The organism is Flavobacterium soli DSM 19725, assembly GCF_000422705.1.
Classification (GTDB): domain Bacteria; phylum Bacteroidota; class Bacteroidia; order Flavobacteriales; family Flavobacteriaceae; genus Flavobacterium; species Flavobacterium soli.
The window spans coordinates 288,358-346,028 of the sequence record NZ_AUGO01000001.1; the positions used below are offsets into that span (position 1 = coordinate 288,358).

The 57,671-nt window shown below is 37.0% G+C and carries 53 protein-coding genes and 1 pseudogene (1 of these 54 running past the window's edge); 34 read left to right on the top strand and 20 right to left on the bottom strand.

All coding sequences use genetic code 11. From position 1 onward, the window contains the following. Positions 1-751: 751 nt before the first annotated feature. The 5 genes from G508_RS0101280 (at position 752) to G508_RS0101300 (ending at position 8,183) form a co-directional block, all read left to right on the top strand. Positions 752-1,573 (top strand): HipA family kinase, encoded by an 822-nt coding sequence (locus G508_RS0101280; protein WP_157485850.1) that lies wholly within the window; start codon positions 752-754, stop codon positions 1,571-1,573. 2 nt (positions 1,574-1,575) lie between these two features. Beyond that, positions 1,576-2,433, top strand: a complete 858-nt coding sequence (locus tag G508_RS0101285) for a hypothetical protein (RefSeq protein ID WP_026703626.1) — start codon at positions 1,576-1,578, stop codon at positions 2,431-2,433. Positions 2,434-3,006: 573 nt separating this feature from the next. Further along, the gene (locus G508_RS0101290; protein ID WP_026703627.1) at positions 3,007-6,522 is read left to right on the top strand and encodes a hypothetical protein; all 3,516 of its coding nucleotides are present in this window, start codon (positions 3,007-3,009) and stop codon (positions 6,520-6,522) included. After that, entirely contained in the window at positions 6,519-6,959 is a 441-nt protein-coding gene (locus G508_RS0101295) for a response regulator (protein ID WP_026703628.1), read from the top strand. Before G508_RS0101290 ends, G508_RS0101295 begins: the two co-directional genes overlap by 4 nt. 9 nt (positions 6,960-6,968) lie before the next feature. Continuing rightward, positions 6,969-8,183: a phosphorylase family protein gene (locus G508_RS0101300; protein ID WP_169628005.1), complete on the top strand. Its 1,215-nt coding sequence runs from the start codon at positions 6,969-6,971 to the stop codon at positions 8,181-8,183. A 401-nt stretch (positions 8,184-8,584) separates the two neighbouring features. Here the strand turns inward: G508_RS0101300 and G508_RS0101310 are convergent, their stop codons facing one another. Continuing rightward, complete coding sequence (locus G508_RS0101310; RefSeq protein ID WP_026703631.1) at positions 8,585-8,989, bottom strand: helix-turn-helix domain-containing protein; 405 nt, start codon at positions 8,987-8,989, stop codon at positions 8,585-8,587. Positions 8,990-9,166: 177 nt separating this feature from the next. Between G508_RS0101310 and G508_RS19930 the strand changes: the two genes are divergently transcribed. The 8 genes from G508_RS19930 (at position 9,167) to G508_RS19370 (ending at position 21,465) form a co-directional block, all read left to right on the top strand. Further along, positions 9,167-9,715 carry a hypothetical protein gene (locus tag G508_RS19930; RefSeq protein ID WP_157485851.1) on the top strand — a complete coding sequence of 183 codons (549 nt, stop codon included), beginning with the start codon at positions 9,167-9,169 and terminating at the stop codon, positions 9,713-9,715. A gap of 70 nt (positions 9,716-9,785) precedes the next feature. Then, positions 9,786-10,421, top strand: a complete 636-nt coding sequence (locus G508_RS0101320) for a hypothetical protein (RefSeq protein ID WP_026703633.1) — start codon at positions 9,786-9,788, stop codon at positions 10,419-10,421. Between the two features lie 75 nt (positions 10,422-10,496). Continuing rightward, complete coding sequence (locus G508_RS0101325) at positions 10,497-12,077, top strand: hypothetical protein (protein ID WP_026703634.1); 1,581 nt, start codon at positions 10,497-10,499, stop codon at positions 12,075-12,077. Positions 12,078-12,290: 213 nt separating this feature from the next. Further along, positions 12,291-12,443, top strand: a complete 153-nt coding sequence (locus G508_RS19935; RefSeq protein ID WP_157485852.1) for a hypothetical protein — start codon at positions 12,291-12,293, stop codon at positions 12,441-12,443. Positions 12,444-12,579: 136 nt separating this feature from the next. Further along, positions 12,580-14,067, top strand: a complete 1,488-nt coding sequence (locus G508_RS0101335) for a tetratricopeptide repeat protein (protein WP_026703636.1) — start codon at positions 12,580-12,582, stop codon at positions 14,065-14,067. Between the two features lie 426 nt (positions 14,068-14,493). Beyond that, positions 14,494-18,210, top strand: a complete 3,717-nt coding sequence (locus G508_RS0101340) for a T9SS-dependent choice-of-anchor J family protein (RefSeq protein WP_026703637.1) — start codon at positions 14,494-14,496, stop codon at positions 18,208-18,210. Positions 18,211-18,494: 284 nt separating this feature from the next. After that, positions 18,495-18,632 carry a hypothetical protein gene (locus G508_RS19940; RefSeq protein ID WP_157485853.1) on the top strand — a complete coding sequence of 46 codons (138 nt, stop codon included), beginning with the start codon at positions 18,495-18,497 and terminating at the stop codon, positions 18,630-18,632. Between the two features lie 226 nt (positions 18,633-18,858). Continuing rightward, positions 18,859-21,465 (top strand): T9SS-dependent choice-of-anchor J family protein, encoded by a 2,607-nt coding sequence (locus tag G508_RS19370; RefSeq protein ID WP_026703638.1) that lies wholly within the window; start codon positions 18,859-18,861, stop codon positions 21,463-21,465. 71 nt (positions 21,466-21,536) lie between these two features. Here the strand turns inward: G508_RS19370 and G508_RS0101365 are convergent, their stop codons facing one another. The 4 genes from G508_RS0101365 to G508_RS0101380 form a co-directional block, all read right to left on the bottom strand. After that, complete coding sequence (locus G508_RS0101365) at positions 21,537-21,917, bottom strand: group III truncated hemoglobin (protein ID WP_026703639.1); 381 nt, start codon at positions 21,915-21,917, stop codon at positions 21,537-21,539. Further along, positions 21,918-22,199 carry a hypothetical protein gene (locus tag G508_RS0101370; protein WP_026703640.1) on the bottom strand — a complete coding sequence of 94 codons (282 nt, stop codon included), beginning with the start codon at positions 22,197-22,199 and terminating at the stop codon, positions 21,918-21,920. Between the two features lie 77 nt (positions 22,200-22,276). Next, the gene (locus G508_RS0101375; RefSeq protein WP_342662939.1) at positions 22,277-22,894 is read right to left on the bottom strand and encodes a Crp/Fnr family transcriptional regulator; all 618 of its coding nucleotides are present in this window, start codon (positions 22,892-22,894) and stop codon (positions 22,277-22,279) included. 47 nt (positions 22,895-22,941) lie between these two features. Continuing rightward, entirely contained in the window at positions 22,942-24,561 is a 1,620-nt protein-coding gene (locus G508_RS0101380) for a PAS domain-containing sensor histidine kinase (protein ID WP_245569828.1), read from the bottom strand. Positions 24,562-24,941: 380 nt separating this feature from the next. Between G508_RS0101380 and G508_RS0101385 the strand changes: the two genes are divergently transcribed. Continuing rightward, positions 24,942-25,241, top strand: a complete 300-nt coding sequence (locus G508_RS0101385) for a hypothetical protein (RefSeq protein WP_026703643.1) — start codon at positions 24,942-24,944, stop codon at positions 25,239-25,241. 91 nt (positions 25,242-25,332) lie between these two features. Here G508_RS0101385 and G508_RS0101390 read toward each other — a convergent pair whose 3' ends face one another. From G508_RS0101390 to G508_RS0101405, 3 genes are all read right to left on the bottom strand, one after another. Further along, positions 25,333-26,355 carry a hypothetical protein gene (locus G508_RS0101390; protein ID WP_026703644.1) on the bottom strand — a complete coding sequence of 341 codons (1,023 nt, stop codon included), beginning with the start codon at positions 26,353-26,355 and terminating at the stop codon, positions 25,333-25,335. 418 nt (positions 26,356-26,773) lie between these two features. Next, entirely contained in the window at positions 26,774-28,384 is a 1,611-nt protein-coding gene (locus G508_RS0101395) for a hypothetical protein (RefSeq protein ID WP_157485854.1), read from the bottom strand. A gap of 101 nt (positions 28,385-28,485) precedes the next feature. Next, complete coding sequence (locus G508_RS0101405; protein WP_026703647.1) at positions 28,486-29,031, bottom strand: hypothetical protein; 546 nt, start codon at positions 29,029-29,031, stop codon at positions 28,486-28,488. A gap of 180 nt (positions 29,032-29,211) precedes the next feature. Between G508_RS0101405 and G508_RS0101410 the strand changes: the two genes are divergently transcribed. The 8 genes from G508_RS0101410 to G508_RS19730 all read left to right on the top strand — a co-directional run bounded on the left by G508_RS0101410 (position 29,212) and on the right by G508_RS19730 (position 40,001). Further along, on the top strand, positions 29,212-29,631 hold the full coding sequence (locus G508_RS0101410) for a helix-turn-helix domain-containing protein (protein WP_026703648.1): 420 nt from the start codon (positions 29,212-29,214) through the stop codon (positions 29,629-29,631). 301 nt (positions 29,632-29,932) lie between these two features. Further along, on the top strand, positions 29,933-30,199 hold the full coding sequence (locus G508_RS0101415) for a helix-turn-helix domain-containing protein (RefSeq protein WP_245569837.1): 267 nt from the start codon (positions 29,933-29,935) through the stop codon (positions 30,197-30,199). Further along, complete coding sequence (locus tag G508_RS0101420; RefSeq protein WP_035693819.1) at positions 30,186-31,439, top strand: DNA cytosine methyltransferase; 1,254 nt, start codon at positions 30,186-30,188, stop codon at positions 31,437-31,439. Before G508_RS0101415 ends, G508_RS0101420 begins: the two co-directional genes overlap by 14 nt. After that, positions 31,440-32,963 (top strand): ATP-binding protein, encoded by a 1,524-nt coding sequence (locus tag G508_RS0101425; RefSeq protein WP_026703651.1) that lies wholly within the window; start codon positions 31,440-31,442, stop codon positions 32,961-32,963. It begins immediately after the preceding gene. Between the two features lie 4 nt (positions 32,964-32,967). Next, on the top strand, positions 32,968-36,111 hold the full coding sequence (locus G508_RS0101430; RefSeq protein WP_026703652.1) for a Z1 domain-containing protein: 3,144 nt from the start codon (positions 32,968-32,970) through the stop codon (positions 36,109-36,111). 3 nt (positions 36,112-36,114) lie between these two features. Next, the gene (locus tag G508_RS0101435; RefSeq protein ID WP_026703653.1) at positions 36,115-37,074 is read left to right on the top strand and encodes a PD-(D/E)XK motif protein; all 960 of its coding nucleotides are present in this window, start codon (positions 36,115-36,117) and stop codon (positions 37,072-37,074) included. Between the two features lies 1 nt (position 37,075). Beyond that, positions 37,076-39,478 (top strand): AIPR family protein, encoded by a 2,403-nt coding sequence (locus tag G508_RS18380; protein ID WP_084625895.1) that lies wholly within the window; start codon positions 37,076-37,078, stop codon positions 39,476-39,478. A gap of 127 nt (positions 39,479-39,605) precedes the next feature. Further along, complete coding sequence (locus G508_RS19730; protein ID WP_245569838.1) at positions 39,606-40,001, top strand: very short patch repair endonuclease; 396 nt, start codon at positions 39,606-39,608, stop codon at positions 39,999-40,001. Between the two features lie 109 nt (positions 40,002-40,110). Here the strand turns inward: G508_RS19730 and G508_RS0101455 are convergent, their stop codons facing one another. Next, positions 40,111-40,449 carry a TM2 domain-containing protein gene (locus G508_RS0101455; protein ID WP_026703656.1) on the bottom strand — a complete coding sequence of 113 codons (339 nt, stop codon included), beginning with the start codon at positions 40,447-40,449 and terminating at the stop codon, positions 40,111-40,113. Between the two features lie 217 nt (positions 40,450-40,666). Here G508_RS0101455 and G508_RS0101460 point away from each other — a divergent pair, with 217 nt between their 5' ends. Beyond that, positions 40,667-41,395: a hypothetical protein gene (locus tag G508_RS0101460; RefSeq protein ID WP_026703657.1), complete on the top strand. Its 729-nt coding sequence runs from the start codon at positions 40,667-40,669 to the stop codon at positions 41,393-41,395. Positions 41,396-41,929: 534 nt separating this feature from the next. Here the strand turns inward: G508_RS0101460 and G508_RS0101470 are convergent. Beyond that, complete coding sequence (locus tag G508_RS0101470) at positions 41,930-42,877, bottom strand: 2-hydroxyacid dehydrogenase (RefSeq protein ID WP_035693885.1); 948 nt, start codon at positions 42,875-42,877, stop codon at positions 41,930-41,932. 160 nt (positions 42,878-43,037) lie between these two features. On the opposite strand from G508_RS0101470, the gene G508_RS0101475 reads away from it, so the two are divergent. Further along, positions 43,038-43,505: a gliding motility lipoprotein GldH family protein gene (locus tag G508_RS0101475; protein ID WP_026703660.1), complete on the top strand. Its 468-nt coding sequence runs from the start codon at positions 43,038-43,040 to the stop codon at positions 43,503-43,505. 93 nt (positions 43,506-43,598) lie between these two features. Here the strand turns inward: G508_RS0101475 and G508_RS0101480 are convergent, their stop codons facing one another. Next, entirely contained in the window at positions 43,599-44,798 is a 1,200-nt protein-coding gene (locus tag G508_RS0101480; RefSeq protein WP_084625897.1) for a cystathionine gamma-synthase, read from the bottom strand. A 119-nt stretch (positions 44,799-44,917) separates the two neighbouring features. On the opposite strand from G508_RS0101480, the gene G508_RS0101485 reads away from it, so the two are divergent. Further along, positions 44,918-45,661 (top strand): DUF3298 and DUF4163 domain-containing protein, encoded by a 744-nt coding sequence (locus G508_RS0101485; RefSeq protein ID WP_026703662.1) that lies wholly within the window; start codon positions 44,918-44,920, stop codon positions 45,659-45,661. Here the strand turns inward: G508_RS0101485 and G508_RS0101490 are convergent. Then, positions 45,654-46,109, bottom strand: coding sequence for a DinB family protein (locus tag G508_RS0101490; protein WP_026703663.1), 456 nt, complete (start codon positions 46,107-46,109; stop codon positions 45,654-45,656). The genes G508_RS0101485 and G508_RS0101490 overlap by 8 nt on opposite strands. 77 nt (positions 46,110-46,186) lie before the next feature. On the opposite strand from G508_RS0101490, the gene G508_RS0101495 reads away from it, so the two are divergent. The 9 genes from G508_RS0101495 (at position 46,187) to G508_RS0101535 (ending at position 52,112) form a co-directional block, all read left to right on the top strand. Then, positions 46,187-46,537 carry an arsenate reductase family protein gene (locus G508_RS0101495; RefSeq protein ID WP_026703664.1) on the top strand — a complete coding sequence of 117 codons (351 nt, stop codon included), beginning with the start codon at positions 46,187-46,189 and terminating at the stop codon, positions 46,535-46,537. After that, positions 46,537-47,418: a DMT family transporter gene (locus G508_RS0101500; RefSeq protein ID WP_026703665.1), complete on the top strand. Its 882-nt coding sequence runs from the start codon at positions 46,537-46,539 to the stop codon at positions 47,416-47,418. Before G508_RS0101495 ends, G508_RS0101500 begins: the two co-directional genes overlap by 1 nt. Positions 47,419-47,522: 104 nt before the next feature. Then, entirely contained in the window at positions 47,523-47,939 is a 417-nt protein-coding gene (locus G508_RS0101505; protein ID WP_026703666.1) for a hypothetical protein, read from the top strand. Further along, the gene (locus G508_RS0101510; protein WP_026703667.1) at positions 47,940-48,146 is read left to right on the top strand and encodes a helix-turn-helix transcriptional regulator; all 207 of its coding nucleotides are present in this window, start codon (positions 47,940-47,942) and stop codon (positions 48,144-48,146) included. A 239-nt stretch (positions 48,147-48,385) separates the two neighbouring features. Beyond that, on the top strand, positions 48,386-49,246 hold the full coding sequence (locus G508_RS0101515; RefSeq protein WP_035693822.1) for a YicC/YloC family endoribonuclease: 861 nt from the start codon (positions 48,386-48,388) through the stop codon (positions 49,244-49,246). A gap of 136 nt (positions 49,247-49,382) precedes the next feature. Beyond that, the gene (gmk, locus tag G508_RS0101520) at positions 49,383-49,958 is read left to right on the top strand and encodes a guanylate kinase (protein ID WP_026703669.1); all 576 of its coding nucleotides are present in this window, start codon (positions 49,383-49,385) and stop codon (positions 49,956-49,958) included. Positions 49,959-50,033: 75 nt separating this feature from the next. Next, complete coding sequence (gene nadD / locus G508_RS0101525; protein ID WP_026703670.1) at positions 50,034-50,615, top strand: nicotinate (nicotinamide) nucleotide adenylyltransferase; 582 nt, start codon at positions 50,034-50,036, stop codon at positions 50,613-50,615. 52 nt (positions 50,616-50,667) lie between these two features. Further along, the gene (locus G508_RS0101530) at positions 50,668-51,231 is read left to right on the top strand and encodes a Crp/Fnr family transcriptional regulator (protein WP_026703671.1); all 564 of its coding nucleotides are present in this window, start codon (positions 50,668-50,670) and stop codon (positions 51,229-51,231) included. Positions 51,232-51,332: 101 nt separating this feature from the next. After that, complete coding sequence (locus G508_RS0101535) at positions 51,333-52,112, top strand: type 1 glutamine amidotransferase domain-containing protein (protein ID WP_084625898.1); 780 nt, start codon at positions 51,333-51,335, stop codon at positions 52,110-52,112. A 57-nt stretch (positions 52,113-52,169) separates the two neighbouring features. Here G508_RS0101535 and G508_RS0101540 read toward each other — a convergent pair whose 3' ends face one another. From G508_RS0101540 to prs, 8 genes and pseudogenes are all read right to left on the bottom strand, one after another. Continuing rightward, entirely contained in the window at positions 52,170-53,621 is a 1,452-nt protein-coding gene (locus G508_RS0101540; protein ID WP_026703673.1) for a nicotinate phosphoribosyltransferase, read from the bottom strand. Between the two features lie 2 nt (positions 53,622-53,623). Next, entirely contained in the window at positions 53,624-53,860 is a 237-nt protein-coding gene (locus G508_RS0101545) for a RyR domain-containing protein (RefSeq protein ID WP_026703674.1), read from the bottom strand. Between the two features lie 10 nt (positions 53,861-53,870). Continuing rightward, positions 53,871-54,473 (bottom strand): macro domain-containing protein, encoded by a 603-nt coding sequence (locus G508_RS0101550; RefSeq protein WP_026703675.1) that lies wholly within the window; start codon positions 54,471-54,473, stop codon positions 53,871-53,873. 11 nt (positions 54,474-54,484) lie between these two features. After that, positions 54,485-55,027, bottom strand: coding sequence for an RNA 2'-phosphotransferase (locus G508_RS0101555; RefSeq protein WP_026703676.1), 543 nt, complete (start codon positions 55,025-55,027; stop codon positions 54,485-54,487). A 3-nt stretch (positions 55,028-55,030) separates the two neighbouring features. Then, positions 55,031-55,501 (bottom strand): macro domain-containing protein, encoded by a 471-nt coding sequence (locus tag G508_RS0101560; protein WP_026703677.1) that lies wholly within the window; start codon positions 55,499-55,501, stop codon positions 55,031-55,033. Between the two features lie 21 nt (positions 55,502-55,522). Further along, positions 55,523-56,052, bottom strand: a pseudogene (locus G508_RS20565) (NADAR family protein). Then, positions 56,049-57,002 carry an ADP-ribosylglycohydrolase family protein gene (locus G508_RS0101570; RefSeq protein ID WP_342662942.1) on the bottom strand — a complete coding sequence of 318 codons (954 nt, stop codon included), beginning with the start codon at positions 57,000-57,002 and terminating at the stop codon, positions 56,049-56,051. The pseudogene G508_RS20565 and the gene G508_RS0101570 overlap by 4 nt, the downstream one beginning before the upstream one ends. Continuing rightward, positions 56,999-57,671 carry the 3' portion of a ribose-phosphate diphosphokinase gene (gene prs / locus G508_RS0101575; protein ID WP_026703679.1) on the bottom strand. 155 nt of this gene lie beyond the right edge of the window, so the window shows 673 of its 828 coding nt (coding positions 156-828); its start codon lies off the right edge, out of view; its stop codon occupies positions 56,999-57,001. Before prs ends, G508_RS0101570 begins: the two co-directional genes overlap by 4 nt.

The window sequence follows — 57,671 nt, forward strand, 5'->3', positions numbered from 1 at the left end:
CAACCATATTAGAAATTGACAAGACCAGACACCCCATTCGAAACTGCGAACACCCTAGAAAGGAGGGGAATTTAAGCAGCTGGTGGCTAAATTTCTCACTTTGCTTTACGGAAAAACCGTACTTTTTAATGTGGCAAAAGGTCTAGGTTTGAAAAGCATTATTGAAAATATAACGTTTTATGCCAGTTGCGGAGGTTTTGGATTTTGTATATCTGGAAGTATAATAAACCGAAGTCCGCACGAAGGGATTCGTGCGGCAACCGGGGTGCGTTCTTTTAGCAGACGGCCTGGGTATCACTAAAAAATAGCCACCTATCTCTTATCGCCTGCAATCTAATCCTTTTGCTTCATTGCCACCCCACCCTTCGGGCACCCCTCCAAAGGAGGGGAATCTTAGCAGCCACGTGCTGAATCTTCTACTTTTTTTTTGCTTTACGGAAAACCGTACTTTTTAATGCGGTAAAAGCTTTAGATTTGGAAAGCATAATTGAAAATATAGGGTTTTACCCTATTTGAGGAGGTTTTGGATTTGATATATTTGGAGCGTCCTTCGGAAGTACAGACTTTGCAAGCAGCTAGATTGCATTCAATTGGAGCGTATTTTACCAATCTTTACTGACACAGATTGCAAATCCTCCATGCAAAGTGTGGTGGATAATCATCGGAAAATTACTGAGAGTAAGCAATATTATTCTTAAAAATAGTAATGTAAAACATTTTTGCATACATTTGAATTTACTGTAAAATGCAAATGCTCAAACTTTTAAAAACTTTACATGCACCCGATAAAGTTTATATGACTGGCGGAACCCCCCTCCTAGTCACCTGTGAAGATATGCAGACATGGATATGCAAGCACGGAAGATTGTCCAATTCCCACCTTTTTAATGAACTGGTAGGATCCGAGTTTGCAAACCTTTGGGGTCTAAGAACTCCTGAAATCTGCCTAATTGACGTTTTGGAAGAGCATCTGCCCATTGAACATGCAGACCTGTTGCAACCTGCATTCTTTAAAAAACCCTGCTTTGGTTCCCTATATCTCGAATCGAGCAAGGAAATCGACTCCACCTATATTCCCACTTTTCAAGACAAAAATTTTAGAAAAAAAATAAAAAACCGGGAAGACTTTCTAAAAATAGCCTTACTTGATATCTGGTTGAGCAATGAAGACAGGAATCATAATAACAGCAACCTGCTTTTAGAATTCTCAGACAATGCTGCATATTATTTTTATGCGTTTGACCATGACTCTATTTTCAATTCAAACACCCTGAATCGAGGTCTTTACCAAATTACTGAAAATGAATCCATTATTAACACCGATTTGGCTAACATACTGTTTAAATCTGGACGCAATTTAACAGCAATTGTTGAAAGACTGATTGAAAATTTTTACCTTTGCATAAAGGAATGCAAAATAAATTTAAAAAATATACTTGCACTTGTACCTGCTGAATGGAATTTGGATATCCAACAATTAGAAGTACATTTACACAATAACCTGTTTTCCAAGGAGTGGCTCAAAGCCTGTGAAACAAATTTTAGGACATTGGTTCAAAAACATATCAAATAGTCATGAAGACGTTTTTTAGCATACTATATTTAACACTTAACGCTAACTTAAATGAAAAAGTCAGTGTAGGATTGCTTATGTCTAATGGTGAAGATACCCTGTTTAAAGTTTCCAATCCAAAGTTGAATATCCTAAAGGGACTTGTGCCAATTTCTAAATTTAATATGTTGAAAAGTTACTTTAAGAACCTGTCCTCCAATATTGTCCCGACTGCAAATGATCAGGAGTTAGGAATCAAGGAAAATAGTTCTAAGGATTGGATACAAGCCTCTTATTTTTCCTATCTGAGCAGATATTCAAACAATCTGGTCAGTTTTTCGGAACCCAAAACAATAGCGCTGCCCTTAAACGACGAATCCTTTAAAAAACTGTTCAACAGCTATATCTTTACGTTTGAAGACGAATTCATCTTTCAGAAACAGGAGGACATCCTATCAAAAGTAAAAACAAGGCTCTACACCAAAATTGAAGATCGTGTCAACCTCAATGTTTCCGTAAGTCCCAGTGACTTCAAAGAATTGGTCACACCAGTAGACATAAATTTCATTGGCAAGAATGGTGTCATCGTAGCTGGACAAACCATTGACTTTGACAAACGTCAGTATTATTTAGAAAATGATTTGACCCGGTTCATATCCTTCACCAAGGCAGTCGATTATACGAGCGACGATAAGGGCAAATACTTCCTTGTGGGCCAAGAACCCAATAAAAAAGAGTTCCCACAGAATCATAAAACATGGAAGCATGTAAAAGAGAGCCATTTGGTTGAATATGTAGACCTGAGTGAAATTGAAAAGATACAACGCTACATCATCGATAAAAACGTAACTCCCTATTTTGAAAAGGAAACCTCTGAATAAGAGGTTTTTTATTTATATTGAAGCGTTATTGTTCCAAAATCCAACCCTAATACTACTCTTTGGTCCATACCCTAATTTTCCTGACAACAAACCAAGGGTTACTGTACAAAAACAATCTTTGTTATTTTACATTTTTGCAATAAACTACTATATTTGAATGTACCCCACTCCATATAGCTTGTACAACGCACTTATTTTTTACAATTATTTAGTATTTTACGTAAAACCGTAATTTTTAATGCTATAAAAAGGTTTAGCTTTGGAAAAAATATTTGAAAAAATAGGGTTTTCCCGAAGTGGAGAAAGATTTTAGATTTGGTATATTTGAAACTACGTTAAATATTTTATGAGATAGATTGGGAAGGAACTAGAATGAAATTAAATAAGAGATTATTTACAGGTCTTTGTGTACACGGATTGCAAATCCGCACAAACTGTTGTTTTAAAGATTAAATAATTTGTGTACTTATTGTTACTATCATCAATGCAAATTGCCCTTTTAAGTATACGATCTTAAATATATAACACTACTAAATAAAAAGCAAATATTGTATTTTGGCACAAATATAAAATATGAGTAAGAGAACTGATCATAGAAGAGAAAAAGTTATTCAAATTAAGAAAGGTAAAGTTTCAGGCGGACTTTTAAAAAGTTTGATGAAATATGATACAACTATGCCCGATAGAGAATATATTTTATCAAAACTATCCGCTTCTTACACAGATTTGGTGTATAATAATCCGTTACCAAATGAAGATTTGAAAATTTGCCAAGAAAGAGCAATAATTAATACTGACTCAAATATTATACAAGAACTTAATTGGATTTTTGATACTTTGATAAAATTCTCTATTCATATAAATCAATTCTTAATTTTAGAGAAACAAATTGAAATTTTTTTTCTATTAAGTAAAAATGCACAATGTTTCGATATTCTAAACTTATTAGATGACAAAGTATGTCATTCAGTTTTCGCAATCAATATAGAGTTTTTACTAAATGAAATTGATGATAATTCACTAGAAAACATCGAGATATTGAAAGAAATTTCAGAGGAAGAAATTGAAGCTAAATTATTCATCACATTGCAATTAGACAAACTCAGAATTGAGAAAAAATTCACTTCTTGGCAGTATGATGCTATAGTAACCCAAGAAAAGCTAAATTATTCGAAGGATCTTGAATTTGTTGATTATATTAATTTTAAATATGATCCTATATTCCAGAATACCGATGAAAGACTAGATAATATTCACTTTATATTAGGATTTGAGTCTGATTTTTCTGTAATAGATAGGTATAAGTCATTAAAGAAAGTTATACCGTTTATAATTAGTCAAAATGAATTGGATGAGCAAGCTGAAAAATTATTCTTTGAAAGAGTTTCTGTTATTGCTGATATTATTGAGGATCCATATTGGAAAAAATTAAGTTTACTTGGAAATAACTCTCATTTGTATAAGATACCAAGTGATAACGAATCATTTTACATTATTCAAGACTATTACTTTGTAGATGATTATGATAAAGTTAAAACATTAGCTAAAGAAATTTTAGCATCAGACCCTAATAGTTCAGAAATATATTTGTTTTTTGTTAAAGCATTAATTATGACAAATGCTCGACTAGGCGATTATATTTCAGAAAACACTCAATTGTATATATTGTTAGATTTGATTAAATCAATCTTAGAGAAAGGAAAAAACTATCTTTTCGATAGACAGAGACTTTTAGATTATTATTACACCATCGCACATTTCAAGTTTTCACAGCCAATTTTGGAATTCTTAGTATATGAATATAATTTCAGCACCACTAATCATATTGTAAACTCATCAATTTTAAATATTAATCCTATCAGGTATAACTTTTTTAATGCTTATAATACTGAAAGAATTGTACAAAATGTAAAACCCCAGCTATTAAAATATCAAACATATAATTTTTTATTTAGCGACGAAAAATATGAGTTAAAAGGTGTGACTTTTTTTTCGAAGAAAATGCTTATTTCGAAAGAAATTGTAAAAGGTCAATATTGTGAAGCTTTGAAATTATTACAAGATTTTAGCATTCTTGAAAAACAAAAAATAGAAGATTTTGAGTTTATTCGTACTTGGACCAATAGAAGATTTTTAAAATGTTATATAGAATTACAGCAATTTTCTGAATTCGCTGATTTAATTGTCGATAATTATTTTAAAAAAGATTTTGCTTATGATCATTATTTTAATGAGGATATATCCGAAGTTATTTTAGAATGTGAAAATGAAGAAATAAATAAAAATATTAGTATTCCTATCTTATTCCAAATATACAATCAACAGCAGACAACATTATATGACAGTATAGCAAATTTTTTAATTGCTAATTCTTTGTTTTTACCTTCTGAATTATTTGATATTAGATTAAACTTCAATAATGAAAAATTAATTCATTTTTTTGAAAAAGTTTGTACAAAGGAAAATATTGAAGATTCTCCTTATATTAATACAATTGAAGAAGTTGAAAATGAAAGAATTTTGATACTAAATTATTTAAAAATACTCAATCCTATTAAGACAGACTACTACAATGAAGAAATATTAAAAATAACTACCGAATCGAGTATTAGAATTGGGTTGCTACAAATCCATGAAAGTCGAATTTATGTGGACACTCTCAATATCTTTAAAATTGTAGAGAATAATGCATTAGAAGTTTTCGATCGATATCTTAGCTTGACTGATACAAATCTGATTGATATCACTTCTATCAAATTGAATGAAAATTATTCTAAGGGAAAAGTTAATCTGCCCTATTATTTTCAGCAACTAATTGACGAACAATTACTTCCGTTTTACGAACTAGCAAACAATCCTCAATTAGATGATAATGTAGTTTTTGTACCCCAAATGCGTTATGTCTATTTTACAACAATTTTCAATACTATTAAGCAGTTGTTTATATTTGATGAAAGCTATGGCTTTAAAGGGTTTTTAAGTATGAGAATTAGACATGGAACATTTTCCAATGTTCTAAGAAGTGTTTTCGATAATCATAAACTAGTTAGTTCTCTTGAAGCTAATTCATTTGAATATAAAAATGTTAGATATTGGGAAGAAAAATTTAGTGATGTAAGTAATTCTCATCTTATCCAAATTCAGGAGTTACTGAAAAATTTTTCACGAGAGGTTGACAGAATAATTGAAGAAGGCTTGTTGTGGATAAATGTGCAGTCAAAAGAAAATCCTTCAATTAGTGCTATCTTCGATTTTGAGTTTAGTACCAATGATATAAAATTTATTTTTATCAATAGAATGGGGAGAATAAAGGATTTTAATGAATTTGTAAATGTAGCTTTTGATATTTTGTACGAGAAACTTGAAAGTAACTTAGTTATCTTACGAGGCAAAATTTCAGATGAATTAACTCCACAACTTGTTAGTACTCTTGAATTATTAAATCAAAGTATACAAAACATTACTGGGTTACCACAAAACAAAAAGAACCTTATAGGTAGTAATATTTTAAGTTGTAAGACGGATATTCAAATCATTACTACAGAAATAAATAACTGGTTTAAAATATCATATAATAAATCCATTGAAGAGTTTCCTTTGGAAATGATACTAAAGTCAAGTTTAAAATACATAGATATTATAAATAAAAATGCATTTACAAAGGGAACTGTAAAGATTGAAGATAATTCTATATCAAGATTTAACGGAAAATATTTCGAATCATTTGGAGATATTTTTATAAACTTATTTGACAATATTATAAGTAAGAATCGGGATTTAGGTGAAGATCTGCTAGTGGAAATCGACATAAGAGAGGATCAAGATATTTTGACCATACTTGTCAAGAATAATCTTTCACATAATTTAGAATTGACAGAGCTTTCAAAATCAGTTCAAGATATTATTAATAAGATTAATGAATATGAAGGTGATTCACCAGTCGCTTTTGAAAAAGGCTCAGGTTACTTAAAGATTTGTAAATCTATTTATGTAGGTTTAAATCAAAAAGACTACACAATAATACCTACATTTGACAAAGACTCATTCGAAGTTACAATAAAATTTAACATCAAAGATTTGACGGTATGATTGGACTATTAATTGAAGATGATCCAGAAAAAGCGAAAGAAATTTTGGGTTATATTAAAGAAAAATTCCCTCACTGTGAGATGACATATAAACTCTCATATCAAAGTGGTTTGAAGGAAATATTTAGTGAAAAATTCGATTTTATATTATTAGATATGAGTTTGCCATCATATGATCAAGGAAATGGAAATTTTTCTGGGAAGCCTCGTAATTTTGGGGGTAGAGATATTCTTAAAGAAATGAAACGATATAAGAAGTCATCAGTTGTTAAAATAATTACACAGTATAATGAATTTGATGATGGTCTACTGTCACTAAAAAACTTAGATACACAACTCAAATCCAAATATAATGAACTCTATTATGGTTATATCTATTATAAATCTAATCAGACAGAATGGGAAAAAGAATTATTTAATTTCATTAGTAGTTTATAGATGGTTGTTTTGATTGTAGATGATGAAGCATCAAAAGTAGAAAAAATAGAAGGCGTTATTGAAGAAACACTTTTAGATACAAGAATAATTAAATGTTCAAATTCTGTAAATGCTATTAGTGTTCTTTTAGCAGAAAAACACATAGATCTTTTAATTCTTGATATCAATTTACCTGTTCGAGAAAATGAATACCCAAAGGCAAATGGAGGTATTTCACTATTAACTCAAATAATTAGGAGGAGTGAATTATGTAGTCCAGATTCTATAATTGGATTGACGGCTCATGAAAATCTTAAAGAAATAAGTGATAAACATTTTAACAAGGAAGGTTGGCTAGTAGCATCTTACAATCCAAAAATTAGTGACTGGGAAGAAATTATTAAAAACAAATTATCATACATATCAAATAAGGATAAAATGAATTCAATTAGCATCAACGAAATTAAAACAATAGTGATTTTAACTGCAATAAAGCCAGAGTATCTAGCTGTGAGAGCTCATTTGTCAGATATTAAGGATAATGATATAAATGACACATCTTACGAATCTGGTATATTTGAGCATCTTGGTGAAAAAATTGCTAAGATTATTATAAGGGAATGTGGTGCAAGAAATTCAAATGCTGCGCAAGAAACAGAGAGAGCAATACAATACTTTAATCCATGTTGTATTCTTTTTGTTGGTATTGCTGGATCCCGTAAACCAAATGATTTTAAAATTGGAGATGTAATTTTCCCCAGTAAGATATATTCATATGAAGGAGGAAAGGCAACAAAATCTTCATTTAATGCTCGACCAGATATGGAATCATTGACGTATGCATTAACAGAAAAAGCAAAAAAGGAAAGACTAAAGAATGATTGGAAGACATTGATAAAAGGAACATATAAAAGTAACCCAAATGCTGATTTAGGAATAATTGCATCGGGAGATTTATTAATTGAACATTATGATTCTTCAATTGGAAAGTTAATAACTAAATATTACAATGATACTTCAGCAGTTGAGATGGAAGGTTTTGGTTTTGCAAAATCTGTTTCTAGACAGGGTAGAGAGTCACAAAATATTATCTATGGTGTAATAAGAGGTATTTCAGATATATTAGATATATCAACATTTTCCGGTACTATAGAAGAAAAAAGACCTGAATATACTAAGGATTTTGCATCTGATACAGCCTCAGCATTTGCTTTTTGGCTCATCTACCAACTTTATAAAAAATAAAATTTAATAAAAACACTAATTCTACTAAAATAGCAAAATCAATTTATGAATTAATTATACATGAAACCACAACTATAAAAACTGTACTTACAGGTGAAAGCAAATTAATCACAACATTAAAAATAACCAGAGTACCTGAAGGATGGCTTTATAGATATATTCATAACGACACTCCTACTTTAGCATTCGTGCCTTCAAATATTGAATTTTCTGATAATCATGATGAAAACGGACGTGAATTAGCAAATAGAAAAAAGTAAGTAAAATGAAAAAATATTTTTTGCCATAAATGTGATAAGTCCTAAATATGTTTATCCTGCTGTTTTTCAAAAAGTTCATAGCAATATAATTCTCGTAATAGAAATACATAGAGAATAGATTTAACTCGATAAAAAAGTTATCTATTTATTGATTAGCTTCTCCAACATCTTAATCTGTTCGTCTTTGGATTTTAAAAGTTCCAAATTTAATCTCTTGATTTCTTCCAATGCTTCCATCCATTTTTCTATAGGATTCACATTAAAAGTTGGGTAATAATTGTAACCATTCGATTGGTCGTTAAACGTATTCGAAATAATATTCACCGCCTGCTCCTCATCAAAATTCTGAAAAGCCTCCACAGGAATCTTCAACGCATTGGAAATCTGCCTGAGCATGTCCTCTTCGATAATATCCTTCTGCTCCAGCATGGAGATCTTCTTCTGGTTCCAGTCGGCCCCCAGATCAAACGCCAATGCCTCCTGCTTGATGCCGAGCATTTCCCTGAATCGTTTTACATTCCTTCCCTGGTGTATTTTCTGTTCCATAACGTCTGTGCATTTTGCAGGCCCAAAGATAAGGGCATCCGGATTAAAAGTTTGGTTACCCAAAGGTAAAAAATATCGGTGAATTATCCCACACTGCGGGATATAATATTCGCTGCCGGAATAGAATATCCGTCATGCAGTATGGAATTTTACCTCCGAAACCTTAAACCACCACCCATGAAAAAACCAATCGACCCACTTGAAGCCCATTTCTGGTCGGGCCATGACCTCCGCCGTCCCTTAGAACTGCTGGATGCCTTCTTTGACTATGCGCACCTCGACGAATACAAGGAGGTGCTGTCGGGGGCACTGCTGCATACTGGCAGGGAGGAGGTGTACCATAGGAAGCATCCCGGCGATGTATTCCTCTTCTATACGGCACTACGTTCGTTTGTGAAGGCCAGTTACCGCCTCTCCCAAACCAAGAAATGGCAGGTAAAGGAGGGCATTCTGTGCATTTCCGTACTTCACCAAGCTTCGCTGGACAAGCAGGAGTATGCCGACCCCCTTTCTGTGTTCCGCAACGCCTTTGCCACCCATACCTCTGGCCACTACGAGAATTTCCTCTGCGAGCTTGTGCACCTGGCCCTCTGCCCCTACGACGACTCGGGCGGGTACGACCTGCTGACGCCCTACCTGCAACTGGTGAAGATGCTGGACGCGGCCCAGCTCATCAGGGAACGGGGCGTCGAGCGTGTCCAAAAAGGCAGTACGCCTGCAGGATAATTTATCCCGAAGCGGAATAGCATATCCTCCTGAGTGTTGCGAATTTTACCCCAGCTAAACCACTGACATTATGAAAACTAACCCAGAAACAAATGCTGCCCACCAGCTGGTAAAGGACGTTTCGCAAGCCCAAACCGTACTGGAGATACTGCTGGAACCTGACGAGATGGAACGCCTTGAAAAGGGGGCCTACGCCCTGGAACACCTGCTCCAAAATCCAAAGATTCCGGAACTGCTGCACCGCTATGCCGAGCTGCTGCACGAACATGAGCTTGAAACCCTGCTTTCGGACCCACCCAAACTTGAAGGAGTGCAGCAAGACGACTGGCGGAAGGCCGGGCTGATCGCCTGCGTCCAACTCCTACTGCCGCTAAGCCATGTCCTCCTGGCGCCTCCAGATCCCAATGACGACAGCTTGGAACTCCTGCGTTATGTACTGGGTTCCATCCCTTGCAGCAAACTGGTAGCAGGCCTGCATTCGCTGGGGCTTGAAATCATGGGCGTGGACTACCACCTGAACTTCCAGCAACACCTCCGGGCAACAGATACGGAACAGTACCTGCTACGGCTTCCAAAAACACATCCCGAACTGAAGGAACATCTTGAGCTGATCGCATGGCTGGCGCTAATTCGGCTCTTTCTGGAGGCGGTGTACCTGTATGCGGAGGCTACCGATAACGCAACTGCAATTTGCCAAAATGACTAGACCGTTCTTCTACACCTGTCAGGTGAGCCTCCTGCATCCAAAATCCTATCCGCTTCACCTTAAAACCACACTACCATGAACACCACTACCCTTCCGTTTCCGACACTTGAAAATGAGTTCCTCGCCGCAATGTTGCGGCAAGCCATCGCACAACATCCCGTATGCCACGTATTCCATACCCCCAGAGCAGACCAGGAGGTCGCACAATTGACGGTGGAGGTAGCGGACAAGGCCATTGCCGACCAGCTGCAACAGCAGCCATGGGTGGCCAAGGCACTGCTCCACCACCAGACCAATGTATGCTTCTTCTACACCTCCCAGCTGCAGTCTCCCTCCTATCGGGCACATCCCTACGTGCTCTGCTACTGCCAGCCCAACGCCCTGCTCTATCGGGCAGAAGGGCTGGCAGCAGCACCCCTTCCCACTCTCGGCCGCAAGGGGTTCAAGAAAAAATGGGACCGCTTTACCGAGCAGTTGCAGCACGACCATGAACTGTATCAGGTTCAGCTGCAACAGCTCCAGGCGGATGGCTTTTCGCATAGCCTACTGGCTACCTACGAGCGGCTGCTTATCTGGAACACGGAGCAACTCGAGCGGCTGCATACGGGCCGGCGTCATGGCCACCCCGATCTCAATAGCGGCATCCTCCAGCTGTTTTCCTACCTGCCCGAACTGCAGCGGCATTTCGTAGCCAAGAGCCCGAAACAGCTGTACCTGCCCTATGTCCTGGATCAGGCGCGGAAGTGCGGGTTCGAACAGGACATGTACTATGGTGAGGCACTTTTGGAGGCCATCGCCATGACCGAAAACACACTCTTTGAACACATAACACAACGGCTTTCCACCCTGAAGCGTCGTGCGAAGAAAAGATGGACCGAAGCGCAACACCCAGTCGCGGTAGCGTTACCCCCTAACGATCCAGCGGTCGCCATGGCCATAAGGTTCCTATCGCAACTGGCGGAAGTAGAACAGGCCTACCTTTTCCACCAGCTCACCTGCGGTGCCAACACGACCTATTACCTGCTGCTGATCGGAAAAGGATTGGGGAATGAAAGGTTAGAGTCGCTCACACAGTCACTGCACGACCGCACAGAGGGTAAGGCGGACTTCATGCTGCTGGGGCACGAGCGGTATTGGATCCAGAAGAACCTCTACCAGTACCAGCAGTTCTTTGTAGAGCTGGTGCAGGAGCAACAGCTGGTGTATTCCTCGAGTCAGTACCATCCTGATTTCCACTGGGAGTTGCCCCACCATCCCTACCATGGGGACCTGCATTTCTATGGGAAGGCCACGCGCGATGCGGGCTTGCAGTTTGCCAGCATCGTCCAGCATAACGACCGCAACTATCAGGGGCTGAAACAGCTGTTTGCACTGTTCTTCCTTTCCCTTTGCAGGACCCTAATCTTCGTAAGTACCTTTTACCTGCCGCATTACCTTAGCAGCAAGGCGCTTTGGCAGCTGTGCGTTTATGCCGATCCGGCACTACGCAAGCACGAGTACCTGTTTGCTGAATTTTCGACGGATTTCTTTTCGTTTGCGGACCAGCATCGGTCTGCCGATCACCGGCTATCGCGGCTTACGGACGAACAGGTGGGATTGCTGCAAAGGATCGTGGAGGGGCTTATGGCAGAGCTGCCGAAGGCCGAAGGGGACTAGCCTCCCTAAAAGGAGCCACGGCCACTATAGCGTGACTCCCTGCCGGTTTCGGATCAGATCCAAAACCTGGACGCAACCCGATCACTGCCTCCGAATTTGCCCAAATAAAAAGAAGGCATTCCATTGCTGCCATCTACCTGCTTGCTTCCAGCCCTATGGTCATCCGAGTACCTACCACCTCCATTTTCCCCAATACCTACAAAATCTAACGCAATGAGGTTATGCCTCCACCTTGCCATCCGCAAAGTAAGCATATGTGAAAAAGGTGGAACGGTAGTAAACGGCAGCCATACCACTATTGGCTATGCAAGAGGGGCCAGCAAAGAATGGGCCGCCGAAGCCTATTCCTTTTTTAAACTGGATTGATTCCTATATATTAGATTCTTCAAAAAAAATGATTATTCTAACAGAATACTAAAATCAAACAGGATTATTTTATCAAATATGTATTCTGATATTGTTTCAAATATATATTTTTGTTTTTCATAAAATCGACTGCTTTATGAAATTGACGTATTGGTTCCTACTACTACTTTTTTTTATTTCGTTCGAATCGATGGGACAAAAGGGGCTTTCCAATTTCCAAATTGATAGCTTGTTGAAAACCGATTCTTTATCCATCTACAATAATCCTGAAAAATCGTATGCCTTAGCAAAAAAAATCTATTGGGCATCTGAAAAAAACAAATACAATCTTGGTCTTGCAATGAGCTTGTACAAGATCTCACTCTACCATTCTGAAATACTCAACGACTATAAGAAATCGCTTGCCTATAATGACAAGGGGTATGAATTTGCACAAAAAATCAACAACGATTCTCTTTTACTTTTTTATACTTTCAGCAAAGGTACTCTATATGGAAAGCTAGGTTTTCATGAAAAATCTCTTCGGATATTTGATGATTGCCTTCAACAAACCAAAAGTATCAAGAACTTAAAAAGACGAAGCTTATTTAGAGGAGATCTATATACCTACAAGGCAGTCTCCCTTAGCCATTCTCAACCTCATCCCTCCAATAAAGTATTGCTTGACATCTATATCAAGGCAATGAACGAATATGAAAAGGCCTTAGACAAATGTGTAAACCCAGGCTATACAAATGTTGGCGTCTATTACTTTCATTTAAAAAATTACGAAAAAGCCGATTATTATTTGAAGAAAGCCGCAGCCTTCTTCAAATTGAAAAACTTAGTAAGCTGTGAAATAGAATATACCAATCTGGGAGACCTCAACTACGAAACCGGCCATTATGAAACTGCCTTTCAATATTTAGATAGCTCGAACACCATTTGCTTCGAGAAACCGCGTGACAATTATTACCTGATCTCCAAAAATTATGAAACCTACAAGAATATATATACCCAACTTGGGGATAAGGATTCTATCATAAAATATCAGAAGCTAGAGATGGCATATAATGACAGTCTCGCTTTTGATAAAGAAAACCGTCGTCGGGAATCGGTTAGCTATATCATGGCAAAAAATGAAAACGATAACAAGAAACTAGAAAAAAATACTCGGAGAATTATTTTATTCTCCGTTTTGACCATCCTGGTAACAGGAGTCCTGCTGACCATTTATTATAGAAGAAGCAACAAAACTTTAAAAGGAAAGAACTTGCTGAAAGAAAAAGAACTTGAAGAGGATCTTGAAAAAAGAGCAGTCCAAATTCAGCAACTCAAACAAAAAGTATCCAGCTCCTATGATGAATTGATTGTGATGGCAAAAAAAGACAATCCATTATTTGTTTCTTTTTTCAAGGAACTATATCCTGATTTTTACCGCAAGCTAAAAGAGATTCAGCCAGGTCTGACCATTTTAGAACAAAAGGTTTGCTTTTATCTTAAACTGAAATTCAGCACCAGAGAAATAGCCGATTGCACTTTCGTATCCGTAAAAGCTATCCAGACCAGAAAAAACAGATTGCGAAAACGCCTTTTTATTGAAGATGGAAAAGACATCTATGACTGGATAGATGAACTCGATTAATTTCTAAACTTCCTTCCCTTTTTTATAACCCCCAACTTCTATTTTTCTTTAAGAAAAAGATCAAACCACTATTGGAGCATTGTAACTATCATTTAGCAATGGTGTCCAAAACCCACAAATAATATAAATCGATTCTTGTTTCTCTATCCTTTTAATTTCATACTTCAAGAAGCAAAAAAAACAAGCAGCACTTATTTGACATTTTTCATTATTTTAAAAAACTGTTTTTCAGCAGCTTAAAAAATGTAGTATCTGTGTAGGATGTGGTTTTTTGGTTTTGTTAGTCCCAAAATTTACATTTGGCCGTATTTAAAAATATACATTAATACTTTTTTTTAAAACATTATGTGTTTTTTAAAACAGATGTGATACAAAAATGAAACAAGTTTTTTAAATACATTTCTATTAACTTAAACCAAAATTATCATGAAGAAAATTACCTTGTTAAGTGCTTTCCTCTTTCTCATCATGTGGGGAAGTCAAGCACAATGTATCCGGACGTCTTTGTATCCCTTCCAACCCTACGTATCCAATAATCTTGGATTGCCAGAAACGGTAACTTCAGGAGCCTATTCCAGTGAATATTCTCAAGTTATTAATTTAACTATTGGAACTGATTATGTATTTACCTGTATACAAAATACCAACAACACAGAAAAATACATTACAGTAACCGATTATTCTAACGAAGTAATTGCCTATGGTGCTTCTCCTTTAACCGTTGAGGCTATAACTACCAACCAAATTAGATTGCACTATTCTGATAATGCAGATTGTGCATCAACTGGGTCAGGTCATACGGTAACCCTCATGGCATTATTGGATTGTTCACCTCCTTTAGATGTATCAGTTTCAAACATTACCACAACAAATGCTACATTCGAATGGCAACCTCAGGGAGATGAAACAGCTTGGCAGGTATTGGTTTTGCCAAATGGATCTACTGCTCCAACAGCTGAAACTGAAGGAACAGATGTAACAAACGACCCTACTTACACCCACACCACTTTAACCGCTGCTGGAAATTTTAAATTCTATGTCAGAGCGAATTGTGGTTCAGAATTTAGTCCGTGGAGCAGTCCCTTAAATTTTGCTAGCGGTTGTGATCCTATAACCTCTTTCTCTGAAAATTTTGACAGTGTGCCAACAAATACAATTCCAATTTGTTGGTATCAAATTAAAAATGGTTCGGGTTCTTCTCCAAATTCATTAGTAACGGTTATGAATTTTTCGGCCTACAGCCCTGCAAATGTTATGTATCTATACAGTGAAAATACAGGCTCTGAGGCAAATTTAATTGTAGCTACACCTCAATTAGCAAATTTATCAGCAGGAACACACCGTTTAAAGCTTTTTGCAAGAAGTAGCGACCCATCACAAAGTATTCAATTCGGGACCGTTAACAACACAACAGCTGATGCAGAATTTACCTTACTAGATGCCATCACAGTAACCGATACTTATCAAGAATATGCCATCGACTATACGGTATATGAAGGAACAGATTCTTTTGTTGCCATTCGTCATAATGGATCACAATTTACTTCAGTGCTAATCGACGATGTCCGTTGGGAAGTGGCACCTCTTTGTGCTGATGTAACGCAAGTTACCATTCCAGCAGAAACCATTACTACCGAAACAGCTACCATCAACTGGATTGCAAATAGTGATGAAACGCTATGGGATGTAGTATATGGACCTACAACGGTTAATGATCCTACAACATTAACACCAATTAGCCCAGCCCCAACAACTAATCCAGCGACTACACTAACTGGATTAACACCAAATACAAGTTATAATGTATGGGTTCGCTCTATTTGTGGTGAAAACATTGGTGGCTGGATAGGACCAAAAACATTCAAAACAGCTTGTATCCCTTCCTCAACAATCAATGAAAGTTTTGACAATTATGCCTACAGCCAAATCCCAGATTGTTGGTCAGTAGTTAAAAACGGTGAAGGAGTATCCCAATATTCTTCTGCTTTTGTTACCGACTACAATTTCTATTCTCCTTCACGTACTTTCATGCTAGGAAACTCTGACTCTGCATCAACTGGAAACATCATGCTAGTTTCTCCTGAATTATTAAATATTGCAGATGGAACACACCGTCTAAAATTTTATGCAAAAAGCGGAGGTGCGACAGGAAGCCTTGAAGTAGGTACTGTTGATACTAATACCAATGATGCTGTTTTTATCGATATTGAAACCATCTCCATCACCTCGACTTATACAGAATATGTTGTGGAGTTTACAGATACTGCAATTACAGACTCTTATTTTGCTTTCCGTTTTAATACTCCAGGAACATACAATAACATCTTTATTGATAATGTAGTATGGGAACCAATTCCTTCATGTGCTGATGTAACCGATATCACTGTACCAACAACTACGGTAAACACAGCTACTGTAAACTGGATTTCAAATGGAGATGAAACCGAGTGGGATGTAGTGTATGACCTTGCAACCGTTACAGATCCTACTACATTAACACCAATCGATCCCGCACCAACTTCAAATACAGAAGCTACATTAACTGGATTATCTGAAAATACTTCTTATAAAGTTTGGGTACGTTCTGTTTGTGGAGGGGAAAATGGAGCATGGATTGGCCCCATAACGTTCAAAACGCCTTGTATAGCCGTTACCTCTTTTGACGAAAATGTAAACAGCACTGCTGTTGGTGTTTTGCCAGACTGCTGGTCGGCAGTAAAAAACGGTACTGGTATTTCTGAATATGCTACTTGTAATGTAATAGATTATTATTTTAACTCTCCTTCTCGAACTATTGTATTGAACAATGCCGGTTCTACCGATGAAGCAAACATCTTGCTGGTATCGCCAAGTTTAGGAAACCTTTCGGCTGGAACACACCGTGTAAAATTTTTCGCCAGAAGTGGTGGAGCAACAGGAAGCGTTCAAGTGGGTACTGTTGACAACACGAGTAATGATGCTGTTTTCTCCGAACTGGAAACTGTAGCCATAACTTCTACCTATGCTGAGTATATTGTGAACTTCACAGATTATAGTGGAGAGGATACTTTTATCGCTTTCCGTCACAATATATCAGGAGCTTACACTACAGTATATATTGATGATATCCGTTGGGAAGTAGCACCTTTATGTGCCGATGTAACGAATATTGCTGTTGCCGAAATAACAACTGAGACTGCAAACATAACTTGGGAACCTCAAGGAACAGAAGCCAATTGGCAAGTCGCTTTTGGGCCTGCAACTACCACAGATCCTGAGATGCTAACACCAAGCGAATTGCTGACGGTAACTAGCTTTCCTTTATCCGATTTGACAGAAAATACCAGCTATAAATTTTGGGTACGTTCTGCCTGTGGTGAACCAAACGGTAACGGAATCTGGATGGGTCCAATCGAATTCACAACACAATGTCTTCCTACAACGGTTCCATTTACACAAAACTTTGAAACAGCAACAACCCCTGCCTTACCTAGCTGTTCTCTTTCAGAAAATACAGGTGGAAACCCATGGGGAACTACTACTGTAACCCAATATGGTTTTAATAGCAAAGTGCTACAATATATCTATACCTGTTCTTCTGCAGCAAATGCATGGTATTATACACAAGGAATTGCTTTAACTGCCGGACAAGAATACACGATTTCCTATAAATATGGAACCAACAATACGCTTTATGTAGAAAAACTAAAAGTAATGTTTGGTATGAGCCCTACTTCTGAAGACATGACCGAAGAAATTGCAAATCATGACAACATCAATTTTAATATTGCACAAACGAATGAGACCCTGTTTACAGCTCCAGAAACAGGTGTATATTTCTTTGGTTTCAACGTTTACTCAGCATCTTGTCAATATAATTTATATGTAGATGATATCACCATCGAAGCTGCGTTATCCAATCCAGATTTCAATAGTGCCAATTTCAAATTCTATCCAAATCCTGTAAAAGATGTTTTGAACTTATCATACGATCAAGCCATTACAAATGTTGCAGTATTCAATCTATTGGGTCAAAAAGTAATTGAGAATACGATCAATGCTACTACTGCACAAGTGGACATGTCTAATTTGGCCACCGGAAGCTATCTTGTGAAAGTGACTTCAGAAAACCAAACCAAGACCATCAAAGTTATAAAAGAATAGTGATTGATAATTCTTAGGTTGTTTCTATTGATCATTGAAAGCCTTCAGGAGTAATCCTGGAGGCTTTATTCTAAAAACATTCAAACTACAAACCGATAATTTTTTTTGTTAATTGTTGAAAGCTCCCTGTCTTTTGTAATCATAATAGCCAAAGACAACACTCTGGTTTTTGTTAATCCCCCTACCGAGTGTGATGAGGTTTATACCCATCAATGGAGCACAATAAATCCTGATAGCAGTATCAGGATTTTTTTTATGGCTTAGTCGACCATTTATTTCTAATTATGAACCTCACTTATCCTGAAATAGATTTACACATAAGTATAAAAATAGGGAAAGATATTCAAGGGCAAAATGAAAGACCTCAACCTAAGACTTTAAAAAAGGCCATTCCTCATGTTTTTGATAAATCAAGAGGTTAATGAAGCTTCAAAACCCAAAATTCATTTACCAAAGAGCGTTTTTCGATAATCACCTAGCTTTTATTGCTCATCTACCGTTATTGCTGGTTGCACAGGTAATTATTAGCTTTCAAAATGCAGTAATTTTTAAAGTTATAATCATAAAAACCTGTGTTAATTTACACTTTTAGTGATTTATAAACATATTGATGCCTTATTTTTGCGAAATATTTAAAAACCATCTGCTATGAAGAAAATTACTATGCTATTGTTCTTGGGTTGTATGTTTGCTGGCTTTGCAAACACCACCACTACGGCTCGCTTCCTGGAGTGCCCTGCACCATTTGAAATCGTTGCCGGCGAAATCACTAACAATTCCGTAACCATCACTTGGACTGCTGGAGCAACCGAGACCGACTGGGAAATTATCATTTCCGAAGTTGGATTACCAGCTCCAACGACTAACTCGACTGGAGTTCCAGTAGAGGATACTCCGCTATACACCACTGCTATTTTAGAATCTGGAAAACATTATAATGTCTATATCAGAGCAAATTGTGGATCAGAATTTAGTTCCTGGTCACCTGCAATCTACTTTTCTACAACATGTGACGCTATTGGTGTTTTTAACGAAACTTTTGAAACTACTGCTGCACAAACACTACCGCTTTGCTGGTCAAAAATACTTGCAGGACCATCACTTTCACCATCGGCTGCTGTTAGAACATCTGCTTCCAATAGTTATGAAGGAACAAAAGCGATGCAGTTGTTCACGCACAGTACGGAACAGGATTCAGATATTATTTTGGTTTCACCAAATTTAAACACGTTGTCCACTGGCTCACATCGTTTGAAACTTTATGCCAAATCAAGTACCGCAACTGGAAGCCTTGAAATTGGAACCGTAGATAGTGCCACTCAGGAATTTACTTTTTTCGAAGGAATTGACCTGACCAATGTATATACAGAATATACCATCGATTTTGCTGCCTATGAAGGGACGGACACTTATATTGGCTTCCGCCAAGCATCGCCAGCTTTCACAACGCTTTATTTGGATAACATTCGCTGGGAAGCAACACCTCCTTGTGCAGATGTCTCTAACATTATAATCGACGATACTACAACCTCTAGCGTGACGCTTTCCTGGACGGCAAATGGTGAGGAGAGCGAATGGGACATTGTTTATGGTGACCTAACCGTTACTGACCCCACAACATTAACGCCTGTAACCCCTGCTGCAACTACAAATGATGGTGCCGTTGTAAATGGATTGTTGCCAAATAGCTCTTACAAGCTTTGGATACGTTCAGCTTGTGATGGTGATGCCAATGGATACTGGATGGGGCCTATTACCTTTCATACGCCTTGTATACCAACTACTGCCATCAACGAAAACTTTGACACTACTGCTGTAAATGCTTTGCCAAACTGCTGGTCGGCTTTATTGACAGGCGAAACCTTATCTCCAAGTTCTTTTGTGAGTGTGTATGGTAGCAATTCGGTTTCTGGAACCAATTGTGTTCGAATGAACAATACCAACTCTGGCGATGATGCCAAAATCATGTTGGTTTCGCCAAATCTTAGCAACCTGTCTGCAGCCACACACCGCCTGCGTTTTTCTGCATCTGGAAACGGTGGAGCAACTATACTAGACATTGGAACATTGAGCAACAACAGCCAAGATGCAGTATTTACTTCGATCATGCCAATTTCCTTGCCAGGACAATATGCCGAATATATTGTAGATTTTAGTGACTATTCTGGAACCGATCAATATATCGCCTTGCGAAATGCCTCTGAAACGGGTTATAAATTAATTTTCATTGATGATATTGTGTGGGAAGCGATTCCAAATTGTGCCGATGTGACTTCGATTACGGTTACCGATGCTACAACTTCAACAGTAACCGTTAATTGGCTAGCTGGGAACTCTGAAATCAACTGGCAAATTGCCCATGCACCCGTTGCTGTAACTGATCCTGCAATGGCAACGATCAGTGAAATATGGTCAGAAACCAATTATAGCATCGAAGGATTATCGGCTGCTACTACCTATAATGTTTGGGTACGTTCTGTTTGTGGCGAGGAAAACGGTAACTGGATGGGACCAATTGCTTTTAATACAGCTTGTAATGCCATGACAACTTTCAACGAAAATTTTGATAGTGTTAGTTACCCAAGTTTGCCTGTTTGCTGGAGCAAATTATTGACTGGAGCAACAGAAGGTTCTGCAATTGCTGTTAGTCCGTTTTCTGCAACAAGTGCTCCAAATTCGGCTTTATTATTTGGAGAATACTCAGGCGAAGGTGCTAATGTTATCCTGATTTCTCCAGAGTTGAGCACGCTTTCTGCTGGAGATTATCAGTTAACCTTTGACGCTACCGGAAGTCATCCGCTAGAAATTGGAACATTAAATAACAATACCTCCGAAGCGGTATTTACTGCCTTTAGCACGGTAACACTTAGCGACTTTGCAAGCGAAAGCTTCACTGTTGATTTTGCTACCTATACTGGAACAGATACTTATATCGGATTCCGTTTGCAAACCAATGGAGAAAACGCCTATGCAAGTATAGACGATGCCGTTTGGGAACAAAACCTTTCTACAGGTGGTTCAACCAAAGCTGCATTTAGCTACTATCCAAACCCGGTTAAGGATGTGTTGCATCTAGCATATAGCGAGGCCATCACTGCTGTATGCGTTTATAACCTATTGGGACAAAAAGTTATGGAAATAGAAGCCAACAGCCCATCTGTAAAGATGGACTTGTCCGCTTTGGCTTCTGGAAGTTATATTGTGAAGGTTGCCGCTGATGATCAATCAAGATCGATCAAGGTGATCAAGCAATAGTTTTAGGATTTTTTTGGGCTGAACCTTCGGAAGCAATTCCGAAGGTTTTTTTTTGCTTAGCTGTTACCGCTTTATTTTCGATTTTCATACATGGCAACCATCAAAACGGTTTGCATTTTTCGAGCTCGGCGTTTTAAGGTATCGGCGTTTTCGCCCGAAAAATTAGCGTCGATGGTTTCAAACCAAAGATTCAGCCATGTACCAAAATGATAGGCAGATACTTGATGACCCGATTGCTCATCAACTTCCTGATGCACCTTGATAGGGTTTCCTTCGTATATTTTTCCGCCAAATAATTGCATGGTCCAGAAATCGGTTAGCTTTTCCAGGTGCCCTTCCCAGTCCTTGATGATGGTATTGAAGATAGGCGACAGGGTTTCATCGGTTCTCACCTTGGCATAGAAACTTCTAACGATTAGGGCCATATCTTCCCTGTTTTCAATTGCCTTCATTTATAAAAAATTGACTGTTGAAATCACAATGCTCAAAAGTACACTCCAAATCAGGATATTGAATACTAGTTTTGGTTTTTGTTGTGCCAATACAGCCCCGTTAAAAGCCATACAGGAAATTACTACTAGAAAAAGTTGGAACATATTCATAAAAGTAGTTCCGTTTTGAAGGATAGCCATTGCCGCAATCGACCCGAGACAACTTTGTGCAAGGATACCCAAAGTACAATAACCGATAAACCCTCTTTGAAAAACTTCGAAATAGTGATGATAGAGATTCATGACTGTAAGATTTTAATTTGAAGTAAAATTACAATCAACGTTAGACGTGGTTTATGACCCAAATCATAAACGGCTCTTTATCTGAAAATTTTTCTGTCCTTGATGATCAGAGCTCCTTTTTGCTCCAAAGCCTTTATCGAACGGATAACGGTTTCTACACGAAGGCCTGTCAAGTCTGCCAATTGTTGTCGGGTTAGGGTCACGCAATATTGCTCTTCCTCGGGCAGTTCTTCTACATGAAGTTTCAAATAATCGATGAGCTTTAGCAGGCGGTGTTCGGGATCTTGCGACGAAATTTCTGAAGCCATCACCGATTTATAGTAGAGCCTATTGGCCAATCTCGTACTGATGGCAATAGCAGTTTCGGGATGTTCATGGAGCAATTCCAGAAAAACGGTTTGTGAGAGTTGCAGCAGGACAACATCCGTCAAGGCTACGGCATTTGCTGGATAATTTTTAGCGATGAGCAGTGGAGGTTCGCCAAAGCTTTCTCCTTTCGAGAAAATGCCTTGTATAAATTCCTTTCCGTCCTGGTTATAATTGTTCATCTTGACTTCCCCACTCTGCAACTGAAAGTAGTATTTTGCAGTATCGCCTTCATTAAAAATGATTGTTCCTTTTGGATACGATTTTAAACGTGCACCAAATTGCAACAGCAAATTTTCATCGATAATGGGGGCTTTTTGAGTATCCATCTAAAAAAGAATTTAACTCCATAAAAGTACTTGAAAAAAAGTAAAACTTATTCTGCCGGAAAGAAAAGTGTAAAAATGGTTCCTTTTTGTGGCTCACTCGAAACCGTGATCACCCCATTATGGTTTTCGATAATCTTCTTGCAAAGTGCCAAACCAATTCCGGTTCCAGAGGTCTTGTGATGCAACCTGTGAAATAATTTGAAAGCTTCGGCGGCATATTCCTGGTCAAAGCCAATGCCATTATCACTCAACGTGATTTTGTGAAAGTCAGTATCAAAAGGCAAGTGTGGATACTCCGAAATGTTTTCTTTTGCTATCTTTTCGTATGAAATCTTGATAACGGGCTTTTCATTGTTGAATTTAATCGAATTGCTAATCAAGTTGGCAAACAGTTGCTGCATTTGCATCGGAATGGCTTTCAAGACAGGCAGTTTTTCGGTCTCAATGATGGCTTCTTTTTCTTCCATCAACAAATTGAAATCTTCCTTCACGTTTTGGATCACCTCGTTTAAGTCGGTTTTTGTAAAAAGGGTGTCGAGCTGTGTCAATTGCGAATAGTTCAAGATATCCTTAATCAGGATTGCCATCCTGTTAGCCGCCGTATTGATTTTTGCAATCGTTGCCACAATTGCTTCCTTATTGTCAATTTGGGCTTCCAACATACTTGTAAAAACCCTAATTTTTCGCAAAGGTTCCTGCAAATCATGCGAAGCGATATAGGCATACTGTTCGAGCTGTTTGTTTTGCGACTCGATATTTTCTGCATAATAACGCAGTTGGTCCTCGGCTTTTTTCCGTTCGGTTAAGTCACGCGTCACCTTCGAGAAACCAATGATATTGTTCTGGTCGTCATGCAAGGCCGTGATCACTACCGAACCCCAAAATCGTGTCCCATCCTTTCGAACCCGCCAGCCTTCGTGCATGGCTTTTCCTTTCAGGGTAGCCTCGCCAATCAATTTTTCGGGAAGCCCTGATTTTTGATCCTCTTCCCGATAAAAAATCTTGAAGTTTTTGCCCAGGATTTCCTTTTCAGTATAGCCCTTGATGCTTTCGGCACCTTTGTTCCAGTTCATGATTTGGCCATCGTTGTTGAGCATCAGTATGGCATAATCCTGTACTTCATCAATCATCTTGTGGTAGCGTTGTTCGCTTTCCTTGTTCAATTGAGGGTTGGATATTGGCGATATGCTGTTGTAATTATAATCATAGTGGTTGTTTGCAGTTCCAGACTGACTTTGTTTGTGAGGTGTCACTTCAATCAATGTGGTCACAACGCTTGTCATGTTCCCCTTTGCATCGAATAGTGGTTTAGGATGCGGCACTACCTTAATTCGTTTGCCATCAGGACGTTCCAAGACAAGCTCTTCGCCGTCGATCTCGCGTTTTTCACGCAATGCCTTTGCCATCGGGCTTTTCTCTACCGCTAGTGGCAAACCATTGACGTCAAAGATACGCCATGAGCCATACCAAAGGTCTTTTCCCAGTTCAGGTTTTTTGCCCCATAGGCTTGCTGCAGCTTCATTATAAAAAGTAACGCGACCTTCTGGATCACATGTATAAATGGCAACAGGAAGCTCTCTTAAAAGATGACTTTCCTGCAAAATATCGTCTGTTGTAGTTCCCTCTTTCATAAAAGGCGAAACCAAATCGTTTCCCTTACTTCGCATGATAATGATTTTGTTATTTCAAAGTTAAATAATTAATAAAGAGAATATTAATGATTTTCTGAAAAATATGTCCCAATATTGTAATCTTATAAGATTGGATTGATATCCTAATAAAAATGGAATTTCATAAGCTTTTAAAAAGATTCTATAAGGGAATTTTGATGGTAGTGAAGTATCTTTAGGCTTTGATTGAAAGATTGAAAGATTGAAAGATTGAAAGATTGAAAGATTGAAAGATTGAAAGATTGAAAGATTGAAAGATTGAAAGATTGAAAGATTGAAAGATTGAAAGATTGAAAGATTGAAAGATTGGAAATTTTCATTTCTATTGAACCATCATTTTTTCATTCCAAAGAATAAAAAACAAAAAACATAAAGACATGCACGACTTCAACCCCATTTTCAATGCATTGGTTCAGGAAGGCTTTCACCAGCTTCCCGATGCGGCTCCAGGAACGGCTAAGCCTTATGATTTCAAGATCACGCCCTATTCCCTCAACACGAGCTTGAGTTTCAAGTTCGAAAACCTGAACCATTTTGTCGCTTTCCTGAAACGCTCAGAAAACATCACAGACGAAGAAATAGTGGTGCTCCAAAACAGCTTTGTGGACCTCGGCATCGACCCCAATGATTTTTTCTACGTGAATTTCTTCGAGAGAGGGAAAGAAGCAGAGATGTAACCTTTTTTTGCCCACAATCATAACCAAGAAAGCCTGCCGAAATGATTCCGGCAGGCTTTTTTATCCACTAATTACAACCTAAAGGTTGTTTCTAATTAGAAGTTGTTTCTTTAGAATAAGTAAGTTCGATATCTCCCGTAACCATTGCAAACAATGCACCTACTACCGTAAAGCTAGGAAATTCACCATCTTCTTCCGTACGTGTCAATTGGTGGGTTTCAGCATCAAACATATATTCTGTTGTTATATCTACTCCACCCGAAGTTTGTGTAGTCGTCACCGTATCGCCATCCCTGGTCCACGTTCCAGTAGTATTTTCAGTTTCACATTCCAAAGACAAGCCTGTAATACTTGCTACACTTGCAGCAAAATGCTCTTCATAGGTACCGTCGCTATTAAACCTAATCCCACTTTCCATATAGCAATTCGTTTCCGTCATCAAATTGGTAGAGTTGTCACCATCATTATCAAGGTCCTGAGCCGCACCCACTATATAAGAAGTCAGCATAAACTCGCCCAACAAATCTGCATTCACGTTCATGTTGTCATCATCATTATCCGTGGCACCATTATCGTCATCGTCATCCGTATATTTGGTAAACGTTAGCTGAAGCGTCCCTGTCAAGTTTGCCCAAAGCGAAGCAACACTGTTCCAACCTACATACGAGCCATTACTGTCGGTTCTCGTTAAGGTCTTGGCCGTTGCATCATACATAAATTCCGTGTTCACAGTTGCCCCTCCCGAAGTTTGCGTAGTGGTCACCATGTTTCCGTTTCGGGTATAGGTTCCAGATGAAGTTTCCACATCACAATCAAGGTTCAAACCACCTTCACCTAAAATGCTAGAGCTATAGCCTTCATCATAAGTACCATCACTGTGAAAGCTAATCCACGAATCGTTATAGCAGCTTCCTTCCAGCACCAAGTTGGTATTGCTGTCACCATCATTATCATAATCCTGGGTCATAGGAGCCACCAAAGAAGTCAATTCAAAAGTACCCACAAGATCAGCACTTACTTCTCCATTCATGTCTGTGCCTTCATCATCAGAAGTACACGATGCAAGGCCAATACATCCAGTTAGAGCCAGCATAAAAAGTTTAAAATTTTTCATAGCAATTCTTTTTTATAGATTTTATTTCAAAATTAGAATTGCTAGCTCATACAATTTTATGGGATTTTTGGGGAAGGTTATAAGATTGGAGGGTTGTGCTCCACATTTGAGAATTTGAAGATTTGAGAATTTGAAGATTGAAAGATCCATAGGATTGACAGACTAAGCGCTTTACGAATTTCAGCATTTCGGATTGATGTACTGTGACGCCTTCTTTACTAACCTTATCCATACTCTATCCATACTCTATCCATACTCTATCCATACAGTAAACCTACCTTAAACCTACTTTTTGACTCGTCCTGACTCGTCCTAAAATAACTATACAAATTAATAAATAAATCCTACCATAGTTATACAGCTCTACTTCTTAATCCTGCACTTGCTATACAGCTGTTTTAAATTCTGACCCTGCCCCCTACTCCTTTTCAAAGTCCAATAGCTTCCCTTCCACCACCAAATTGTGCAGTTCCTCCATCAATTTCTGCACCATAGCATCCATCTGCGCCACCTCTTCCCTGTCCAGTCTTGCTACCTTATGATGGAGTGTACGATACCTATCCAGATAAGGAAACAAATCGGTCCAAAATTCCCCTATCCAGTATTCGTATTTTTGAAGGCTGGCATCAGCATAGACCACCAATTGCCATAATGCCTGGCTTGACAGGTAATTGGGCAAATAGTAGGTCTTTACGAACATATAGGTCCTGCAGAAGGATAGAAAAAACAAGGAGAACAGGTATTGCAAGCCCTGGTAGTTTCCCTTAGGGCTATTGGCGATATCCGAAAACTGCAACGCCGTTTCCTTGGCCGATTTGTAATGAAGGTATAGGTCGGCGTGGTACGGATTGTGCGGCACCTCCCAATGCAATTCCGGATGGTATGGGCTTGAGGAATATATGAGGTATTGCTCCTGCATCACATTGGCAAAGAAATGCTGGTGCTGGTAGAGGTTTTTCTGTATCCAGCAACGTCTATGGCCTACCAAAACGAAATCATATCTTTCGCCTATCCTGCCTTTGAGGGATTGCATTATTTGGCTTACCTTTTCATTACTCGCCCCTGCTATGAGCAACAAGTAATAGGTCGTCCTTTCACCGTAGGCCATCTTGTGGAAGAGGTAGACCTGTTCGACGGCAACCGCCTCCCGTATGGTTTCAAGGGCGCTTTCCAAAATCATATCCTTTGGCTTTCCTTCCAGCTGCTCCGGCACTTTCTGCAGCCGTACTGCTTGCTTCCTTAACCGTTTCTTCAATTCGGAGAACCGCCTTCCGACCAGATGGTGCAGCGCCTGTTCGGCAATTTCAACAGCCCCGTACATTTCACCATTATATATTGCCTCATCATTGGCTGTTGCTTCCTTTGCCTTGGCCAGCAGGTCGGCAAGATAATAGGTGCCAAGGCTGTTCCTTACAAAGTATTTCTGGATCGCAGGGATATATCCGATCAGCCTGCCGATCCTTTCGTCCAAGCCCTGTGCATGGAAATTATTTCCCGCATACAGTTCTTCCAAATATCCAAGGTTATATCCTATCAGCCTTTCATAGGAGGTAAAGACGCTATTTGATGCCCCTTCCGCCATGAGCGCCCGGACTTGGGCGCTGTGCAGATCGTGGTCGTGATAGTACCTTTCCCTAAAAGCATTGAACTTTTTCCTGTACTGTTTCCATCCCCTTGTCCTGGTGATTGAATCCCCTACCTCTTCCTTCCGGTAGATCAGTGACGAGGGCTGACAGCAGTATTCCATAAAAGGATGGCCCAAGGAACATCTGTGGCGCAGCCTTTCCGAGCAGATGAAATGGACGTCGATCTGGTAGAGCTTCCTTACCTTTCTTACCCATTTTACCTGTTGCAGCTCTGTTGCATCGGTATTGTGCTCCACGTGGATCATCAGCTGCGAAAACCCGGAATGGCGCTCCTTGGCAAAGAAGATTTGCATGATGCTGTGCTGCCTGACCAATTGGCCCAATAGGTTTGCTACAAAGTCGTTGTCGAGTTGTGGAAATGTGGTTTTTTTTGAGTTTTTCATACTATACGTTTTTTTATTATTTTCCCTATCCTACAATCTAGTCCTAGTAAAGTTGCGCATGTGTAAAAGTATATCCTATCCTGCCACGTGATACTTTATCCTCAAAGTCCCTTTTTCTTCTTGACCCTCTCCACACCCCTTTCCCTCATCAGCTCGCCTGCTTCAAGCATTTTGGTCAGGTGAATATAAGGAGTCAGCAGATCCGTATTAGGTTCTTCATTATAAGCAGACAATGAAAGTTCTGTAATCTCAGATAGGAAAAATTCAAACTCTTGCAGTGTCCTTTCTTTGAATGCACGGTCCAGCACCAAGAATGGATTGTCGAATTCTTCCTTTGTAAGGGAAGAAAGATGAAACGCGGTTTCCAATCGGGAGGACTCCCTTACTTTCCATTTCTTGCTTTTGCCTTTGAGGAAGTGACACACCTTGACAAAATCACGTATAGCCGTATAAAAGGTAAAAACAGTATAGGGGTTGTCCTGCCTGTAAACCTTTCCCTTATAACAGTGAAGTACTGCTTCCCTCAAATTTTGCTTGTAATAATCAAGATGCGCAAAATCAAAAATAGCGTCAAATACGCCAAACGGATTCCTTGCCGGAAACCCTGACCAAAATCTTGTTTCAAACGAAACCTTATCCTTTTTCATACCCATGCGATTTACTATCTACCAGCGAAGTTCCCTTCTTCAAGAAAGATAATCTATTCCCAATCCGGATATAATATCTGACAAAAAGGATATTTTACCGTATATTTTTTTATCTTTGAATTTCCGATTTTTTAATCCCGATGGCTTTATCTTTGAGCCTTCAGAAAACAATTACTCGATATGGAACAGAAAATACATCAGGGACGAAATGTAAAACGCTTCAGGGAAATGCTTGGCATCAAGCAGGACGCCCTAGCCTATGATCTAGGTGAAGACTGGAACCAGAAGAAAATTTCCATGCTGGAGCAAAAAGATTTCATTGAGGAAGATATCCTAAGGCAGATTTCAACTGCCTTAAAAATTCCCGTGGAAGCTTTCCAGAATTTTGATGAGGAGCAGGCGGTAAACGTTATTGCAAATACTTACTCCTTTCAAGATTTTAAGGATAATGCAGTTGCTTCTGGATTCAGCTACCAGCCTTCTTTCAATCCCGTTGACAAAATTATAGAGCTATATGATGAAAAGATAGCTCTGTACGAACGTATGCTGAAAGAAAAAGATGAAATGATGGCAAGGCTAGAAAAATTACTCAATAAATAATTTAGGATAATACTTAATTCTAAAAGGCTCAACTGATAAGTTGGGCCTTTTATTTTGCTCCTTGTTACGATTTATTTAGCACTTTATAAAGTAAGACTTAGCAGGAATAACATTCTTGCATTTAATGATTCCAATACTTGAACATTATTATAAAAAAGCCTATCAGGATTAGTCCTGACAGGCTTTTCTTATTACACTTCTTGTATGCTCTATTTTAAAATTAAGAAATTGTGCTGGGGATTTTAATGCATTTTGGAGGGAAGATTATAAGATTAAATTGCTAGCAAAATACTTTTTATTGATGACGATTGTCATCGGGTTAATTGTCCACACAACATTACATTTATTGGTTATGAATTTGAAAGAAAAATTTGGCATCAAAATCAGAACTATTAGGGAGCTAAAAGGCTATTCTATAGAGTATCTAGCGAACATCGCAAATATCGACAGAACCTATATCTCAGATATAGAAAAAGGAAAGAGAAATGTATCTCTTTTAATCATTGAAAAACTTGCAAAAGCACTTGAAGTAACCATTCAAGACTTATTCGATTATGAAAAACCTTAACTTCATTGATTTGTTTGCAGGGGCAGGAGGTCTATCAGAAGGCTTTATTAAACAAGGCTTCAATCCAGTCGCTCATATAGAAATGGATCTAGCGGCCAGTTTTACACTAAAAACTAGAGCAGCATTCCATCATTTAAAGGAAAACAATCAATTCTCGCATTATGTTGACTATTTAAAAGGCAACATAGACCGCAAAACACTATATAGCTTAATTCCAAATGAACTTATTGAAAGTGTAATCCATAAAAGTATAAGTGTAGAAAACAATGCTGGAATCTTTAAAACAATAGACTATAATTTAGAAAATAAAGAAGTAGACCTAATTGTTGGAGGGCCTCCTTGTCAGGCGTATTCGCTAGTCGGAAGAGCTCGTTCTGAAGACAATATGAAAAGTGATCCTAGAAATTATCTATATGTACAGTATGCTAATTATTTAGAGCGATATCAACCAAAAATGTTTGTTTTTGAAAATGTCTTAGGCTTAAAATCTGCAGGCAAAGGCATATACCTAAAAAACATGGAAAGACTTTTTAATAAAAAGGGTTATACCATTGAAGTTTTTACGGTAAATGCTGAAAATTTTGGCGTTCTCCAAAAAAGAAAGCGATTAATTATAATTGGTTACAGAAATGATTTTGTTCCCAATCTTCCGGATTTTGAAAACTTTAAAGGTGGCTTAACAAGTTCTGTTGATACTATATTTTCAGATCTGCCAGAATTACAAGCTGGTACCGGAGTGGATAAGTTTACGAATTATTCTTCAAAAACAAATTCCTATTTGGAACAATCCTACATCAGGAACGGGATTGATATTCTCACACAGCATATTGCAAGGCCACATTCCATACAAGATAAAAAAATCTATCAAATTGCTGTAAACAAATGGAATGACAAAATGGAGCGACTTAATTATAACGATCTTCCAGAGGATTTAAAAACGCATAAAAATAGGACCTCTTTTACTGACCGTTTTAAGGTTGTTGCAAATAATATTCAAGCATCTCATACTGTCGTGGCACACATAGCCAAAGATGGACATCATTATATCCATCCAGATATAGAACAAAATCGCTCCATAAGTGTTAGAGAAGCCGCACGATTACAATCTTTTTCAGATGATTTTTATTTTGAGGGAGTAAAAGAAGGGGCAAATAGAACAGCCGCTTTTAAACAAATTGGGAATGCTGTCCCTCCTTTGATGGCAAATTTTATAGCGAATGAATTAAAAAAGATATTTTAAATGGAAAAATATCTTGATCAGAATTTCGAAGAAGCCAATCCCAATCCTGAATTTTTAATTAAATCTATTGCCGAGCAAGGCTATAGCCTTGAAACTTCTTTGGCTGATTTAATGGATAATTCGATTTCTGCAAAAGCCGATAAAATTGAAGTCCTCATTAAAATGGATCAAGAACCATTTGAACTTTTTCTTGCTGATAATGGGGAGGGGATGGATGAAGACACTTTGAAAAGAAGTATGCAATTCCCAAGTAACTCTCCTGAATCTTTTAGAGAAGGACAAGACCTAGGAAGATTTGGCTTAGGAATGAAAACTGCATCATTTTCGCAAACAAGATGTTTTACAGTTTTATCGAAAAAGAAAGGTGAAGAAAAATATTCTGGAAGAACTTGGGATGTTGAGTATTTAAAAAAAGAAAAACAGTGGAGACTTATTGTAAATACTCCGGAAGAAATAAGTGAATTAATTTCTTCATATTCTGAATTAAGTAAAACATTTCTTGGACAATTTGAATCTTTTGAGGCTAATACTATTGTTATCTGGAAAGGTCTGTACAAATTTGAAAATTATTTAGATGAAGACAATAGGCAGAGTGCTTTAAAAAAAGAAATAACGGAAATAACGTCCGATTATTTGTCACTTGTGTTTCACAAATTCATGGAGCGTGAAAAGTTTCCAATTAACATTCGTATTAATAATAAAATTTTAAGCCCTTTTAATCCTTTTCCAACTCATGAAACTGATTTCCGTCCTATAGCATATAAGCAAAGACATTTCAGTACTGATACGATAAAAATGGAAGGGTTTGTTCTTCCGTCGAGAAGTATTGATGAATCAAGAAAAGGACTGACCAACTGGACAACTAAAAATCGTGGTTTGATGGATATGGAAGGAATATATATTTATAGGTCGGACAGAATTATATTATTTGGTGGTTGGAATGGTCTTATTAAGAAAGCACCCAGACTGCAACTTGCTAGATTAAGAGTCGAAATAGGAAATAGTGTAGATCACTTACTCCATCTAAATGTTGCAAAATCTCAAATTGTAATACCTCATGATTTAAAGAATGCTTTTGAAAGATATATCGAAGAGCTAAAGATAGAAGCAGAAAAAGAATTTTACAATAGAGGAATTAGAGATTTTTCAAATAACAAACAACAAAACCGAGAAAGTCTTTTTGAAAGAAAAGCTTCAAATAAAGGTGTTCTTCTCGAATTAAATAATGAATTCCCTCTTTTGAAAGAAATTAAAAAAGATTTATCAAAAGAACAATCGGCTAAGTTCAATCTTATATTAAGAATGATAAATACTTCAATAAACAAAATTAGACACACTCATGAAGAGGCATCTTTTCTAAATATTGAGGAGAAGGATGGACTTTCAATTGATGATATAATTACATCTTTAACAGCACTTCAAAAAAATGGTTTTTCATCAGAACAAATTAAAAAAGATATTCTGCCATGTCTAGGCTTTGAAGAGTCATCACTTCCAGAACAAATTAAACAATTATTAAAATAAGATTATGGACAACAATAAATACATTGAAGTAATTAAAAAAATAATATCTGGAAAAGCTTTAGACTATTCTAAAGAAAATAATTTAAGCCCTAAATACTTTAATGATTTATTTTCTCTAATTAAAGAGGATATAGTTTCTGTTTGCAATTTGTTTCAATACCCAAAGGTTGACGAAACTAGCTTAAAAAACTACTATGATATAGCTGTTAAAGAATATCTTTCAAACAATCCAATTGATATTGACCCTAGTAATTCGTTAACCAAGGAAGGATTTAAAACTTGGCTGACTTCTGAACGTAAAGAAAATATAAAATGGAACTATAGCACACGTTATTTTAGACTATTAGAGAATTCGGGAAGGTCTGAAAAAGTAATAACCGAGACTATAAACTCTAGTTTTGAAATATTAGAAAAAATGGCAGACCCAAAGTCAGAAACACCAATTTATATTAAGGGACTGGTTGTTGGAAGTGTCCAATCTGGCAAAACTGGTAACTTCAACGCTGTAATAAACAGAGCAATTGATTCAGGATATCGGTTAATCATTGTTCTTTCAGGAATAATGGAAGATTTAAGAAGCCAAACACAATTGCGAATTGAAAGCGATGTAATAGGTACAGGAGTTATTGATATAAATTCTGAAACAAAAGGCGTAAAAGGAGTTGGTAAAATTGCACGTTTTGGAAATTCTGGTGATCACACAGTTACCCAGGTTGTATCAATAACGTCATATAAATCCGATTTTAATAAATCATTAGTTGATGCTGATTTTAGTATTGATAATACCAACGTTTTAGTATGTAAAAAGAACGTAAGTGTATTAAGAAATTTAATAGTATGGTTAGATGATTATCTTGAAGAAAATAAAGATCGTCATAATATTCCGTTACTGATTTTAGATGACGAAGCTGATAATGCGTCTCTTAATAATGAAGGTGCAAAAGGAAGGGAATATGCTTCAAAAACTAACGGCCACATTCGAGCTCTTTTAGATTTATTTACCAGAAAAACTTATTTAGGATATACTGCCACTCCATTTGCTAACGTGCTTCAAGATAGAAATGAAGTACCTGCTGACAAATGGAAAGTACCTTATAAATTAAAAGGCGAAAACGAAGAAAAACTTCGTACACAAGTTGACAACATTTTCCCAGATGACTTTATAGTTTTACTTAACCCGCCATCAAACTATGTAGGGGCTAAACAAATATTCGAAACTTTTGAACCTATAGAAAATCAAATAGGAATTAAAATTCCATTAGTAGAAATTGTAAATGATACAGTTTCTGAATTTCCGTCTAGACTCGACAGAGAAACATTATTAGGGGTACAAAGTTTTCGAACAAAGGATGAATTTGATGAGAATGGCGGATATCTCAATTATGATAGTTACAAAGATTACATTAGTTCAACACGAGCGAGTAAAACTGGTGATGATTTTCCAAAAAACCTACCTAAGTCTTTAACCGATAGTGTTATGTGTTTCGTTTTATCAATAGCAGTTCGAGAGAGTAGGAAGCAAAAAATGATTTATTCCGCTTCATTTATGCCACATAATACAATGCTTATTCACATTTCAAGATTTTCATTATGGCAAAATACTACTAGGGATTTACTTAGAGAATATGTAACTGATTTACAAAGTAAAATTGAAAACGAAACGCATACATCGCCAGAATCAATATTTGGCGTTTTAGAAAAAGTTTGGCTTAAATATTATTCACATATAATTGAATCCATACAGTCTTATTTGCCTAAAGGTTATCATGATGAGTTCTTAATACCAATAACTTTTGAGTCCTTAAAAAGTTATCTGCCAGATGCTGTAAATAATATTGAAGTAAAAGCAATTAATAGTGTTACAAAAGATAGCTTAGAATATCCCAAGAGTTATCCAAAAAAAGTTATTGCCGTTGGCGGAAATAGATTATCTCGAGGATTTACATTAGAGGGATTAACTATTAATTATTTTATCAGATCAACAGATTATTCAGACACATTATTACAAATGGGAAGGTGGTTTGGCTATAGACCAGGATATTTAGATTGTTGTAAACTTTTTACAACACAAGATTCCAAAGACAAGTTTGACTCCACTACTCGGACGATTGAAGAGTTAGAGGTTGAATTCAGAAAAATGGAAGCTAAAAATAAAACACCTCAGAATTTTGTCTTAAGAGTAAGAAAACATCCAGGGACTTTAAAAATAACTCGTCCATCCATTTTAAGAATGACCAACGAAGTTAAATGGTCTTATCAAGATGAGTTGGAACAAACAACAGTATTCAGTTTAGAAAAGGACAAAATAAATAATGTTTGGGAGAATTTTAAGCGCATTATTGCGCCAAAACTTTCCGGCCCAATCATCAATGGCTTTATCAAATATAAAACCGATATAGCAGATATTATAAATATTCTATCATCAGAAAATAATTTTGATAAAGATTCAAAAGATAGCATGATTAAGTTTATCGAATTATGTCAGACGAAAAATTTGTTGAGCGAGTGGACTGTTGCAATAAAAACTAATGGAACAGGTTACAAAAATTTTAGGATTAACGAATTTCACCAGATAGATCTTTCAGTAAGAAGAGGCCCAACAAATATTAACGATGTGAATTATTTCGTAGAAAATATGAAATTTAAAGCATCGGGTAAATCGGCAAATATTATTTCCGGAGGAAAAGATTTTTCAATATTACTATCTCAAACCCAGATTACTGAAGCAGAAAATGATTTTAGGGCTGAACAGAAAATATTAATTCTAAAAAAGAATCCAGATTTGTCAGATGAAAAGGCAATGGATTTAGCTAAAAAGAAAACAATTCCAGAGCGAGTTTATAGAGAAAGAATGTCTGACAAACAAGGGTTATTAGTTATCTATTTATTCGATACATCAGAGGTATTTCGTCAAAATGACGTTCTACAACCAGAGAAATTAAAACAAATGGTTATAGATAATAATTATGACTTGAACATTCCTTTAGTTGGATATGCATTAGGCTTTCCTCCAATTGAACCAGACCCAGGAGGGATTTATGTAAAAGGTGATTACAATATAGAAGATGAAGAATGTGAAAAATTTGAGGATGAAGATTCTACAATTGATGATTCTGACACCATGGTTCCATCTGATAATAACGATTAAAGGATGGAAATAAAAGATCTTCAATATAAATGGGGAATGATATCCGATCACGAATTATCTAACGGCTATAAATCAATAATTCTAACTCCTGAATGCAAATCAGATTTGTACTTAGGGACTAACAAGGAAGCAAATCGGTGTTTAATTTTATCATTACCTAAAAACCATAAAGTAAATTTTAAAGCAACAATTAAAGAAAATTTATCAATTGAATATTTCTCTGATACCAATTATATCGTTTTAAAATTAATTGACAATAGTTTTTATGAACTGTTTGATGATTTAATTATCTCAATGTATAATAGAATAAAAGACTTTTCAAATGTCGATGACTATTTGAAAGAATTTATTCAAACTTTTTATAAGTGGAGTGAGTTTTTTAATGATAAGAATTCATTTTTACTCTCTTCCGAAATTATAAAAGGATTATTCGGGGAGTTATTTTTATTGCAATTTTATATTGATAACCTAAGATCGCCTGTAAATGATATTCTACTTAGTTGGACTGGACCTTTTGACAAAAGGCATGATTTTACTTTCGATCAGAAAGACATAGAAGTGAAGACGAAAGTAGATTCCAAGTTGGATGTAACGATTTCAAGCGAATATCAATTAGAGAAAAACTTAGACAAGGAATTAGAATTAGTGGTAGTAACTGTACTTGAGAACGAAGGATATTCCATTCAGTTTCTAATACAGGAAATCAAAAACAAAATACAGCTTAAGTCAGGAGACTATACTTTGTTTTTAAAAGCTTTAAATCTGAAAGGAATTGATTTAAAAAACGCCAGCCTTTATAACAACTTTTTATTCAAACCTACAAGCCAAATTACTTACAATTGCACAAGCCTAAGCTTTCCAAAAATTGTTAAATCTAACATTTCAAAAGAAATCAGCAAAGTCAAATATAATTTAAGAATCAGTGCGCTAAATAATTTTATAACCTCAGAATTATATTTTTAATATGGAAGTTTCAGAATTTTTAAAGTACCGAAAAGATTTACTGGATGAATCTAAAGATGAAGATGGTTTTACATCGGAGCCGTCATTTATTAATTTGATATTACCTTCAATGCTTGAAGCAAAATTGATTGATTCTGAGGAATGTAATGAATCTTACTATAAATACGATTCTGAAAAGCTTAAAATAAATGGTTACTTAGTTAATGAATCAGGAGAAAGATTACAGTTATTTATATTGAATGAAGATTCGATTAATATAACGCAAACTGATGATGATCTGAAAATTAGTCAAAAAAATTATTATGAAACTCAATTTAATAGAGCTACAAAATTTTTAAATAAGGCTATAAAACGCCATTTTGACGATGAAATTCAAGATTCAAGCCCCGTTAAAGCTTTAGTATCTCAAATATCGTCCTCACAAGGAATCGATCAGTTCGATGTTATTGAAATATTTTTAATCTCAGCAACTGCAACAGTTTCTACGAGAGGAGATGTATCACAGCCAAAACGTTTTGAATTTGACGACGATACTTTAAAAATTTCTTATACAAAGAAAAATGAGAAGGTTCAAAAAGAAATGCTCATTATAAAAAGATTAATAGACTTAAACTTTCTGTATAACGTTCTTATTTCACAAGGCAATCGCGAACCTTTAACAATTGATTTTAAAAGTAGTTTTGATGATAAAATCGAAGTGATAAAGGCTGCAGATGAAGAAAATTTTGAGTCATATCTATGCGTGCTACCCGCCAAAGTTCTTTCTGATTTGTATAAAAAACACAGTTCTCGTCTATTAGAAAAGAACGTCAGGTCATTTTTACAATTTAGAGGTGTAAATCAAGGAATAAGAGAGACCATCCGTCTCAATCCAGAAAAATTTATTGCTTACAATAACGGAATAACTATAACTTCTACAGGAAAAGAAACTGAAGAAATAAACGGAAAGATTTATCTAAAATCACTTACCGACTTTCAGATTGTTAACGGTGGACAAACTACCGCAAGCATTTATTTCACTAATAAAGATGGGTTTAACATTGATAAAGTAAAGGTAATGGCAAAAATCAATGTAGCAAAAAATGTTAGTGAAGAAAATCTTGACGACCTAATTTCTAAAATAAGCCAGTACTCCAATTCTCAATCAAAAGTTTCTAATGTCGATTTAAGATCAAGAAATCCTCAGTTAACAAAGCTTAAAACGCTTTCTGAAAGTATTATTACACCTACTGGACGTAAATGGTTTTTTGAAAAATCTAAAGGAGATTTCAATACAAAATTAAGAATTGCAGGCTCAGCAAAATCCAGAATAGAAAAAGAGTTTCCTAAACAGAGTAGATTCTCTAAAGAAGAGTTAGGTAAGTATTTTACCGCATGGGGAGATCAGCCGTATGTTGTAAAAAAAGGTGGAGAAAAAGTATTTAGACATTTTATCGAAGAACTTGGAGGCGATGGAAATGAAAAAAGGGCAGTTGACATTAATCGAAACTTTTTTGAGACATTAATAGCAAAAATCATACTGTTTAGAGAACTAGAGAAAATTTATGGGCAAGGTAAAAATTCCATGGGGCAAATCAGATCTGCGGTAATACCTTATTCTATATCAATCTTATATAAATATTTTGATGGAGGTAAAGGTGATAAAGTATTTGATTTATATAAAATTTGGAACTCCGAAGGATTAGGAACTGATTTAACTCAATATATGACAAACCTGATGCGACTTACTAATGAGTTAATTAAAAAATATTCACAAAGTGATGACTTAGGGGAATATAGTAAAAAGAAAGAATTATGGGATGATATATCGTTATCAAAAGAGATTTTAGGATTTTTGGGCACAGATGATTCTAAATTAATATTTGAAAAGTATTCAATCTCAAAAAAAGAAGTTGAGAAGAATTTAAAAACAAAAGCGAAAAGCGAAAATGTAAATTTTAAACAATTAAAAGATTGTATCAATATTCATAGCAAAACTCCAGAGTTTTATAAAAAAATAAATTCAATTTATTGGGATGAATTGACAGACCATGAGAAAAACAAACTCTCAAATATTTCCGCAACGATACAGCAAAAGGATGATCTGACACCCGAATTGATTTTATTTGAAGAAAGTTTAATGCATAGAATAAGAATTAATAATCCAGAAATTTTTGATCAAATTTCATTTACGCCAAATGTTTTAATTGAGAATACCTTGAATTATATAATTAGGAAGTACAATAATTGTATCGATAAATCTGAAGATATAATTGTGGCATTTGAAAAAATTGGAGATGTAGCCAAAAGCAAGGAGATTAAATATAATTCAGTTTTTATAGAAATAGGAAAGTTGTTAAATTCTGGAAACGCTCCAACCACTAAACAAATTTATTATGCTTCATACTATGTTTCAATTTTATAACTCTCAACACTTTTTCACATTCCCTTAACCCCACCCCACAAAATAAAGCTATAACTTTATCCATAGCTCCGCGACCCCCAAATGCGACAACATGGATATCTTCACCCCCGAGAAGCGAAGCCAGGTAATGGCCCGTATCAAAAGCAAAAACACCAAGGCCGAAGTTCGCCTTGCCAAAACCCTGTGGCATCGAGGCCATCGTTACCGAAAACACTGCAAGACTGTTTTTGGCATACCCGATCTGGTCTTCAAGAAATATAAGATTGCCATCTTTGTCGACTCAGAGTTTTTTCATGGCAAGGATTGGGACACTCGAAAACGACCTGTCAACAATGCCCAGTTCTGGGAAAACAAAATCAACCGCAACATCCAGCGTGACCACGAAGTCAACCAATACCTCACCTCCAGAGGCTGGACCGTCCTCCGCTTTTGGAGCAACGACATCAAGACCAAACTCTACTCCACCATCCGAACCATCGAAAAGGAAATAGAAAACGCCCATCACAAGATTTACTACAAGTGAAATTTTAAATCTCAAATTCCAAATTCCAACCACAAAAAAAGGAGCCGAAGCTCCCTGTATATTAATATTGAATCTTTCAATTTTTAAATCATTCAATCATTTAATTTCCTTAAAACCAAGGCTTCTTGTTTCGCTGATAGGTTTCATAAAACTCTGCATCGCTCTTGGTCAGATACACGATTCCTTCAATAAGTCCGATAATAGAGGTGGCTACTATCACAAACCATCCTATGATGAAACAAAGGGTTAGATAGCCTACAGCGGTTGCTACCAAAAGAATAATCCCTTCGTTATTATACCCCAATATAAATTTATGCACACCAAACGACCCAAAAAGAATTGCCATGATACCCGCCAAAACTTTCTTGTTATCTTGTTGCACCACCGGTCGAGGGTCATTCGTGGGTTGGTTCCAGCTCTCAAAACCCGATTTGTTGTTGTCTTCCATTTTTGTGTTTTTTGATTAATGAGGTATAAAAATAATAAAAAACAGCAATAAGTGGGCACAAAATATTTAACAACTAATCATAAAGCAATAAATATTTTTATAAATTTACGAAACAATACCATGCCCTTCATGGTACAGATGCCATGCCTATCATGGAATTACCCCCTTCTGAAGAGAATAAAAAATAAAGTTTAATTATTTAAAAAAAGAAGAAAAAATGGGTAAATCCAATTCAGAAGTAGGCGATGTAAAAAATCTGGCAAATTATAACGAAGCAATCATCATCATTCAAGGAATGGGCACTCTTTATAATCCTGCCATTCCAGCAATACACCTCAACAAGTTGCTTTTAGTGAATCAGAAGGCACAAGTTATTAGCGAAGAATTCAAAACCGTCACACCACTTTTCAAGGTGTCAATTGCCGAACGTGCGGAACTTTATGAACCCTTAAATAGATTGGGAACAAGAGTGCAAAACGCATTCAAGGCGTTCCGACTAGGGAATGACATCAATGACACGATGGTTTCGCTGAACAAAAAACTCAGGGGAGAAAGAATCGTAAAAATCAAAAAGGACAAACCCGAAGACGAGGAAACAGCCACCATCTCTACTGCCCAAACCAGTTTTGACAACAAGGCAAGCACCTTTGATGACATGATCAAATTCGCCATCGCCAATCCTGCCTATAAACCAAACGAGGTAGAATTGCAAACGGCTACCCTCAAGCAATATCATACCAGCATCATGAAGGCGAACAATATGGCATCCGTAAATTCAGTAAAACTTCTGAATGCAAGAAAAAATCGCGATGAATTGCTTTATGAGAACCCGGATAACATTTTGGAGTTGATAAGGACGATTAAGGATTATCTTAAATCATTGAAAGGAGCTGAGCAATATTATAAGAAGATTGTAAAGCTGAAGTTTAAATCAAAAGCACCTTAATGAATTGTAAAAGCCTCTAGTGATAGAGGCTTTTTATTTAAAAATATAAGATTAATGTTGATACAACTACAAGTAGCTCAAATTCCCCTCCTATGGAGGGGTGGCTGAAGGGCGGGGTGGCTAAAACCCAATCCTAACCCGCAAAGTTGTCCTTCCGACGAAGGAGGAATCTCCGCTTTATGGAGCTACTTGTGGAGATTCCTCCTTCGTCGGAATGACAAGATGATGGAAAACATCCCGAATATGTCCCGACAAATTCTAAATACGCTCCGACAAATTCTAAAATCCTCCCGACAATCTCTGAAATCTCTCCGACAACTTCTGAATTCCTTCCGACAACTTCTGAATTCGCTCCGACAACTTCTGAAAATCCTCCGACAACCTTTGAAAACCTCCCGACAACTTCTGAATTCCTTCCGACAATCTCTAAAATCCTCCCGACAACTTCAATTATACAAAAGCAAAAAGCCCCTATCACTAGGAGCTTTCTCTATATAATAAATAAAATAACCGCAATAGAATCTTGCCTTTTGCCTATTTGCCTTTTGTCTCCAAATCCAAAATCTTATCCACAATAACCTGAGCCAGTTTCGAATGACTTTCAAACGTCCAACCCGCAATATGCGGAGTCAAGATCACATTATCGGCCTGGATGAGGTATTGAAAAGCGGTTGGCATTTCGCCATCGGTAAACAAATGCTCAAACGATAATTTTTCATATTCCAACACATCCAGTCCGGCACCCAAGATCTTGCCCAATTGCAAAGCCGAAACCAAATCGTCCGTCACCACGCTTTTTCCCCTTGCGGTATTGATCAGCCAGAACGCCTTTGCAAACGACTCAATAAAAGGGGTGTTCACCATCTTGTCGGTTTCGGGCGTCCACGGGATGTGAAGGCTCAACACATCGGCTTGCTGTTGCAATTCTTCCAAGGAAACCTGTCGTGCATTTTCATCGCCTACGTTTTCCTTTATGTCATAACACAGCACTTCTACTTCAAAACCACGCAGTTTTTTGGCGAAAGCCTTCCCCATATTGCCATAACCGATAATACCAACAATTTTGCCATCGAGTTCATGACCTCGGTTGCTTTCCCTCGACCATTTGCCCGATTTTACTTCGGCATCAGCCTTGTTGAGGTTATTGAAAAGCGACAACAACATTCCCAAAGCGTGTTCGCCCACAGCGTTCCGGTTGCCTTCTGGAGCAGCAATCAACCGAATCCCCTTTGCAAGAGCATATTCACAATCGATACTTTCCAAACCCGCACCAACACGTGCAATAAACTTCAAGTTCGTAGCCTTGTCCAAGAACGTCTTGTCGATCTTGAACCGGCTTCGGATCACAATGCCATCATAGTCGTGAATCTTCGCTTCCACTTCTTGTTTTGTCGAAATAAAGTCGTCTTCATTTATGTGTCCAGCGTCTGAAAGTTGGGTTTTTAGTAAGGGATGATTGCCGTCGATATGGAGAATTCGCATCATAATAGTCTTGGTAATTAGGAGTAACAAATTAACGAAAAAAAGTTGGGCTTCGTGCAATGGATAGCGTGGTAAGCTTTTTCATCGGCATAAAATAATCATAAGAATTTTCCGTTCTTCATTTGTCATAGACCAACCAATCCCTAAGACAATCATCAATATGAAAATAATCAGAGTAGTAGCCGTTTTAACGCTAGTGGTGCTTTCATCATGCGACCAAAACAGCGTGTACAACAAATTTGACAAGAATTTCGAGGAAAACCGCTGGCAAAAAACTGAAGTAAAGCTATATGAATTCGAAATCGTTCAAGGAGCAACGCCCTACAATATGGACTTGCATTTCTCCCACATCTTTGGCTATCAATTTCCATCGGTTCCCTTAGTGGTTACGATTGAAAATCCAGACAAAACCATCACCACCAAAACCATCCAACTCGATCTTTTGGATAAAGAGGGAAAAGACAAAGGCGATTGTGCTGGAGATATCTGTGATTTATATGTAACCGTCTTTGAAGGCGAATCACTTCCTGTCGGAAAATACAAAGTAGCCATCAGTCACCAGTTTCAAGGCGAATACCTCCCGAACATTCTCGGACTTGGTATTGAAGTTACAACTGCTATGGATTAACCAAATACAGCCTATTTATAAACACCAATTGCACTAATTTTCACAAATGTATTCGTGAAAATTAGTGCAATTGGTGTCTTTTTTATGCTATGATTAGCTCAAGGCCTGTTCCAAATCGGCAAGCAAGTCGTCGATATCTTCCACACCAACACTCAATCTTACTAAATCATCACTGATCCCGATTTCTTTTCGCTTGTCTTCCGGAATAGAAGCATGTGTCATCAAGGCCGGATGATTCGCCAAGGATTCAACACCACCTAATGATTCAGCCAACGTGAATACTTCTAGTTTTTCCAAGAACGAAATAGCATCTTCTTTTTTACCTGAAGTGAAGGTGAAGGAAACCATTCCGCCAAATCCTTTCATTTGCTTTTTAGCCAATTCGTGAAACGGATGACTTTTTAAACCAGGATAATAAACGGCCTTAATCTTTGGATGGTTTTCTAAGAAAGCTGCAACCTTTTCTCCATTTTCACAATGTCTCTGCATTCTCAAATGAAGGGTTTTGATACCTCTCAATACCAAGAAACTATCCATTGGTCCGAGTGTGGCACCTGTAGCAAATTGTTGGAAGTGCAATTGTTCGCCTAGTTTTTCATCCTTTACAATCAAAGCTCCTGCAATAACATCTGAGTGACCTCCAAGGTATTTTGTAGCCGAATGCATCACGATATCAGCACCCAAATCCAAAGGCTTTTGCAAATAAGGCGTTGCAAAAGTATTGTCAACTGCAAAAAGCAGGTTGTGTTTTTTAGTAATCTTGGCAATCGCTTCGATATCGGCCAATTTCATCAACGGATTGGTTGGCGTTTCCACCCAAACCAACTTCGTGTTTTCGTTGATCAACGATTGGAATTTCTCCAAATCATTCATATCAACAAAATGAAACTTGATGCCAGAGTTACCATAAATACGAGTAAACATTCGGTACGTTCCGCCATACAAATCGTCCATGGCAATGATTTCATCTCCTGCCTTAAACGAACGTAAAACGCAATCGGTAGCTGCCAATCCTGATGAAAAAGCCAAACCGCGAGCTCCGTTTTCGATACTTGCAAAAGCATTTTCTAAAGCAGAACGCGTTGGGTTTGCCGCCCGACTGTATTCATAATTTTCATTCAAGGGTTTCCCTGGACTGGTTTGCACAAAGGTAGAAGTTTGATAAACTGGAGGCATAACAGCTCCCGTACTTGGATCATGATGCTGACCACCATGTATAACTTTTGTATTAAATTTCATATCGGTAGATTTTATTTTTAGTTGTGATTTAAGATAATGCCGATGCTTTTGCATGATGGCAATTTCATATCGTTTTTCTTCAATTTTATAAATAACGCAACAAATTTACCGTTTAATTTTGTGTAAGCCAATTTTCAAAAGAATACCTTTGTATTTATTAACAATACTTTATTATGAACAAGTTTCTCACCCTCGCTATTTTCGTACTTTTTTTAACCAGTTGCAAGAACGAACTGACCTTCAAGGAAGAGCATTTTGAAAAAAAATCGAGCTTGCCATGTGAAGAAAATTGTCCTGAAGTAACCTTGACTGTTCCCGTAGCCGAAAATGTTCCGATTGTAGCCGATAGCATCAACAAGAAAGTGTTTTCAGTCGTAAGAGAAATTATTTATTTTGGCGAGAAGCCTTATCCTTCTTCGGATTATCAAGGTTTATTGAACTCTTTTATCGCTTCCTATGACGAAATGAAAACCAAAAACCCAAAAGAAATTTTTGGCTGGGAAGGAAAAATTGAAGGAAAGGTAGTCTATGAAAGTGATAGCATCTTGAACATAAAAATCAAGCATTATACCTTTACGGGTGGAGCTCATGGCTATAGCGGAATCCGTTCGCTACTTTTTGATCCAAAAACAGGAAAGAACATCCCGAATGAATTTCTTTTCAGGGATTTGAATCAATTTAAGGCTTTCGCCGAAGGTAAATTCAGAACGAAATATAAGATTCCAGCCGAAGAAAACATTAATGCTACCGGACTTATGTTTGAAAATGATGTGTTTGAATTGCCGTTGAGTATTTTCTTTACCGACAAAGGACTATTGCTGTATTACAATACGTATGAAGCCGCTTCTTATGCTGATGGCCCAAAAGAGTTAGTACTAACTTATGCGGAATTAAAGCCTTATTTGTTGGTTAAATAAACTTTCTAATACTCATCATAATTCCCATATGAGTAGCCTCATGATAATAATTGAAAGCAATGGCTTCGGCAGCACTTCGAAGTGTAAAGCCAACACTATTGGTGAATAAGTGATAGTTCGTGAAAATACCATTTTCGAAATCAACGATGGTACGATCGATAGTTGTAAAAAGCAAATCGTGTAATTCATCCACTTCTTTTTGGTCTACAAATCCTTCTGGTCGCGTACCTCTTTGGTATTTTAAAATCATGTCTTCAGGAATCATGGTCGGCAATCCCGATAATTTATAGACCAATAATTGTTGTACCACAATCGTGTGACCAATGTTCCAGATGAGGTTGTTGCTGAAACCTTCTGGTACGGTATTCAATTGTTCCAGTGTATAATTTTTTAGAAAACCGGCCAGAATTTTTCTATTGTTTAGGGTAGTTTCGAAAGCGTATTGCATTGTTTTTATTTTTTTGATAAAAATACGATTTTTGAGTTGGAAATGAATTTTCTTTGCACCATTAAAATGAAATTCCAATGAACAAGATATACTACCTCGCTTCCTGCGACACCTGCCGAAAAATCATCAAGTCGCTTCCCAATATGGATAAACTGGAGTTTCATGACATCCGTCAGAATCCAATTACCGAAGATGAATTAGAGGAAATGCATAAGCTTGCGGGAAGTTATGAGGCACTTTTCAGCAAAAAGGCACAGCTTTACAAATCGTTAGGGTTAAAGGTTAAAAACTTGAAAGAGGATGATTTTAAAAAATATTTACTGGAACACTACACTTTTTTAAGTCGGCCTGTTTTTATTATTGACGGAAAAATCTACATCGGCAACAGCCAACCTAATATTCATGCTGTGACGCAAGTATTGAAATAATGTCGAAAAGGAACCTCGCCCTTTTTGCCGCAACCCTCGTTTCGATTATTTATGGTGTGACGTTCACGATTGCCAAAGACGTCATGCCAGAATACATCGATGCCTATGGTTTTATCGTTTTGCGTGTTGGAGGTTCGGTGCTTTTATTCTGGCTGGCTTGGCTTTTTATGCCAAAAGAAAAAATAATCCTGGGTGATTTTCCGAGAATTATTGCAGCAGCTTTTTTTGGTGTTGCCTTTAATATGCTGACGTTTTTCAAAGGATTGAGCTATACTTCTCCTATTTCAGCATCGGTGATTATGGTCACGACACCTATAATTGTCCTGATTCTTTCAGCGATTATTATGAAAGAACGAATGCTGAAACGAAAGGTTTTCGGAATCATTTTAGGTTTAGTTGGGACTGCTTTTTTAATCCTTTACGGAAAATCTATTGGCAATGCTACGAATGCCAGTTTGGGGAATTTCTTGGTTTTTGCGAATGCTGTTTCCTATGGTTTTTACTTAATTATCGTCAAGAAATTGATGGACAAATACAATGCTTTTACGTTTGTAAAATGGATTTATCTGTTTGGATTCTTGATGGTTTTACCTTTTGGATACAAGGAATTGCAAGGTCTTGATGTTGCATCGCTTCCTGAAGGCATTTGCTGGAAAATTGGCTTTGTCGTTATCTTTTCTACTTTTCTGACCTACTTATTGAATCTGCTTTCAATGAGAGAATTGAAACCTACTACTGTAGCCGTTTTTATTTATTTGCAACCGCTTTTTGCAACCATTTTTGCGATTGGCTTGGGCAAGGATTCTTTGAGTTTGGTAAAAATTGTTTCGGCCTTACTGATTTTTGTTGGGGTATATCTCGTGACGCAACAAAAAAAATAAAAAATTTAAATGGATTGAGAAATAAATTTGGAAATGATTAAAATGTAAAGTAAGTTTGTCATTAAGAAAAACAAAGTTTACACAACCCTTTAATTAATTTCATCATGAAACAATCACAAGCAATCAACAACACCGCTGCTTTTTTCCCGAATTACTTTAAAAAAATTGGATTAGGATTTATCTTTCTTGCAGTAGTAATTCCACTATGTGCTAAATTTCTAGCATTTGAAATAGTAGAAGAACAAAAAGATTTTTATAAGATAATTTTCTTTAATGTCCTGATTCTTGGTTTGTTCTTTATTGCATGGTCTAAGGATAAATTTGAAGACGAAATGACGATGCAAATCCGAATGAAAGCCATTGGGTTTACTTTTATGACCTCTGTGTTTTATATCATTTTCAGACCATTGGTAGATTTGATTTTGAAAGAGCCAGTTACGCAAATGAGTGCTCATGAATTGATGATGTTTATGCTTTTTATGTATATTATTTTTTATAAGTTGCAAAAAAGAAGTGCCTAGATGAAAAACACCATCAAAGTAGAAAGAGCAAAACAGAACATGACACAGCAGGATTTGGCTGAAAAGATTGGTGTTTCCAGGCAAACGATTAATTCTATCGAGTCGCAAAAATATATTCCTTCGACGGTTTTGGCTTTGAAAATTGCAAAAATATTCGATACCAAAGTGGATGAAATATTTCAATTGGAAGAAGATGATTTCTTGTAAATTATCCTCAAAGGTGCTCTTTATGATTGGCTCAATAGCCCTGACTGGAGGGAAAATCCTTTTTATTTTTTTTCTTTAAAAAAATAAAAAGATTTGGAAGGAAGGCAGGAATACGTCCCGAAGCTTCGGGATGAAAAAGCCCGAGCCTTTCGCTCCTAATAAGCATCCATTTCTTTGCTGAACACTGTCACTGAACACTGAACACTTTTTAGTATCTTTGAACTCTTTTTAAAAAATATATGATACAATCGATGACGGGCTTCGGAAAGGCGACTTTACAGCTTCCGACCAAAAAAATAACTGTTGAAATAAAATCATTGAACAGCAAGGGGCTTGACCTGAATGTGAGAATGCCTTCGGTTTACCGGGAAATGGAGTTGGGTTTGCGTAATCAATTGTCGACGGTTTTGGAACGAGGCAAGATCGACTTCTCTATTTTTATGGAAAATACCGCTGAACAGACTTCTACGAAAGTAAATGTTCCGATTGTAAAGGCTTATATCAGTCAGCTTCGTGAGGTATATGCGGAAGCAGATGAAACGGAATTGATGAAAATGGCGGTTCGTATGCCAGATGCTTTGAAGACCGAGCGTGATGAAATTGATGAAAGCGATTGGGCTCAAATTCAAGAAGTCATCGAAGAAGGAATCAAGAATATTCAAGCTTTCAGAATTTCGGAAGGTGTGGCTTTGGAGAAAGAATTTTTGCATCGTATTGCCAATATCATGACGATGATGAACGAAACGGTAGCTCTTGATGGCGAAAGAATCCAGACCGTAAAAACCAGACTTCGCACGGCAATCGAAGAATTGAAAGTGAACTTGGACGATAATCGTTTTGAGCAGGAATTGATTTTCTATCTTGAGAAATACGATATTACAGAAGAAAAAGTACGTTTGGAAAACCACTTGAATTATTTTATCGAAACGCTTGCTGGAAACGAAGCCAATGGTAGAAAATTAGGTTTCATAACACAGGAGATGGGTCGTGAAATTAATACAATGGGATCGAAATCCAATCATGCACAAATGCAGAAATTGGTCGTTCAGATGAAAGACGAATTGGAAAAAATCAAGGAACAAGTTTTGAATGTTCTATAAGTTTTTACCCTGTAAGGTTTTTAAAACCTTGTAGGTATTATTTTAAACAGACCGGCAAGGTTTAAAGACTTTGTACTATAATAAAACAGACCTACAAGGTTTTAAAAACCTTGCAGGAACGTAAAAGCAAAATAGAATGAACAACGGAAAATTATTAGTTTTTTCAGCACCTTCGGGATCCGGGAAAACCACGATTGTAAAATATTTATTAGCCCAAAAAGAACTGCATCTCGATTTTTCGATATCGGCAACTTCGCGCGAAAAAAGAGGTGATGAAGTGGATGGAAAGGATTATTATTTTTTATCTGCGGAAGCTTTTCAACAAAAGATTAAAGAAAATGCCTTTGTAGAGTATGAAGAAGTGTACAAGGACAATTATTACGGCACTTTAAAAAGCGAACTCGACCGTATTTGGAACGAAGGAAAGCACGTGATTTTTGATATCGATGTGATTGGAGGATTGGAAATCAAACGTCAATTTCCGGACAAGACCTTGGCGATTTTCGTGAGTCCGCCTTCGGTTGAAGAATTGGAAAGAAGATTGCGTTTCCGCCAAACCGAAACCGAGGAAAAGATCCAGATGCGTTTGGCGAAAGCCGAAAGGGAAATCGCAGAATCAGATAAATTTGATGTGATCCTGAAAAATTATGACCTTGAAAATGCCAAAACGGATGCTTACAAATTAGTGTCGGATTATTTGAAAATGATATAAAAAGTTTAAAGTTTCAGGTTTAAAGTTTCCCAAGGAACCTTGAACCTGAAACCTTAAACCTTAAACCTTTTTGGAATGAAAATAGGATTATATTTCGGAACATTCAACCCCATACACGTTGGTCATTTGATTATTGCGAATCACATGGCGGAACATTCCGATTTGGAACAGATTTGGATGGTCGTGACACCACACAATCCGTTGAAAAAGAAAAATACCTTGCTGGATGATTACCATAGACTTCAGATGGTTTTCCTAGCAACTGAAAGCTTCCCGAAAATAAAACCTTCGGACATTGAATTCAAATTACCGCAACCTAATTATACCGTAAACACGTTGGCCCACTTGGAGGAGAAATTTCCGCAACATGAGTTTGCCTTGATTATGGGTGAAGACAATTTGAACTCGCTCCAGAAATGGAAAAACCATGAGGTGATTCTTCAAAACCACAATATTTATGTGTATCCGAGACTAAATTCTGGCGAGATTGACAGCCAATTTATCAACCATACAAAAATTCATCGGGTTGGAGCTCCGGTTATTGAACTTTCCTCGACGTTTATACGCGAAAGTATCAAGAATAATAAAAATGTGGTGCCGATGCTTCCGCATAAAGTTTGGGAATATATTGATCACAATTTGTTTTATAAGAAGTAATTTCAGCAACAGATTCAAAGGATTAGAACTGATTTCTGTAAAAAAATAAAAAATGAGTCAACTCCTCCGACAACAAATCGAAAAAATAACACCACTTACAGATGGTGAATTCGACTATATCTTGTCTCATTTTACCCCAAAAAAATACAAGAAACACCAGTTTCTAGTGCAAGAAGGCGAAGATGTTCCCAATGATTTTTTTGTTTTGAAAGGTTGTCTTAAATTATACCATACTAGTGCTGACGGAAAGGAACACATCCTGCAATTTGGACTTCCGGATTGGTGGATTTGTGATTATAATGCCTATTTCAATCAGACAAAGGCGACACTAAACATTGATTGTGTAGAGGACACCGAAGTGCTTTGCTTGTCGTTATACAACCGTGAAAAACTTTGTTCGGAAATGCACAGGATTGAACATTTTTTTCGTCGAAAATCCAATGCAGGCTATATCGCTCTCCAGCAACGAATCCTCTCGATGCTCAACAACAATCCGCAACAGCGTTATGAACAATTGTTGCAACTCAATCCCATTCTCTTCCAAAAAATACCCAAAAAACTGATTGCTTCCTATCTTGGCGTTTCGCGCGAAACCTTGAGTAGATTCGGTTCATAACCCAAAAGTGATTTTCGTCACACCAAAGTTGTGATTTTCCTCATCGTCAGTAAAACTGTTTCTGCCGAACTTTGTAGTATCAATTTTAAACAATTTATTTCATGAAAAAGATAATTGCATCGGGTTTGATGGCAATCACTTTATTTGCTGTCACTCTACATTCAGAAACAGGAATTGCACAAACTAAAAAAGCTAAAAAGATGGAAAAGAAAATTCTATTCGTGGTTTCGAGCCACGAAAAAAAAGGAAACACAGGCGAGTCAACGGGTTATTATTTAGGTGAAGTTTCGCACGCCTGGGAAGTGTTGAAAAATGATTATACAATTGATTTTGTGAGTCCAAAAGGCGGAACACCACCTGTTGACGGATTTGATTTGAGCGATCCAGTCAACAAGGAATTCTGGGAAGATGCTGTTTATCACAACAAAATCAGTAACTCAATGAAACCGTCGGAAGTGAATACGAACGACTATGTTGCCATTTATTATGCAGGTGGTCATGGAGCCATGTGGGATTTTGCAGACAATGTTGAAATTTCAAAAATTGCCACAAAAATATATGAGAACAATGGCGTGGTTGGAGCGGTTTGTCACGGTCCGGCTGGTTTGGTCAACATCAAATTAAGCAACGGAAAGTATTTGGTTGATGGAAAGAAAGTAAATGCTTTTACCAATGAAGAAGAAGTTGCCGTGAAATTGGAAAAAGTAGTTCCGTTTGCTTTAGAAACTAAATTGATAGAACGTGGTGCGAAGTTTGAAAAATCAGGTTTATGGCAAAAGCATGTTACCGTTGACCAACGATTGGTTACGGGACAAAACCCACAATCGGCTCAAGGAGTTGGAGAGGCGATTTTGAAGGAACTTGAAGCTTTGAAAAAATAAGATTTCTGTGTAAAAAAGCAAAAGCCTAAACAACATGTTTAGGCTTTTTCAGTTCTATTATTTCTTGCTATTTTCCCTGATTTCAGAAAGCGAAACATCTATTAAAAGCTTTCCATCTCTAAAAACTTCTTTCAATTCGCCTTGGCTTTCCTCTTCCCACGAAACCTGGTCGATGAGCTTATAAGTACCGTTTTCCATTTCGATTTTCATCAAACCTTTGGCTGATTTTTTGGTTCCGTCATCAGTAATTGGATCTTTGAAAATGGCTCTTCCTTCACCGTTTACCTCACCATAAGTCGCTTTCATGGCAAAACCAAAAGTGTCGCGGGTATTGTATTGATAGGTAAACGAACCAATTCCTAAGACAACATTTGTGGAAGCGAAACCTTTCTTTTTGAGTTGTTCACAGATTTCGGTGGCTCTTTCAATGGTGATGCTATCGCCATAAATCGCTCCAATTTGGGGAATCAATTCCTTATAACCTTTTTCGTTTGTCGTTCCTCCGAAAGTTTCCCATAAAAGCTCGACAACTCCTTTTTTTTCTTCTTCGGTTTTGCCGTTTGGATTACCACACAAGATTAAAATTGGATCGCCACTATCAGGTCTAACTACCACTTTCCCGTCTCTTCCAGCAATGCTTTCTTTTAATCTTGGCAGATAATTAGTCAGCACTTTCCATAAATCCCACGTATCGGAAACGATGGAAACGATGCCTTTTGGATATACCTCCATAATTAGCCTTTGGAAGGTTTCGAATTCGCCCTCGGTGGTACCCATACACATCACGGAATGTTCGGTTGCAGGAACAGAACCTCCCACCAATTCAGTATCAGAATTAGCATTGTAATATTCTTCCAAGAAATCAATCGCAGGAAGGTTGTCGGTTCCGGTAAAGCTCAATAAATGTGCTGCTGCAGAAGTTATAGAAGCTTCGATTCCGGCCATACCACGCATTGAGAAATCGTGTGCTTGCCAGTCTACAAATTCAGGAACTGAAGAGGTTTCAGAAGCATATTTGTCTAGAATTTTTCGGTATTCCTTGGCGATTGTAGCAGAAGTACACGGCATCCAGATCACGGCAGAAAGCAAGGTTTCGAAGTAATTCGTAAGCCAAAAAAACTCAGGGTTTGTATTGAACATCGTAAACATTGGCACACGAACCGGAACACTAGAACCTTCTGGCAAGGCTTTAAAAACCATCGGGATATACCCCAAATCGTGCAAATCCTCGATGTGTCTTGTTCCCACTTCATTTTCGCCTAAATAATTATTGATTCTTCGGGCATATTGCTTCACTACTTTTTCTTTTGGTTGTTTGAAAAAGTAGTGTTCAAAATCGTGCAGGATGTATTTCTTGATAAAATATTGCAATCCAAAAAAGACTACATTATCTACATTTTCGATTCTTGATTTTCTTGGTGTCCAGTTGGAATAAACTAAGGTTGTGCCGTCTGGGTATTGTCTTCTGTGGTCAACTTTGTAACCGTCTGTTAGTAAGAGTGGGTTCATTTTTATGGTTTAAATATTGTTTTTATTATTTCTGCTGCGAATTTTCGATCGAGTTCTTTCATCTCTTCGCTTAAATTTTCATAGTTGAGAAAGCATTCGTTTTCCCAGCGGGTTTTTCTTTCAGTTGAGATATTGGGTTCTGATGTTATCAACTCTTTTGCCCAAACCATCCAATGGTTATGGATTTTTTCTGAAACTAATTCGAGTAGGTCATCGTTTTTAATTTCTTCCTTTTTCATTTGTACGACATTAATAATCCCAAATTAGACCTTTTTCATTTAGCCTATATTGAAACTTTTGAGTATCACCAAAGGTTTCATACTTTTTATAATTCTTATTTATAATCTCATCATAAGCCAAGAACATTTGGTTAGAAGCTATATTAAATGGCATTTTTCCGCATCCGGTACATAATCCTGGAATTGTTACTGTTTCTATATTTGGGTTATTGATACAAGCAATCAAAATTCCCTTCATGGCTAAATAAGCATTTACAGAAGTTGCAATATTAAAACTCATAGGAACTCGCATTGTTGGAGCAGAAATTAAAAAAGGAATTTCACGATCTCCTGTTTCTAATGTAATTGTTCGTCCAATTAAAAGCTCTTTTTCGTCGAGTTGTGAAATTTTTTCTTGCAACTCATCTTGCAGCTGCCAACCAAATCGCTCTGATAAATGCCAATCTAATCCACCATCCATGAACCCAAATGAATTTGCAGGACTTACCACAGCATCCGCTTTTATTTTTGTAATGTCTCCTTTAATGATAGTGACATTTTCGCATCCTGAAAAATCATCTTTCCATGAATTGCCAAGCTCATCTTCTAAGTAAACCAGTTTTATATTTAGCATATTAGTGAATTTTAAAATTGAATATATTTTGCAGGAACATGATCAGTAAGCCAAACGCCGTTTTCAGATTGGTAAAATTTGTATCCGTCCTGTTGCATTTCGCTACTATTAACGATAAGGATCACAGGATTTCCTCTTCTACTTCCTACTTTTAGTGCAGTTTCCTTGTCTTTACTCAGATGAACATGCTGGCGACTCATTTTGAGAAGTCCTTTTGTTTTGATTTCATCTATAAATTTTTCTACCGTTCCGTGGAATAAAGTTTCGGGTGGAATGATTTCGATTAAAGCCAAATCAACAGTAACAGAATGTCCTTGGCTTGCCCTGATTTTAGTTTTGTCGTCATTGAAAGCAAAACGTTTCTTGTCGTTTGTTGAGACGATTTCTTCCAGACTTTCAACATCGAGTGTATTTCCTTTGCCATTCATTTTAGATATAAAATCAGACACCAAAGCCCAGCCGTTTTCATCTAATTGCAGCCCGATTTCTTCCGGTTTATGTCGAAGCACTAAACTCATAAAAGTGCTTATCTTTCTTTTTTGTTGTTCGTTCATTTTCTAAAAATCATAGACTGTTGTATCAACATCTTTTTCTGAAATCGTTTTTTCAATTAAAGGTTCAATCATTTCCCATTTTCCACCTGCTAATCCACAACCAATTCTTGGCATATGAACTGATGCATTAATTTCTTTTGCAAAATGAGCAACCTTAGATAATCCGTTCTCAATGGCATCATATCGAATTGGCGCGTTACCATTTTCGTCTTTATTTATTTTATGCTGACCAATTAAATTAGCAATCCATAAATCTTGTTCAACTTGAACAAATTGCACTTCGCCAAGATTAAAATTTTCTTTAGCTTTGAACCATTCTCTGTATTTGGCTTCTGGTAATTTCCATCTTTTTGAAATTGCCATTACGAAGCCTTTTCCCCATGCTCCAATGTCATTGCAGATATGAACAAAAATTTTATTTTCTTCTCCTAAAGGATTGGTTGCATCTCCCTTTTTATATTCAATAGCTTTCATATTAGACTTGATTTTCAATAATTATTTCAATTCATCTCTGACTTCCATCAACGCAAATCCTAATAAATTTAGTCCTTTCCATTCTTCAGGATTATTACAGTTCACATTGTCGCTTGCCATTCCGATTCCCCATATTGGATCAACGGGACTTGCTTCTACTAAAATCTTTTCCTCAGTACTCAGTAAAAATTTCTTTAAATCCGGGTTTTGATCGAACTTATGAAAATTACCTTCTTTTACAATTTCATATCTGTTTTCTGTCCAAGTATGATCATTATAATCTTTACTTCTCTTCCTAATTTCTTTACATCTGATGGAGAATTTGCATTGATGATTTTATTTCTAACTTCAAGATCATCAAATAATTCCGCCTTTTTTGCCATCATAAAGTGTTCTGCAGATTTATATTCGATCCCATCTACATTAAAAGAACTCATCCACCATTGGCTGAAACAAGTTTTAGTTATAGTTCCATCTTTTGACGGTTGATGCCCCCAGAAAAAGAGGAAATCGTTTTGCTTTTTGGATAATGTATCTATTGAATATTTCATTTCTCATTTTTTAAGTGTAATTCTAAACTATCACACAATTCCAAAATATCATTTTTTCTTGCCAATTGATTTATCCACTTTTCGGGAATTGCATCGAAGCCATAAAGTAAACCGGCCAATCCTCCAGCAATTGCAGCAGTTGTATCGGTGTCGCTACCTAGGTTTACTGCTTTCAAAACTGTTTCTTCATAAGAATTCGAATTTAAAATACACCAGAAACTAGCTTCTAAACTGTGCAAGACATAACCTGTGGAATGAATATCATCACTTGAAAAATCTGAAATTCGGTTATTTAAAATCCTATCAAATAATTGAACTTCTTTTGTATTAAAATCGTTTTCGGATATAAATTCATTGACTTTCAATTGCATATTTTCATATGCTTGATTTTTGTTTTGTCCTTTTAAAATTTCCAAAGCATAAGCAATGTAAATAAAACAAGCAAAAACCGAACGAAAATGAGCATGTGTAATCGATGAAACTTCCTTTACCTTCTGATAAATTATATTCAGATTCGTTTCACGTTGAAGATAGAACGCTAAAGGTAGAATTCGCATTAGAGAGCCATTCCCATTGTCATTTTCTTCAAAACCACCACACAAAATAGGATTTGTTCCTTTAGAAATTTGAAAAATTGCTTGTCTTGTTGCAATTCCAATATCAAAAACACGTCCGTAAGGCGTCCAGATTTCGGCATTGTACCATTGTAAAAATTTGGTTGCAATATCTTCTAAATCATATCTTTTTGAAAGACTTTCCGCAAGACAAAACGTTAATGAACTGTCATCACTCCAAGTTCCCGCAGGTTGATTGTGTGTTCCATATTCCAGCATATCAGAAACAGGATTCGTGTCAAAGTAACACCTGTCTTGAAATTCAACAGGCACTCCCAAAGCATCACCAATGGCTAATCCAAATAAAACACTATGAACTGTTTTTGTCTTCATCATAATTTCAATTTTATAACCTCCACCATCTGCTCATCAAAATCTCTAAAAGAATCCGTTGTAAAAATTCTTTCAAAAGCCTTCATTGCTTCAAAACCTTTGTTGAAAATTCCGTGGCTTACGGCAAGGTATAATTTACCGGCATTTTTATTTTTTAATTCTTCGGCAAGGCCGATAAAAGTTCCTCCTCCATCACAAATATCATCTACAATCAGGCAATCCATTCCTTGAAGATTGTCGTCATACACTTTGAAACCAGACAATTTTCCTGTTTTCACATCACGGCTTTTACTGCATTCCACGACATCAATGCCGCCTAAATATTCAGAAACTTTGTAGATTTTTTTCAAAGCGCCACCATCAGGAGAAATCAATTTTATTTCATTTCCAATTTTCTTTACCACTTCAGCAATGAAGGCATGGTTCGAAATCACTTCACAATTGTCTAACAAGGCTGGAGTCACTTCAGAATGGGCATCAAAAACTGTGATTTTGTTCAGTTTTAAACCGTTTAGAATATCGGCATAAACCTTTACAGATAGTGGTTCTCCTGCAATCATAACACGATCTTGTCTTGCTCCAGGAAAATAAGGGATAAAGACATTTATCAATTTTACTTCCATTCTTTTCAAAGCATCAACCGCCAAAAGAAGCAAGCCGAAATCATTGAAT

What these genes read in the sequence shown, in the direction of transcription:
- G508_RS0101280 (WP_157485850.1), top strand. Translation starts at nt 752, where the DNA reads ATGCTCAAACTTTTAAAAACTTTACATGCACCCGATAAAGTTTATATG.
- G508_RS0101285 (WP_026703626.1), top strand. Translation starts at nt 1,576, where the DNA reads ATGAAGACGTTTTTTAGCATACTATATTTAACACTTAACGCTAACTTA.
- G508_RS0101290 (WP_026703627.1), top strand. Translation starts at nt 3,007, where the DNA reads ATGAGTAAGAGAACTGATCATAGAAGAGAAAAAGTTATTCAAATTAAG.
- G508_RS0101295 (WP_026703628.1), top strand. Translation starts at nt 6,519, where the DNA reads ATGATTGGACTATTAATTGAAGATGATCCAGAAAAAGCGAAAGAAATT.
- G508_RS0101310 (WP_026703631.1), bottom strand. Translation starts at nt 8,989, where the DNA reads ATGGAACAGAAAATACACCAGGGAAGGAATGTAAAACGATTCAGGGAA.
- G508_RS19930 (WP_157485851.1), top strand. Translation starts at nt 9,167, where the DNA reads ATGAAAAAACCAATCGACCCACTTGAAGCCCATTTCTGGTCGGGCCAT.
- G508_RS0101320 (WP_026703633.1), top strand. Translation starts at nt 9,786, where the DNA reads ATGAAAACTAACCCAGAAACAAATGCTGCCCACCAGCTGGTAAAGGAC.
- G508_RS0101325 (WP_026703634.1), top strand. Translation starts at nt 10,497, where the DNA reads ATGAACACCACTACCCTTCCGTTTCCGACACTTGAAAATGAGTTCCTC.
- G508_RS19935 (WP_157485852.1), top strand. Translation starts at nt 12,291, where the DNA reads ATGAGGTTATGCCTCCACCTTGCCATCCGCAAAGTAAGCATATGTGAA.
- G508_RS0101335 (WP_026703636.1), top strand. Translation starts at nt 12,580, where the DNA reads ATGAAATTGACGTATTGGTTCCTACTACTACTTTTTTTTATTTCGTTC.
- G508_RS0101340 (WP_026703637.1), top strand. Translation starts at nt 14,494, where the DNA reads ATGAAGAAAATTACCTTGTTAAGTGCTTTCCTCTTTCTCATCATGTGG.
- G508_RS19940 (WP_157485853.1), top strand. Translation starts at nt 18,495, where the DNA reads ATGAACCTCACTTATCCTGAAATAGATTTACACATAAGTATAAAAATA.
- G508_RS19370 (WP_026703638.1), top strand. Translation starts at nt 18,859, where the DNA reads ATGAAGAAAATTACTATGCTATTGTTCTTGGGTTGTATGTTTGCTGGC.
- G508_RS0101365 (WP_026703639.1), bottom strand. Translation starts at nt 21,917, where the DNA reads ATGAAGGCAATTGAAAACAGGGAAGATATGGCCCTAATCGTTAGAAGT.
- G508_RS0101370 (WP_026703640.1), bottom strand. Translation starts at nt 22,199, where the DNA reads ATGAATCTCTATCATCACTATTTCGAAGTTTTTCAAAGAGGGTTTATC.
- G508_RS0101375 (WP_342662939.1), bottom strand. Translation starts at nt 22,894, where the DNA reads ATGGATACTCAAAAAGCCCCCATTATCGATGAAAATTTGCTGTTGCAA.
- G508_RS0101380 (WP_245569828.1), bottom strand. Translation starts at nt 24,561, where the DNA reads ATGCGAAGTAAGGGAAACGATTTGGTTTCGCCTTTTATGAAAGAGGGA.
- G508_RS0101385 (WP_026703643.1), top strand. Translation starts at nt 24,942, where the DNA reads ATGCACGACTTCAACCCCATTTTCAATGCATTGGTTCAGGAAGGCTTT.
- G508_RS0101390 (WP_026703644.1), bottom strand. Translation starts at nt 26,355, where the DNA reads ATGAAAAATTTTAAACTTTTTATGCTGGCTCTAACTGGATGTATTGGC.
- G508_RS0101395 (WP_157485854.1), bottom strand. Translation starts at nt 28,384, where the DNA reads ATGAAAAACTCAAAAAAAACCACATTTCCACAACTCGACAACGACTTT.
- G508_RS0101405 (WP_026703647.1), bottom strand. Translation starts at nt 29,031, where the DNA reads ATGAAAAAGGATAAGGTTTCGTTTGAAACAAGATTTTGGTCAGGGTTT.
- G508_RS0101410 (WP_026703648.1), top strand. Translation starts at nt 29,212, where the DNA reads ATGGAACAGAAAATACATCAGGGACGAAATGTAAAACGCTTCAGGGAA.
- G508_RS0101415 (WP_245569837.1), top strand. Translation starts at nt 29,933, where the DNA reads ATGACGATTGTCATCGGGTTAATTGTCCACACAACATTACATTTATTG.
- G508_RS0101420 (WP_035693819.1), top strand. Translation starts at nt 30,186, where the DNA reads ATGAAAAACCTTAACTTCATTGATTTGTTTGCAGGGGCAGGAGGTCTA.
- G508_RS0101425 (WP_026703651.1), top strand. Translation starts at nt 31,440, where the DNA reads ATGGAAAAATATCTTGATCAGAATTTCGAAGAAGCCAATCCCAATCCT.
- G508_RS0101430 (WP_026703652.1), top strand. Translation starts at nt 32,968, where the DNA reads ATGGACAACAATAAATACATTGAAGTAATTAAAAAAATAATATCTGGA.
- G508_RS0101435 (WP_026703653.1), top strand. Translation starts at nt 36,115, where the DNA reads ATGGAAATAAAAGATCTTCAATATAAATGGGGAATGATATCCGATCAC.
- G508_RS18380 (WP_084625895.1), top strand. Translation starts at nt 37,076, where the DNA reads ATGGAAGTTTCAGAATTTTTAAAGTACCGAAAAGATTTACTGGATGAA.
- G508_RS19730 (WP_245569838.1), top strand. Translation starts at nt 39,606, where the DNA reads ATGGCCCGTATCAAAAGCAAAAACACCAAGGCCGAAGTTCGCCTTGCC.
- G508_RS0101455 (WP_026703656.1), bottom strand. Translation starts at nt 40,449, where the DNA reads ATGGAAGACAACAACAAATCGGGTTTTGAGAGCTGGAACCAACCCACG.
- G508_RS0101460 (WP_026703657.1), top strand. Translation starts at nt 40,667, where the DNA reads ATGGGTAAATCCAATTCAGAAGTAGGCGATGTAAAAAATCTGGCAAAT.
- G508_RS0101470 (WP_035693885.1), bottom strand. Translation starts at nt 42,877, where the DNA reads ATGCGAATTCTCCATATCGACGGCAATCATCCCTTACTAAAAACCCAA.
- G508_RS0101475 (WP_026703660.1), top strand. Translation starts at nt 43,038, where the DNA reads ATGAAAATAATCAGAGTAGTAGCCGTTTTAACGCTAGTGGTGCTTTCA.
- G508_RS0101480 (WP_084625897.1), bottom strand. Translation starts at nt 44,798, where the DNA reads ATGCAAAAGCATCGGCATTATCTTAAATCACAACTAAAAATAAAATCT.
- G508_RS0101485 (WP_026703662.1), top strand. Translation starts at nt 44,918, where the DNA reads ATGAACAAGTTTCTCACCCTCGCTATTTTCGTACTTTTTTTAACCAGT.
- G508_RS0101490 (WP_026703663.1), bottom strand. Translation starts at nt 46,109, where the DNA reads ATGCAATACGCTTTCGAAACTACCCTAAACAATAGAAAAATTCTGGCC.
- G508_RS0101495 (WP_026703664.1), top strand. Translation starts at nt 46,187, where the DNA reads ATGAACAAGATATACTACCTCGCTTCCTGCGACACCTGCCGAAAAATC.
- G508_RS0101500 (WP_026703665.1), top strand. Translation starts at nt 46,537, where the DNA reads ATGTCGAAAAGGAACCTCGCCCTTTTTGCCGCAACCCTCGTTTCGATT.
- G508_RS0101505 (WP_026703666.1), top strand. Translation starts at nt 47,523, where the DNA reads ATGAAACAATCACAAGCAATCAACAACACCGCTGCTTTTTTCCCGAAT.
- G508_RS0101510 (WP_026703667.1), top strand. Translation starts at nt 47,940, where the DNA reads ATGAAAAACACCATCAAAGTAGAAAGAGCAAAACAGAACATGACACAG.
- G508_RS0101515 (WP_035693822.1), top strand. Translation starts at nt 48,386, where the DNA reads ATGATACAATCGATGACGGGCTTCGGAAAGGCGACTTTACAGCTTCCG.
- gmk (WP_026703669.1), top strand. Translation starts at nt 49,383, where the DNA reads ATGAACAACGGAAAATTATTAGTTTTTTCAGCACCTTCGGGATCCGGG.
- nadD (WP_026703670.1), top strand. Translation starts at nt 50,034, where the DNA reads ATGAAAATAGGATTATATTTCGGAACATTCAACCCCATACACGTTGGT.
- G508_RS0101530 (WP_026703671.1), top strand. Translation starts at nt 50,668, where the DNA reads ATGAGTCAACTCCTCCGACAACAAATCGAAAAAATAACACCACTTACA.
- G508_RS0101535 (WP_084625898.1), top strand. Translation starts at nt 51,333, where the DNA reads ATGAAAAAGATAATTGCATCGGGTTTGATGGCAATCACTTTATTTGCT.
- G508_RS0101540 (WP_026703673.1), bottom strand. Translation starts at nt 53,621, where the DNA reads ATGAACCCACTCTTACTAACAGACGGTTACAAAGTTGACCACAGAAGA.
- G508_RS0101545 (WP_026703674.1), bottom strand. Translation starts at nt 53,860, where the DNA reads ATGAAAAAGGAAGAAATTAAAAACGATGACCTACTCGAATTAGTTTCA.
- G508_RS0101550 (WP_026703675.1), bottom strand. Translation starts at nt 54,473, where the DNA reads ATGCTAAATATAAAACTGGTTTACTTAGAAGATGAGCTTGGCAATTCA.
- G508_RS0101555 (WP_026703676.1), bottom strand. Translation starts at nt 55,027, where the DNA reads ATGAACGAACAACAAAAAAGAAAGATAAGCACTTTTATGAGTTTAGTG.
- G508_RS0101560 (WP_026703677.1), bottom strand. Translation starts at nt 55,501, where the DNA reads ATGAAAGCTATTGAATATAAAAAGGGAGATGCAACCAATCCTTTAGGA.
- G508_RS0101570 (WP_342662942.1), bottom strand. Translation starts at nt 57,002, where the DNA reads ATGATGAAGACAAAAACAGTTCATAGTGTTTTATTTGGATTAGCCATT.